Raw genomic sequence first — 46,828 nt, 5'->3', positions numbered from 1 at the left:
CACCGTCCGCTGATTGTGCTGAACCATCAGTTGCCGATGGCGCGGGAACGTTGCGTCTACTTTGAACAGCAGCAGGCGGCCTATCAGGTAGTGGTCTATCTGATCGCACAAGGGCACCGCGATATCGCCTGCATTACCGGGCCGATCGGCACCCCCACCGCGCAGGCGCGGCTGGCAGGGTACCAGCAGGCGCTGGACGAGCATCGCATTCCGTATGCACCGCAGCGCGTCGCCAACGGCGACAGTCTGGTCTCCGGCGGCTACCGCGCCGCCCGTGAACTGCTGGCGAACGGCGTCACGTTCAGCGCGCTGTTTGCCTGCAATGACGATATGTGCATCGGCGCCATGAAAGCGTTGACCGAAGCCGGGAAACGGCTGCCGCAAGATGTCTCGCTGTTCGGTTTCGACGATGAACCGAGCGCCGCCTACCTGACGCCGTCACTGTCCACGGTCTATCTGCCGATTGAAGAGATGATCAGCGCCGCCATCACGCAGGCGCTTAAACTGGTGGAGGAACAAGTGGTCAGCCCCATCAAACCGTTCACCGGCGAGCTGAAACTGCGCGACTCGGTGATGCCGGGGCCTTATGCCCGCCGCTAAGGACGGGCATGCACAGGCTTACAACCGCTCCAGCGCCAGCAGTTCGTCGAGCGTTTGACGACGGCGGATCAGGCGCGGTTTGCCCTGTTCGAACAGCACTTCCGGCAACAGCGGGCGGCTGTTGTAGTTGGACGACATCGACGCGCCGTAAGCGCCGGTATCATGAAACACCAGATAGTCGCCGACACGGGCGTCCGGCAGCGCAAGGGTTTCCACACCGCCGCCCGCCTGCTGGGTGAACACGTCGCCGGATTCGCACAGCGGGCCGGCGACCACCGTATCGCGACGCGCGGCCGTCGTCAGGTCGCGGCCATCGCCGGCCAGCAGCGTAATATGGTGATAACTGCCGTACATCGCCGGGCGCATCAGGTCGTTAAACCCGGCATCCACCAGCACGAAATGGCGGCTGCCCATGTCTTTCACCGCCCGCACTTCCGCCACCAGCACGCCGGCTTCCGCCACCAGAAAACGCCCCGGTTCGATTTCCAGCGTCACCGCATGGCCCAGATGGGCGGCAATACGTTCCCGCGCCTGATGCCACAGCCCGTAATAGTGGCGGGTATCGATACGCTCGCCGTCGTGGTGATACGGGATAGACAGCCCGCCGCCGGCGGAAATCGCCGTCAGATCCTGCCCGAAGGCAATCACCTGGTTCACCATCGCGTCGCACACCTGTTCCAGATGGCCGTAGTCCACGCCGGAGCCGATATGCATATGAATGCCCACCAGTTTCAGCTGATAACGCTGGATCTCCGCCAGCGCCAGCGGCAAATCGGCATACCAGATGCCGTGTTTGCTGTTTTCGCCGCCGGTGTTGGTCTTCTGGCTATGGCCGTGACCGAAACCCGGGTTGACGCGCAGCCACACTGCATGGCCCGGCGACGCCGCGCCGAGCTGGCTCAGCATATCCACCGAACCGGCGTTGACCGGGATATGCAGCTCATGCACGCGCTGCAACGTGGCGCGATCCAACACATCGGCGGTAAACACGATCTCATGATCAGCGCTGCCCGGCACGAACCCGGCTGCCAGCGCACGCTCGATCTCGCCCAGCGATACCGAATCCACCTTCACGCCCTGCTGACGCATCAGCCGCAGAATATGGATATTGGAGCAGGCCTTTTGGGCGAAACGGATGGTATCGAACTGACGCAGCTGTTCGATGCGGTCAATGATGGTTTGCGCATCGTAAGCCCACACCGGGCAGCCAAACTCCGCCGGCAACGCCCGCAGGCTTTGCGCGTTCAACGCATGGGAAAGGTCATTCAGATCATGTGGCATGGATAGATTACCGGGACGTTAATGAAGATGTCGGCATTGTGCTGGCCCGCAGGCTATAATTCCAATATCCTTTTTCGCAGACTCTATTCATTTTTGATATGGAATAAACCGCCTATGACCGCTGTCTCCCTGCGCCATATTGAGGTTTTTCACGCGGTGATGACCACCGGCAACCTGACGGAAGCCGCCAGCCTGCTTAACACCTCGCAACCCACCGTCAGCCGGGAGTTGGCGCGTTTCGAACATCAGGTACAGATCCCGTTGTTCGAGCGCGTGCGCGGTCGTCTGCATCCCACCGCCCAGGGGTTGCTGCTGTTTGAAGAAGTACAGCGTTCCTATTACGGGCTGGATCGCATCGTCAGCGCGGCGGAAGACATCCGCCACTACCGTCAGGCCCAGTTCTCCATCGCCTGTCTGCCGGTGTTCTCCCAGTCGCTGCTGCCTGCGGTCTGCCGACCGTTATTGGAACATTATCCCGCGTTGAATCTGCATATTGTCCCGCAGGAGTCGCCGCTGCTGGAGGAGTGGCTGTCCGCCCAACGCCACGATCTGGGGCTGACCGAAACCATCACCACGCCGGCCGGCACCGAACGGCAGACGCTGATGCAGCTCAATGAAGTGTGCGTATTGCCGACAGGACACCCGCTGGCGGGCAAGCAGACGCTGACGCCGGAGGATTTTCGCGACCAGCCGTTTATCAGCCTCTCCAGCGCCGACAGTTACCGACAGTTGCTGGATCATCTGTTTCAGGAACGTCGGGTCGCCCGGCGCATGGTGGTGGAAACCCACAGCGCCGCCTCAGTGTGCGCCATGGTGCGCGCCGGGGTGGGGGTGTCGATCGTCAACCCGTTGACCGCGGTGGATTATGCCGGCGACGGCGTGGTGGTGCGGCGCTTGAGTATCGACGTCCCGTTCACCGTCAGTTTGATCCGCCCGCTGCATCGCCCGGCGTCATCGCTGGTCGAACGGTTCACCGACCAGCTGGCGCAGTTCGCGGCGGCATTTCCCGCCCGTCTGCAACAGTGTCTGGCTTAGCCATTGCCGGCGGCGTGACGGCGTCCTCCGGGGACGGCGCCTCGCCCTGCGATTCCAGCACGCTGTAGGCCAGCGCGCAAAACAGCGAGTTGAGCCGCCGCATATCCCCCAGCAGTTCCAGGTGCAGCGAACTGGTTTCCATGCTTTGCGGATTGCGCTGATGCAGCCGCTCTACGTGGGCGTAGGCATAACGTCGGGTTCGCAGGTTGAAACGGTGCTTGGCGCGACGCAGCAGACGCGCGCTCTCCACATCCCGCGACAAAAACACCGACAGCGACAGCCGCAGTTGTTCGTGCAGTTGCGCCAGCAGAGTCTCCAGCTCTTTACGCCCCTGCGGCGAAAACGCGCGGCGGGCGGCCACCGATTTCCCTGCCACATCGCCGCTCATCCGTTCGATGACGTCCCCCGCCTGCTCAAGGTTGAGCGCGGTTTCGATCACCTCCGCCCAGCGACGCGCGTCCGCCGCGGACAGATCATCTTTCGGCATACGGGCCAGATAGAGTTTGATGGCGTTGTAGAGCACATCCACGTCGTCATCGAGGCGGCGCACCGCCTTCTCTTCCCGCCCCGCGCCATGGATCAGCCGCTCAAAGTGATGCAGCATCCGCTCCAATACATCGCCCATGCGCAGTGTCTCGCGTACCGCGTTGGCCAGCGCCAGCGCAGGGCTGTCCAGTACACCGGCATCCAAATGGCGCGGTTTCATGCCGCCTTCCTGCGGCGGCGCATCGGCGATCAACCGCTGGCATAACCGGGCCATCGGGCCGACAAACGGCAGCATCAGCAGGCAGCGCAACAGGTTGTAGAACAGATGGAAAAAGATCGTCAGATCTTCTACCGACAACGGAAACTGCGCCAATCGATTCGCCAGCGCCGGGATCCACGGCAGCACCAGCAGGCCCCCCGCCAGTTTGAACAACAGCCCGCCCAACGCCACCCGGCGTGCGGCTTCATTCATGGCGCTGCTGTTGATCATCGCCAACAGCCCGCTGCCAAGGTTGGCGCCGACCACCAGGCACAACGCCACCTGAAAGGAAATCACCCCGGACGCGGTCAGTGTGGCGGTCAGCAGCACCGCCGCCAAACTGGAATAGCCGATCACCGCGAACAGCGCGCCCAGCAACGCATCCAGCATGACGTCGCCGGTCAGGGACGAGAACAGTACCTTGACCCCGGCGGCCTGCGTGATGGGGTGTGTGGCCGCGACAATCAGTTGCAGCGCCAGCAAAATCAGCCCCAGGCCGATGCCGACCCGCCCCAGTTGCCCGGCACGGCTGGTCTTGCGGCCGAGAAACAGGCTGACGCCGACCACCAACAACAACGGCGATAACCAGGAAAGATCGAAGGTCAGCAGGCGCGCCATCAGCGCGGTGCCGACATCCGCGCCCAAAATCACCACCAACGCCGACGAAAGCCCCACCAGATTCTGGGCGACGAACGACGTCACCAGCAGGGTGGTGGCATTGCTGCTCTGAACCAGTGCGGTGACGCCGACGCCGGACAGAAACGCCAGCCACCGCTGCGCCATGCCATGCCCCAGCACCCGCCGCAGCGACGCGCCGAACACACGCATGATGCCGCTGCGTACAATATGGGTGCCCCATACCAGCAACGCCACGGCGGAAAGCAGGTTAAGCAGCGTCAACATCCGGTTCACCTCCCTCGCCGATCAGGCCACTTCGCGCAGCACACTCGCATCAATCTGCACACCGACGCGGCCGCCGTCCGGGTACAGGCCCGCCACCGATCGGTTAAGCTCGTCCACCGACAGTTCGATACCGTTCACCCGCACCCGGTAACGCACCACGTTTCCCAGCAGGCTGTGGCTGAGCACCTCCCCCGGCATCCCCTGTTCCGGCGCGCACAGCAGAATCGACTCCGGCCGCAACGCTACCTGCCCGGCATAGCGCTCGCCGGTCAGTTGCATCGCTTCTTCCGGGCTCAACAGGTTGTAACTGCCGATAAAACTGGCCGCAAACAGGTTGGCGGGCTGGGTGTAGAGCGCTTCGGCATCGCCGTTCTGTACGATTTCGCCTTTATTCATCAGAACGATACGATCCGACATGGTCAGCGCTTCTTCCTGATCGTGGGTGACGAATATCGCCGTCAGATTCAGTTCCTGCTGAATGCGGCGAATCTGCTCGCGCAGATGCCGGCGGATGCGGGCATCCAGCGCCGACAGCGGCTCATCAAGCAGCAGCAGGCGTGGGCGGGTCACGAGCGAACGCGCCAGCGCCACGCGCTGACACTGCCCGCCGGACAGTTGATGCGGGTAACGGCGGGCGTATTCCCCCAGTTCCACCAGCGCCAGCACCTCGGCGACACGCTGACGAACCGCCTCCGCCCCCAGTTTTTGCATCTTCAGGCCGAACGCCACGTTGCCCTCCACCGTCATGTTGGGAAACAGCGCGTAGTTCTGGAACACCATGCCGATATCGCGCTTTTGCGGCGACAGCGGCACGATGTCGGTGCCCTGCAACAGGATTTGCCCGCTGTCCACCGACGTCAACCCCGCCAGACAGCGCAGCAGCGTGGACTTACCGCAACCGCTTGGCCCCAGCAGGGTGACGAACTCCCCTTCGTCCGCTGAAAAATGGATATCGTGAAAAACCCGGGTCGGCCCGTAATGTTTATTGAGATTTTTGACGTCAAGGTAGGCCATATCAACGTTTCCCTCGGTTCAGGTAATTGGACAACCAGGTGACGAGCAGCACCACCAGGAAATAGGAGATCACCAGCGCGCTGGTAAAGTGCCCGCTGTCGTTGCGTTTGTTGTAGAGGTAGACCTGTAGCGTTTCATAGTTGGTGCCCGCCAGCAGATTGGCGAAGACGAACTCGCCGATCAGGAACGAGAATGACAACAACACCGCGATCATCACGCCCTGGCGCAGGTTGGGCAGCACCACCAGCCACGCCGCCCGCCAAGTGCTGGCTCCCAGCAGATGGGCGGCATCCAGCAGTTCCTGCAAATTGATCGCCTGCATATTGTTGGCGATGGCGCGGTAAATGAACGGCAACGCGATGGTGAAATAGCAGCCGATCAGGATCCACGGCGTTCCGGTGATCGCCACCGGCCCGGAGGCGTACATTTGCAGCAGCCCAACGGAAGAGACCACCGGCGGCACAGAAAACGGCAGCAGGATCAATACGTTCATCAGCGCATCCAGCCGCGGGAACGCCCAGGCGATAACGAACATGGCGGGCAGTACCAGTAGCAGCGAAAACAGCAGCGCGCCGAAGCAGATCAGCATCGAGTGGCCGAGGGAGACCAGAAAGCGCGGATCGCGCCACAGTTCCAGAAACCAGCGCAACGTCAGGCCACGCGGCAGAATGGTGGCGCCCCACTCGGTGGCCAGCGCGTAGCCCAGTGTGGCGAGCAGCGGCAACATCAGGATCAGCAACACCAGCCAGACCACCATCTGGTGGTAACGTTGTTCAAAACGGGACATGGCGCCCTCCGGTCAAGCGGTTAGCAAGCGACAGGTTATCGTGCGACATAGGTATAACTCCGACGCAACAGCCACTGGTGCACCAGGGTGATCAGCGCCATCAACAGCACCAGCAGCATGGAAAGCGCGCTGCCCAGATGGGGATCGAGCGTGATATCGCCGGAAACCAGCGCCGCAATGCGGATCGGCACCACGTTGAAGTTACCGGTAGTCAGCGCGTAGAGGGTGGCATACGCCCCCAGCGCGTTGGCCAGCAGGATCACGAAGGTGCCCAGCAGCGCCGGCATTAGCACCGGAATGCCGATATGCAGCCAATAACGCCAACGGCTGGCGCCCAGCAGCGCCGCCGACTCTTGCCACTCGTCGCGCAGGCCGCCGAAAGCCGGATAGAGCAACAAGATACCCAGCGGGATCTGAAAATAGGTGTAAATCAGAATCAGGCCGTCCCGCGAATACAGGTTGAAACCGTCGATCAGCCCATAATGCTTCAGCAGCAGGGTAAGAAAACCGTTCAGCCCCAGCATGATCACAAAGGCGAACGCCAACGGCACCCCGGCGAAATTGCTGGTCATGTTGGAAAACGCCATCACAAAACGCTGCACGCCGCCATCGCCCAATTGACGCAGCGAATAGCCGCCGACGAGCGCAATGATCAGACCGTACAAGCTGGACCAGAAAGAGATATCCAGCGAGAAACGGATCGCCTGCAGGTAAAACGGCGAGGTCAGAATATCGACATAATTCGCCAGCCCCCAGGCGCTCTCGGTTTCGCTGTAAAAACTGTTGACCGCAATCCAGAGCAGCGGCGCTATCTGGAACGCGAAAAACACCACAAAGAATGGCAGCAGAATCAGTGCCGCCAACCAGCTTTTTCTCACGCCTCAACCTCCATCCCGGCGCCATTCAGCAACGCCCGGCACCAGGGTTTATCGTGTTTCGCCCCCAGCAGTTGGCACACCGTGCCGCACAGTTCGGTCTGCTGCGGGTTGGCGTCCGGCCGCAGTGAAAAACCGCGGCCGAAGACATACAGCGGCACCTGCCGTTCTTCCGGCAGAATACCGCCGTGGGTACGGTCATCGTTCATGCCGTGATCGGACGTCACCAGCACCTGGTACCCCTCTTCCAGCCAGCGCGGCATCCAGTGGGAGAGATAACCGTCCGCCATGCGCGCCCGGTTGCGGTACTGCGGCGTGGACAGCCCGTGGCGGTGGCCGGCGTCGTCGATGTTCATCGGGTGAATCAGCAGAAAGTCCGGCTGATGGCGCAGCCGCAGGCTTTCTGCATCTTCGAACAGATGGGAGTCGGGATAGCTGTCGTCATGGTAGAAATGACCGAACTGAATGGGCAGCGCCGGCTCGGCCGTGTGGCGATCCCGCGCTGCGTCAAACGGCGTGCGGTTATACAGCTCGCTGACCCAATGATAGGCCGCCGCCGCCGTGGTCAAGCCGGCGTCGCGGGCATAATGAAAAATGCTGCGCTCGCGGCTCAACCGGGCAACGCCGTTATGCACAATACCGCTTCGCACCGGCGTAATGCCGGTGAGAATGCACTCATACAACGGGCGCGACAGCGACGGCAGCTCGCACTCCAACTGATAAAGCTGCCCGCGCTCGGCGGCGCATTCCGCCTGCAGATACCCCATCGCCTCGCGCCCAACCTGGAACGAGAGGCCATCCAGCACGACCAAAATCGTTTTCATCCCGTACTCCAGACCGCAATTACTGCTTCATGTTGATAATGACGTTTTCCTGCCACAGACGCGGCAGCGTCTTGACGGTCTTGTCCCAGGCTTCGCCGTCGGCAATCGGACGGGCGCTCTTGTACTGGGCTTCCGGCAGCAGTTTGGCTTTCACGTCATCCGGCAGCGTAATGTGCTGGGCGCGGATCGGGCGGGCGTAACCGCGCGCCAGATTGATCTGACCGGCGTCGGAGAAGATGTACTCGCGCGCCAGTTTGGCGGCGTTCGGGTGCTTGGCGTAGGGGTTGATGATGGTGGTGTAGCCGGAAATCACCGAGCCATCGGACGGGATCAGCACTTCAAAGCGATCCTTGTTGATTTTGTCGCGGTAGTTCAGGCCGTTGAAGTCCCAGACCACGCCCACCTGTACTTCCCCTTTTTCGATATTGGCGATAGCCGGGTTGGTCAGCCCCAGACGCCCTTCCTTCGCCAGTTTGCCGAAAAACGCCAGCGCCGGTTTCAGGTTCTTTTCATCGCCGCCCAGCGCGTAGTTGGCGGCCAGTACGCCGGTGGAAGCCTGAGACGCCGCGCCGACGTCGCCGATAGTGACCACATACTTGCCTTTCAGCAGATCGGCCCAGCTGTGCGGGATCTCTTTCACCTGCTGTTTATCGATGATGAAAGCGATGGAGCCGGTATAGGCCAGCGCCCAGTGGCCATCCTTGTCCTTCGCCCAATCCGGCACCTGATCCCAGGTGGTGGGTTTGTAAGGCTGGGTGACGCCTTTCTGTACCGCGATCGGGCCGAAGGCGATCCCCACATCGCCGATATCGGCGCTGGCGTTCTCTTTTTCGGCGGCAAACTTGGCGATTTCCTGTGCCGAAGACATATCCGTGTCGCTGTGTTTCAGGCCGTATTTGGCGGCAAGGTCACTCCAGGTATCTTTCCAGTTGGCCCAGCTGTCCGGCATCCCGACGCTGTTCACTTCGCCCTCGGCGCGGGCGGCTTTCTCCAGCGCGGCCACATCCTGCGCCAGGGTCACGGAAGAAAACAGCGCGCTGCTGATTAACACGGAAGACAACAATTTTTTCATCATCATGCTCCAGATTGAGAAAATGTTCGCTATTCTGGTCTAGTCCAGCAATAACCAAGCCAATTCATCACACGATGATGAAGTTTTTATGTCAGCGTGGTGACAGCGGCGTTTCAGCCGCGGATCATCCCACGCAGGCAACGGGTTCTCCCGACCCAAAATCCCTGCTATGGTGCAGGCTGCACTAGGTTAAGGCTTTTAGGCGATGACAAAACAACCCACCACCGCCATCACCCAGATTGGCGATGCATTAACGGCGCGGATTCGTCAGGGCGAGTTCGCCAGCGGCCGCCTGCCGTCCGAGCGGACGCTCAGCGAGCAGTTTTCCACCACGCGCATTACCCTGCGCGAAGCACTGACTTTGGTGGAGTCCCAGGGCATCATCTACCGCGAACTGCGGCGCGGTTGGTTCATCTCGCCGCCGCGGCTTAGCTATAATCCGCTGCACAGAAGTCACTTTCATGAAATGGCGGAAAAGCAGGGGCGTCAGGCGCAGACCGACGTGCTGGACGCGGGCGTGATGCCGGCCAGCGCCACCATCGCCCGCCACCTGGAGCTGGAAGAAGGGACGGAAATTTATTGCATCCGCCGTCTGCGCCGCCTCGATGGGCGCGCGGTGTTGTATGTGGAGCACTATCTCAATCCGGCCTATTTTCCGGATCTGCTCAATGGCGACCTCACCCAGTCGCTCACCAATTACTACCTGTCGCAATACGGCATTCGCTACGGGCGAGTGCGTTTCACTATGCTACCCACCCCGTTGCCCGTCGTCGCCGCACCGGTACTAAAGCTGGCGCCCGGCAGCCCGGCGCTGTTCATTACCCGTATCAACCGCGATCAGTACGATCGCATCATCGATTGCGACTGCGAATACTGGCGTTATGATGCGCTGTATGTGGATGTGGAGGCTTGAATCGAAACCATGACGCTCTCCCCAAAACCGGCAAATCACGTTACTATGTCGCCCCTTTATTGCTAGCCAGCCGTGAGTCCGTATCGCCATGAATCCAACGCCAACCATCCCCGACGGCACGCCCCCTTTCTGGCGCGGCCGCTTTTCCGTCGCCCCGATGCTGGATTGGACCGATCGCCACTGCCGTTACTTCCATCGGTTGCTGAGCCACAACGCGCTGCTCTACACCGAGATGGTCACTACCGGCGCCATCCTTCACGGTCGAGGCGATTACCTGGCTTACAACGACGAGGAACATCCGCTGGCGTTACAGTTAGGCGGCAGCGATCCGCAGGCGCTGGCGCAGTGCGCCGAGATAGCGGAACAGCGCGGCTATGACGAAATCAACCTCAACGTCGGCTGCCCATCCGACCGAGTACAAAACGGCCGCTTCGGCGCCTGCCTGATGGCGGAAGCGGAGCTGGTGGCGGACTGCGTGGACGCGATGCGTGGGCGGGTTCGCCTTCCGGTCACGGTCAAAACCCGCATCGGTATCGATGATCAGGACAGTTACGATTTCCTGTGCGCTTTTATCCGCACGGTAGCAGAACGCGGCGGCTGCGATACGTTTATCGTCCATGCCCGCAAAGCCTGGCTGTCCGGCCTCAGCCCCAAAGAAAACCGCGAGATTCCGCCGCTGGACTACCCGCGCGTTTATCAGCTAAAGCGCGATTTCCCCGCGCTGACCATCGCCATCAACGGCGGCATCAAAACGCTGGAACAAGCGCAACAACATTTGCAGCACCTCGATGGCGTCATGGTCGGCCGCGAAGCCTATCAGAACCCCGGCGTGCTGGCGCAGGTTGACAGCCAGTTGTTCGGCGTTACCGCGCCCGTCCCTGATCTGTTCGCCGTCGTCGAAGGCATGTATCCGTATATCGAGCGCGAACTGAGCCGGGGCGCGCAGCTCGGCCATATCACCCGTCATATGCTGGGCCTGTTTCAGGGCCTGCCCGGCGCACGCCAGTGGCGCCGCTTCCTGAGTGAAAACGCCCACCGTCCCGGCGCCGATGTTTCCGTCGTGGAACAGGCGCTGACCCGGGTGCAACGGCCATAACCGTTATTGCCAACTGTTGGTGATTTTCGCCACTTCCTGGTCAGGCGCTTAGATTATCTGGCTTTAAAATCAATAAATTAGCCAAAGTATGAACTGGCACGCTTCTTGTTAACTGTCGAATAGAGGGTGGCACAACGCCGCCCGGCACACGCCACAGGAGCCTGCCATGTTTGAAATTCTGTTCGTTATCGGATTTTTTGTCGTACTGGTCATCACTGGCATTTCGCTGCTGGGGGTGATGGTGGCGCTGGCGATAGCCACGGCAGCTATGCTGTTGGGAGGATTTGTCGCTCTGGTATTCAAACTACTCCCCTGGCTGTTGCTGGCGCTGGCGGTGGCCTGGATTTGGCGGGCCACGCAACAACCGACCGACCGCTACCACAGATAACCGAACATCCTGTGGTAAATCACGCCATTGGCTGCACAGTGTTCGGTCTGAATGCCGAAACTGTGCGCCAGTAAAGATTTTTTTCTTCAACAGGCTGTTATTCTCGACGCGAATCAACGGTACGACGTTGATTCCCTCTATGATTTCATCAATACCACGGAGTAAAAACAACGTCATACAATGACAACGTCCATGGTATTCAACCGCTGTACCCTACAATACGGCCGATGAAAATACCGTTGTAGCAACGCCTCCCATCAGGGAGGCGTTTGTTTTTTACAGCCCTGGAATCAACAGGCTGGAACCGTGCGTTTGGCGGCTTTCCAAGGCCTGGTGGGCGGCTTGCGCGTCTTCCAGCGCAAATTTCTGGCTATCCGGCACATCGACGTTGATCGCACCGCTGGCGATCAGCGCGAACAGCTCTTTGCTGGCGTGTTCCAGCTCCTGACGGTTAGTGATATAGCTGAACAATGACGGCCGGGTCACGTAGAGCGACCCTTTCTGATTCAAGATCCCCAGATTCACGCCCGTTACCGGCCCGGAGGCATTACCGAAGCTGACCATCAGCCCGCGGCGTTTCAGGCAGTTCAACGATGCCTCCCAGGTATCCTTACCGACCGAGTCATACACTACCGACACTTTTTCTTCGTGGGTCAGCTCCAGTACACGCTGGGCGATATCTTCAGTACGGTAATTGATGGTCGCCCAGGCACCGGCTTGCCGGGCTATTTCCGCTTTCCCGGCCGTACCGACGGTACCGATCAGTTTTGCGCCCAGCGCTCTCGCCCACTGGCAGGCAATCAGCCCGACGCCCCCGGCTGCGGCATGAAACAGAAACGTCTCGCCCGGCTTGATTTCATACGTCTGGCGCAACAGGTAGTACACCGTCAACCCTTTCAGAAACGAAGCCGCCGCCTGTTCAAAGCTGATATCGTCCGGCAGCAACGCCACTTTCTCTTCCGGCACGTTATGCCGTTCACTGTAAGCCCCCAATGCAGACTGGGCATACACCACGCGGTCGCCCACTTTCACATGTTTGACGTTAGCCCCCACCTTGCTCACCACCCCGGCAGCCTCAGTGCCCAGCCCCGAAGGCAGTGATGGCGGGGAATAGAGACCGGAACGGAAATAGGTGTCGATATAATTGATGCCGATGGCGCGGTTTTCCACCTGGACTTCATTCAGGCTGGGGTCGCGTGGCGTAAAGTCCACATATTCCAATACCCCCGGGCCGCCGTGCGCGCTGAACTGAATACGCTTGGCCATGCTTTTCTCCTCATTATTCTCATCTTGAGCTGGTGGTTATCGTTACCAGGCTCGGTGTCATTCATATACAATGCCCACACCTCAAAAGGTAAATCAACCAGTAAAAGAACAGGTTTCATGGCAGAAAAAAACCAACCAATAAACCGGCGGATACCCGGGATCGTCAACTCGAAGGGTTAAAACTTCCCCCTCATTCACTGGAGGCGGAACAGTCGGTATTGGGGGGACTGATGCTCGATAACGAGCGCTGGGACAATGTCGCCGAGCGCGTTGTCGCCGCAGACTTCTTCAACCGCGCCCATCGCTTGATCTTCAACGAAATGCAGCGTCTGCTGGAGATGAGCAAACCCATCGACCTGATCACGCTGTCAGAGTCATTAGAACAGAAGGGGGAACTGGACTCTGCCGGCGGTTTCGCCTATCTGGCTGAATTGGCGAAGAATACCCCCAGCGCGGCCAATATCGGCGCGTATGCCGATATCGTGCGGGAACGCGCGGTGGTGCGAGAGATGATCGCCGTTGCCAATGAAATTGCCGACGCCGGTTACGATCCGCAGGGGCGTAGCAGCGAAGATCTCCTTGATCTGGCTGAATCCCGCGTATTCCAGATCGCCGAAAATCGCGCCAGCAAAGATGAAGGGCCAAAAAGCATCGACCGTATCCTGGAAGATACCGTCTCCCGCATCGAACAGCTTTATCAGCGCCCGCACGATGGCGTGACCGGCGTCTCCAGCGGTTATCAGGATCTGGACAAAAAGACCGCCGGGTTGCAGAAATCGGATTTAATCATCGTGGCGGCGCGTCCCTCCATGGGGAAAACCACCTTCGCCATGAACCTATGCGAAAACGCCGCCATGACCCAGGAAAAACCGGTGCTGATCTTCAGCCTGGAAATGCCCGGCGAACAGATCATGATGCGTATGCTGGCCTCGCTCTCGCGCGTGGATCAAACCCGCATCCGTACCGGCCAGCTCGACGACGAAGATTGGGCGCGCATTTCCAGCACCATGGGGTTGCTGTTGGAAAAACGCAATATGTACATCGACGATTCCTCCGGCCTGACGCCGACCGAAGTACGCTCCCGCGCGCGCCGTGTTTTCCGTGAAAACGACGGCCTGAGCCTGATCATGATCGACTACCTGCAATTGATGCGGGTACCGTCGCTGTCAGACAACCGTACGCTGGAAATCGCTGAAATCTCTCGTTCGCTCAAAGCATTGGCAAAAGAATTGCAAGTGCCTGTCATCGCGTTGTCCCAGCTCAACCGCAGCCTGGAACAGCGTGCGGATAAACGTCCGGTCAACTCGGATCTGCGTGAATCCGGCTCTATTGAGCAGGACGCCGACCTGATCATGTTTATCTACCGTGATGAGGTTTATCACGAGAACAGCGATCTGAAAGGCATCGCTGAAATCATTATAGGGAAACAGCGTAACGGGCCGATTGGCACAGTACGCCTGACCTTTAACGGGCAGTGGTCGCGCTTCGATAACTATGCCGGCCCACAATACGATGATGAATAAACGCATTAAGGATTAAGAATGAAAACGGCAACCGCCGTCGTCGATCGCAGCGCCTTGCGCCATAATCTGCAGCTCATCCGACAGATGGCGCCGCAAAGCCGCCTGATCGCCATAGTGAAAGCCAACGCCTACGGGCACGGTGCGCTGGAAGCCGCTCGTGTCTTCTCCGACGCCGACGGTTACGGCGTATCCCGTCTCAGCGAAGCCCTCGCCCTGCGCGCCGGCGGCATCACCAAACCCATTCTACTGTTGGAAGGTTTCTTCTGCGCCGACGAGCTGCCGTTACTGGCTGAACACCAGCTGGAAACCGCAGTCCACTGCGTGGAACAACTGGCCGCACTGGAACAGGCGACGCTGCCGCATCCGCTAAAAGTGTGGATGAAACTGGATACCGGTATGCACCGCCTCGGCGTATTGCCGGCACACGCCGAGGCCTTCTATGCCCGTCTGAGCAGCTGCGCGAATGTCGTGCAGCCGGTGAACGTGATGAGCCACTTTTGCCGCGCCGACGAGCCGGAGTTCGACACCACCCGACGCCAGCTCGACTGTTTCGACGCTTTCACGCGCGGTAAACCGGGCGCCCAATCCATCGCGGCGTCCGGCGGCATCCTGCTGTGGCCGGAAGCGCACCGCGACCAGATTCGCCCCGGCATCATTCTGTACGGTGTGTCGCCGTTGGGGCACGGCGACGCCGGGCAATGGCAGCTCAAACCCGCCATGACGCTAACCTCTCACCTGATCGCCGTGCGTGAACACCATGCCGGCGAACCGGTCGGATACGGCAGTACCTGGAGCAGTACGCGCGACACCCGGCTGGGCGTCGTGGCCATGGGCTATGGCGACGGCTACCCCCGCGGCGCCCGCAGTGGTACGCCAGTGTGGATTAACGGCCGTGAAGTCCCGCTGGTCGGCCGGGTGTCGATGGACATGCTTACCGTCGATCTGGGGCCAGACGCCGACGATCAGGTCGGTAACGAAGTGATTCTATGGGGCGGCCCGTTGCCAGTGGAAAACGTGGCGGCACACAACGACATCAGCGCCTATGAGCTGATCACCCGTCTGACCGCCCGCACCCGGGTGGAATATATCGGCTGACGCGTCTCCATCGACAAAAAAACCCGGTCGAGCCTGTGCTCCACCGGTTTTTTTATTCTCTCGATACAGCAATGGCGTCAGTTATTACGCCATCGCCTGACGAATCATTTGTACAGTTCGGCTACGCCACGCAGTTGCTCACTACCGGTCGCAGAGATAATGCGATAAGACTTGGCGCCGGCCGCATCGGCCTGAGCGGCCAGTTGGGACTGCAATTCGCCCAGACTGCGCGCGGATGCGGAAACGGTACCTACGCGATTTGCCTGAGCGCTCTGGACTTCTGTCGCGGCCAGCGTAGTGAAAGACAGGGTAGACAGGACAACCGCAGCAGCAACTAATTTGATAGAGTTCATGATTATTTCCTTCACTTATTGTTTATAAGGAGGCGTGATTGCCTTCGATGTGAAGAAGAATAGCGCTGTGACAGCGTTGTTAAAATCTAGTTAATTTGCCGCATGAGCTCAAAAAAATTGAATAAAAAAAGCACCAAAAGATAAGTAAAAGCTATCCAATGGTGCGCAATGACGGTTGATTATCCCAAGATATACCGTTAACTATATTTCTTTACATCGCCTTACGATAAAACAATCGAATTTTATTCAGATAAAGCAATCCATTGCGAAATTATATTCCGATACTCTCCGTTCGACTTGGATAAATGTAGCCATTGATCCACATACAGCTTCCAGTTCATGTCGTCGCGCGGCAGCATGTAAGCTTTCTCGCCATATTGCAGCGGCGAAGACGGGTTGACTGCGCACAACTGCGGATAGCGTTTCTGCTGGAACAACGCTTCCGATGCATCGGTAATCATCACGTCCGCCTGCTTGTCCACCAGTTGCTGGAAAATCGTCACATTGTCATGCAACATCAGGTGAGCATTAGGCAAATAGGCGTGGACAAAAGCCTCGTTGGTGCCGCCTGCCGGCTCAATCACCCGCACCGACGGCTGATTAAGCTGCGCCACCGTCCGGTACTTATCCTTGTCTTCACAACGCACCAGAGGGATTTTGCCATCTACGTCTAACATGCTGGAGAAAAAGGCTTTTTTCTGACGCTCCAGCGTCACGGAAATCCCGCCCATGGCGATATCGCACTTTCCGGACTGAAAATCCGGCATTAGGGTCTTCCAACTGGTTTTTACCCACTCCACGTTGACACCCAGGCTTTTCGCCAGGGATCGCGCCATAGAAATATCGATCCCTTCGTAATCACCATCGGCACGCTGCGACGTGTACGGCTTATAGTCGCCGGTGGTACACACTTTCAACACCCCTTGTTCCTGTACCTGATCAAGATGAGATGCGGCGTTGACGCTGCCGGCTCCCCCCAATAACAGAATGAATAAAAAACGTTTTCTCATCATAAAATCCTTGTGATTAACGCCTGCCCGGCAAAAGCGTCACTGTAGCATGTCCCTTCCTGCCCCGGCACGGCTTAAGAGCGCCGGACAACATCGCCTGTCATCCAGGCGGCGATAAAGATTAATAGACTGAATATGTTGGAAATATTCCCCGGCACGTCTCTCACAAATCACGCGAATTTATCGCCGCCATCGTTTAGTTCGTGCATGTAATGACTGAATATGGCATGCCGTCTTCCCGCCCTCCCGATAACGCATCGAAACACGCCCAAAGCGTGCAAGTGTGCGCTTTCGCGTCATCAACGTCTTTCGCAAGATCTCTCGCCACAGGCTTCCGACAGCCCAAAAAGCTGCTAGTCTGTAGCCTTTGTTTTTTCCTTAGCCGGGTAATGGACATGTACAACATCGACGACTTTGATCTAAAAATTCTTATGTTATTACAGGCAAATGGGCGCTTAACGAATCAGGAACTCAGCGCCTTGGTGGGGTTGTCCGCCTCACAGTGTTCACGCCGTCGCATCGCGCTGGAGCAGGCGCAGTTGATCCTCGGCTATCACGCGCGTTTAGCGCCGGACGCCGTCGGCCTCGAAGTGCTGGGGCTGATAGAAGTTCGTCTCATCAACCATACGCAGGAGTGCGTGGATGGGTTCCATCAGATGCTGGGGCAGGAAAGTGCGATTATCGACGCATATAAAACCACCGGTGATGCGGATTACCTGCTGAAAGTCGCGGTGGCTGACCTACATGGACTGAGCGCGCTTATCAGCCAGATTCTGGCGCGTAACAAAAGCGTGGCGCACCTGAAAACATCGGTGGTGCTGAACCGGCTGAAAGAGAATGGCCTGATGCTGCCGATATCCAGCGCGCTCTGATTCAGTGCATAGGTTGCCTCATGATGGTGCACACCAGGGCACGATGCACGCATTGGATGAATAAAAATCACACGAATCAATCCAAAAAATACAAAAATATGCGTATTTCGTGCAATAAAATGCTCGCGATGTTTCAATAAGTTAGCGTTATCCCTGATTAAAAAACGAGAAGGCCTGCGTTGGTTGCAACCCAGCTGGTGCGCTTTTTGCTTGAAAACACAGGTGTTCTTCGATGTTGAGTGTTTTTTCATGGATAACGTTATCTCCACAGACAATATTTCCCACACACGGTTGGAAGATGCGCTGGCGCTGTTGATCGGTACGTTGATGGTGTCATTCGGCGTGGTCATGCTTAAACAGTCGGGTGCGCTGACCGGCGGCACGGCAGGCATGGCGTTTTTGCTGCATTACGTTACGCACGTTTCATTCGGCGCCGCCTTCTTCCTGATAAACCTGCCGTTCTATTATCTGGCCATCCGCCGCATGGGTTGGCCATTCACCCTTAAAACCTTCTGCGCCGTAGGCATGGTGTCATTGTTTTCCGATCTACACCCAATGTTTGTCCACATGGATCGTCTGCAACCCGTCTACGCCACGCTGTTCGGGAACATCATCATGGGCCTGGGGTTCATCGTGCTGTTTCGTCACCGCGCCAGCCTGGGCGGTGTGAACATTTTGGCGCTTTATTTACAGGATAAAAGCGGAATTCGCGCCGGAAAACTGATGATGGCGGTAGATGTAACCATTGTGCTGGCTTCCTTGTTCGTGGTAAGCATACCGATGCTGATCGCTTCCGTGTTAGGCGCCGCCGTGCTGAACCTGATTATCGCCATGAATCACCGCCCCGGACGTTACACCGCGTAAAGCGATCGCCCGTGCGAACAGCCTCATTACTTTATATCTCAGGAGAGTCAAGACCGTGTTCCAGAATGTCGACGCCTATGCCGGCGACCCTATCCTGTCCCTGATGGAGAAATTCAAACAGGACCCGCGTACCGACAAGGTTAACCTCAGCATCGGGCTGTATTACGACGGGCAAGGCGTCATTCCTCAGTTGCAGGCCGTTGCGGCCGCAGAAGCGCAAATGCAGGCCGAACCACAGCACGCCTCGGTCTATCTGCCGATGGAAGGGTTGCAAAGCTACCGCAACGCGATCCAGCACCTGCTCTTCGGTGAACACCACCCGGCGCTGACCGCAGGGCGCATCGCCTCCATTCAGACGTTGGGCGGCTCCGGCGCGTTGAAAGTAGGGGCTGACTTCCTCAAACGTTATTTCCCGGATTCCGAGGTATGGGTGAGCGACCCAACCTGGGAAAACCACATTGCGATTTTTGCCGGCGCCGGTTTCAAGGTGCATACCTATCCCTATTTCGACGCCCAAACGCTGGGAGTGAATATCGAAGGGATGATCGACGCACTCCGGCAGTTGCCGGCGCGCGGCATCGTGCTGCTGCATCCGTGCTGCCATAACCCGACCGGCTCCGACTTGACCCATGCCGAGTGGGATCGCGTCATTGAAGTGCTGATTAGCCGCGAACTGATCCCATTCCTGGATATCGCCTACCAAGGCTTCGGCGGCGGTATGGATGATGATGCTTATGCCATCCGCGCCATCGCTGGCTCAGGCTTACCGGCATTGGTCAGCAACTCGTTCTCCAAGATTTTCTCGCTGTATGGCGAGCGCGTTGGTGGGTTATCCGTCGTGTGCGAAGACAGCGATGCCGCCGCCCGCGTACTGGGCCAATTGAAGGCTACCGTGCGCCGTAACTACTCCAGCCCGCCGAACTTCGGGGCACAGATTGTATCGCGGGTACTGAACGACGCGGCACTCAACGCCAGTTGGAAAGCGGAAGTGGAAGCCATGCGAGTACGCATCCAGGAAATGCGCCAAACGCTGGTTAACACATTGAAAAAGGCCCTGCCGGAACGTGATTTCGATTACCTGCTGACCCAGCGCGGCATGTTCAGCTATACCGGTTTCAGCCCGGAACAGGTCGATCGCCTGCGTGAAGAGTTCGGCGTTTATCTGATCGCCAGCGGTCGGGTTTGCATGGCAGGTCTGAATCACGGCAACGTTCAGCGCGTCGCCGACGCTTTCGCTGCTGTACAGTAATTTCGTTGGTCAATCCTCGTCCCCCGCCGGTTTCCGCTCGGGGGATTTTTTTACCTTTGTACTCTCCCCCATCGATTCCTCTGGCGTTGCTACGCTGTTGAATCAGTAGTGAACATCGCCCTATCCGCCATCCCACTCGATTCCATTTCTTCGCAACCAGCACGTAGTGCCCCCTCTCCCAGCACCACGCAACGCACCGACCATCTCTAAGCTGCCTACTCGGCAGTGAACACAGCCAGCCAGCCTGACAAAGTTCAGCAGGTTTTCTAAGCTGCCTACTCGGCAGTGAACTGCTGACGCTATCGTGCGTCGCGGTCGTGCCTTTTCTAAGCTGCCTACTCGGCAGTGAACCGCTGGAGTGTTGCAAAACCCTGACATAAATCTTTCTAAGCTGCCTACTCGGCAGTGAACTTCTGATATTGCTCGAAGGCGTTCTTCGCTACTTTCTAAGCTGCCTACTCGGCAGTGAACGATGACGAGCAGTTCCCCGCCGCATCTGTCGTTTTCTAAGCTGCCTACTCGGCAGTGAACATCGATGAATGGCTTGCTGAAAACCGCGATAATTTCTAAGCTGCCTACTCGGCAGTGAACTTGATGGAGATCCAGCCGGTGACCACCACAACTTTCTAAGCTGCCTACTCGGCAGTGAACGCTACGGCACCGGGCTTAAATCCATTGGCGATTTTCTAAGCTGCCTACTCGGCAGTGAACTTTACTTCATCTGCTGGAATGTCGAGCAGATCTTTCTAAGCTGCCTACTCGGCAGTGAACATCTATCGAAGCATTTGAGAGGCATGGAATTATTTCTAAGCTGCCTACTCGGCAGTGAACACGGTGCTAACCAATACCTTAAGGCGCTGACATTTCTAAGCTGCCTACTCGGCAGTGAACCTGAGGACAATATGTTGGGCGGTGGAAGCAATTTTCTAAGCTGCCTACTCGGCAGTGAACTTCCGTCAACTTCCGCACGGCTGAGCGCTTCGTTTCTAAGCTGCCTACTCGGCAGTGAACAGCGCCCTATCCTGTCTTTCACATCCTCTTTTTTCTAAGCTGCCTACTCGGCAGTGAACGCGGCATACCCTGCATCACTTCCGGCGGCGGCTTTCTAAGCTGCCTACTCGGCAGTGAACGTGTTGATAGCGAGAGCTAAGCGCGCCCCCTTTTTCTAAGCTGCCTACTCGGCAGTGAACAGAAATATTCAACAATAGACTGGCAGTACTCATTTCTAAGCTGCCTACTCGGCAGTGAACGAGTTTTGGGTTCCCCTTCTTTCCAGGGTTGCTTTCTAAGCTGCCTACTCGGCAGTGAACCGCTACGTAAGTATCTGGCACCTGGCGGTTACTTTCTAAGCTGCCTACTCGGCAGTGAACTACCGCAAGATGGACATTTCTTTTTGGTTCGCTTTCTAAGCTGCCTACTCGGCAGTGAACTCTACTGAAATCATGCTCACGCCATACGCATTTTTCTAAGCTGCCTACTCGGCAGTGAACCGCCTCGTCGGGCAAGTCTTCATCCGCCAACATTTCTAAGCTGCCTACTCGGCAGTGAACGGTGGCCCGAAGAGACTCCACATAGTCCTCAGTTTCTAAGCTGCCTACTCGGCAGTGAACGCGCTTATCACTAGTTTCTGTGTGCTCGCTACTTTCTAAGCTGCCTACTCGGCAGTGAACGATACTGTAGCCCCAGCAATTTTTGAGTAACATTTCTAAGCTGCCTACTCGGCAGTGAACAAGAATTTAGGCGGCAGATTGCCTTTCAAACGTTTCTAAGCTGCCTACTCGGCAGTGAACAATGCGCTGGCGCAGGATTGGGCGTCGAGACTTTTCTAAGCTGCCTACTCGGCAGTGAACCGTGAAGAGTTTTTAAAACGCTTCTATCCACTTTTCTAAGCTGCCTACTCGGCAGTGAACAAAGCAACAGATCGCGATGGCTGCACCCACTGTTTCTAAGCTGCCTACTCGGCAGTGAACTTATAACGCTGGCCCCAGCGCCGTTGATGGTTTTTCTAAGCTGCCTACTCGGCAGTGAACACAGGGTACGACCTCTACCGCCGTGATCTGCTTTTCTAAGCTGCCTACTCGGCAGTGAACTAAGTGATTGATTCTCATATTCCAGTGCCACATTTCTAAGCTGCCTACTCGGCAGTGAACATATTTGAAAAGCTTTCCAAACTTGGTGTAACTTTCTAAGCTGCCTACTCGGCAGTGAACTATGCAGAATGTGCTGGGGCGCGAGGTGTTTGTTTCTAAGCTGCCTACTCGGCAGTGAACGGCAGGCTGATCACTGTCTCCTTCGCTGACCTTTTCTAAGCTGCCTACTCGGCAGTGAACCCGCGCAAGTGGCAGGAATCGATGCTGAAAGATTTCTAAGCTGCCTACTCGGCAGTGAACAATGCGCTGGCGCAGGATTGGGCGTCGAGACTTTTCTAAGCTGCCTACTCGGCAGTGAACATAAGCCATCTGCCGCGAGTGTTCTGTATGGTTTTCTAAGCTGCCTACTCGGCAGTGAACCAGGATGGTTGCCGTTGGTTTGTAGGCGATAATTTCTAAGCTGCCTACTCGGCAGTGAACTTGTACATCTCGCCGCGCTTGTTTAGCATCTGCTTTCTAAGCTGCCTACTCGGCAGTGAACTACCCGAAAAGCGTGGCCCAAACAAAGAGATTTTTCTAAGCTGCCTACTCGGCAGTGAACATCTGCCACGCCATCAAAAGTCACCTCATCAATTTCTAAGCTGCCTACTCGGCAGTGAACCAGCCAGTGCCGACGGTAACGCCTGACACATTTTTCTAAGCTGCCTACTCGGCAGTGAACGTCGGGTTCCCGAATGCCACCCATATGATTTCTTTCTAAGCTGCCTACTCGGCAGTGAACTTCATTCCCTGTCTGATTTGCTGAGCACGCTCTTTCTAAGCTGCCTACTCGGCAGTGAACGGTTGCAGGCCAGACAATGAAGTCATTTTGCATTTCTAAGCTGCCTACTCGGCAGTGAACTCCATATCACCTCCCCAGCGTAAATTGTGATGTTTCTAAGCTGCCTACTCGGCAGTGAACACGCCTCGACCGGCTGATGCAAAGACATTCCTTTTCTAAGCTGCCTACTCGGCAGTGAACCGGCGAACGCTTCTGTATTGTGCTCAGACCACTTTCTAAGCTGCCTACTCGGCAGTGAACGTTTGATGCCATTTTCCGCGATGCTTTGGGCTTTTCTAAGCTGCCTACTCGGCAGTGAACCCTCCCTGTTTGCATCTCCTGCTGATCGTGGAGTTTCTAAGCTGCCTACTCGGCAGTGAACTTGCTTTCATCGCTCAAGCAGGGATTCGAAGATTTCTAAGCTGCCTACTCGGCAGTGAACGCAACTCGATAATCTTATCGATCTTGCCGTTATTTCTAAGCTGCCTACTCGGCAGTGAACGGCCCAAACCATTCAAAATGAACACGATCTTTTTCTAAGCTGCCTACTCGGCAGTGAACGTCCTGCAACGCCTTGCCGAGATTGACCAGATTTTCTAAGCTGCCTACTCGGCAGTGAACAAACCGAGTTGTTATTGCGGTTGAACCGTCATTTTCTAAGCTGCCTACTCGGCAGTGAACTCATGGCCCGCACTGCGTCCATGCCTTGCTGTTTTCTAAGCTGCCTACTCGGCAGTGAACGATATCCAACGAAGTACCAGACGAGAGATCGCTTTCTAAGCTGCCTACTCGGCAGTGAACGTTCGGTGAAAGGTTTGCTGCTGGCGCCCGGTTTTCTAAGCTGCCTACTCGGCAGTGAACTCCGGTGTTCGGTTTGCTCAGGCCGACATCCTTTTCTAAGCTGCCTACTCGGCAGTGAACATTTACCGGCTGGACTCATGGCGCCGAAAAATTTTCTAAGCTGCCTACTCGGCAGTGAACTGTAGCCCGTTGACTCTAACCCGTTGTATTTCAGCCTGCAATTGTCGATTTTCGCTGTCAGACCCTTTTTTTTCGGCTGTCGGTAACTTATTGATTTTTCAATACTGAGAAAGGTGGCTGAAAAAAAGGGTATTGAAGCGGGAAAAGTGTTTCTGGCGTCATTCATTTTCTGGTTTGGGTTGTGCTAGGCTGATTCTCGTTACTTTCCAGTAGATTACGTATTTCTCAATGAATTATTAGCCTGCGTGTTATTACGTAGGATGGGATTGTTTTATCGCTACCTAAGAGAAACGGTTTTATGGATAACGTATTCAGCCCGTCGGATTTAAAAACCATTCTGCACTCCAAACGCGCCAATATTTATTACCTCCAGCATTGCCGTATTTTGGTGAATGGCGGACGGGTGGAATATGTCACTGAAGAAGGAAATCAGTCGCTGTACTGGAATATCCCTATCGCTAATACCAGCGTGGTAATGCTCGGCACCGGCACCTCGGTGACGCAGGCGGCGATGCGGGAATTTGCTCGCGCCGGGGTGATGGTCGGGTTTTGCGGCAGTGGAGGTACGCCATTGTTCGCCGCCAACGAGGCCGAAGTGGCGGTATCGTGGCTGTCGCCGCAAAGTGAATACCGCCCTACTGAGTATTTGCAGGATTGGGTCAGCTTCTGGTTTAACGAACAGCAGCGGCTGGCGGCGGCGATTGCCTTTCAACAGGTGCGCATTGGGCAGATTCGTCAGCACTGGCTGGGTGGGCGACTGGCGCGTGAATCACGTTTCACCATCAAACCCGAACATGTGGAAGCGTTGCTTAACCGCTATCAGCAGGGACTGGTCGACTGCCGCACCAGTAACGATGTGCTGGTACAGGAAGCGATGATGACCAAAGCGTTATATCGGCTGGCGGCCAACGCCGTGAGCTACGGTGATTTTACCCGCGCCAAACGCGGCGGCGGCACCGATTTGGCGAACCGTTTTCTCGACCACGGCAACTATCTGGCTTACGGGCTGGCGGCAGTAGCATTGTGGGTGCTGGGCCTGCCGCATGGCCTGGCGGTGCTGCACGGCAAGACCCGACGCGGCGGGCTGGTGTTCGATGTGGCGGATTTGATCAAAGACGCGCTGATTTTGCCGCAGGCGTTTATCGCCGCGATGGAAGGCGAAGACGAGCAGGATTTCCGCCAGCGTTGCCTGACGGCGTTTCGACAGGCCGAGGCGTTGGATGTAATGATCGACAGCCTGCAACAGGTGGCTCAGCAATTAAGCCAGGTGGCGAAAACCGGCAGCCAGGTGGCGCGATGAATATTTTGCTGGTTTCCGAATGCAACAAGCGGGCGCTGGTGGAAACCCGTCGGGTATTGGATCAGTTCGCTGAGCGTAAAGGCGAACGCACCTGGCAGACCGCCATCACCGAAGAAGGGCTGAAAATGCTGCGCCAGTTGCTGCGGAAAACCGCGCGGCGCAACACCGCCGTCGCCTGCCACTGGATTCGCAGCGCCAATCACACCGAACTGCTGTGGATTGTCGGCAATCTGCGGCGTTTCAACCTGCAGGGCAGCGTACCGACCAACCGCACCGAGCGCGATATTCTGCGCAGCAACGATGAAAACCCGTGGCATAGTGCCGAAGCCTTCAGTCTGCTGGCGGCGATTGCCGGGCTGTTTCACGATATCGGCAAGGCCAATGCGCTGTTTCAGGCGGGGTTACAGGGTAATGGGCCGCGCAGCCAGCCTTATCGCCATGAGTGGGTATCACTGCGGCTGTTTCAGGCGTTTGTCGGCAAGCAGGACGATACCGACTGGCTGACAACGCTGGCTGCCGTCGGCCCAGATGCCGAAGCGGCGCTGCTGGCGCGGTTGCAGCAGGACGCGAAAATCCCCAAGCCGTCGCCGTTTAACAGCTTGCCGCCATTGGCGCAGGTGGTGGGTTGGCTGATTGTGTCGCACCACCGCTTGCCGCTGTTTCATACCCCGACGGACGGCGAATCGAGCGGTGCGCCGCAACTGGAATTTATCGACCATTGGCTCAATGACCATCTATCACCGCGCTGGAATGCCATTAACCACCTGCGCCCGGATATCAGCACGCAAGAATGGCAACAGGTGTGGCAATTCCCACACGGCACGCCGCTGCAAAGCCGTATTTGGTGCGAAAAGGCGCGCAAGTTCGCCACCCGTGCGCTGAAGTTACCCTCGCTGATGACCGTCGGTCAGTTGGATCAGCGGCTGACGGTGCATCTGGCACGGCTGGTGTTGATGCTGGCGGATCACCACTATTCCTCTGCTGCCGCCACGACCGGCTGGCAGGATCCCCGCTATGGGGTATGGGCCAACACGGACAGGAAGACCGGCAAGCTCAAGCAGCAACTGGACGAACACTGCGTCGGCGTTGGGCAAAACGCGCTGTTGCTGGGGCGCAGCTTACCGCACCTGCGCGACACGCTGCCCGCCATCACCCGGCACAAAGGCTTTCGCCAGCGCAGTACCGATGCGCGTTTTCGCTGGCAGGATAAAGCGTTTGACAAGGTTTGCGCGATACGTGAGCAGGCCGCCCGCCACGGCTTCTTTGGCGTCAACATGGCGTCCACCGGTCGCGGCAAAACACTGGCCAATGCCCGCATCATGTACGCGCTGGCAGACGAATCCACCGGGTGTCGCTTTTCGGTAGCGCTCGGCCTACGCACCCTGACATTGCAAACCGGCGACGCGCTGCGCCAGCGCCTGACGCTGGATGAGGACGATCTGGCGGTGTTGATAGGCTCCCAGGCAGTGCAGGAACTGCATGAGCTGCGCCAGCAGGAAGCGGGGGCAGCGCGGACTGGCAGTGAATCCGCCGAGTCGCTGTTTAGCGAACATCAGTACGTCAGCTACCAGGGCTCGCTGGATGATGGTCGGCTGAAAACCTGGCTGGAAAAATCGCCGACGCTGCATCAACTGCTGAGCGCGCCGGTGCTGGTGACGACGATTGATCATCTGATGCCCGCTACCGAAAGCCTGCGCGGCGGCCACCAGATTGCGCCGATGCTACGGTTGCTGACCTCTGATCTGGTGTTGGATGAACCGGACGATTTCGGGCTGGAAGACCTGCCCGCGTTGTGTCGGCTGGTGAATTGGGCGGGGATGCTTGGCTCACGGGTGCTGCTGTCATCCGCCACGCTGCCGCCCGCGCTGATTCGGGCACTGTTCGAAGCCTACCTGAATGGCCGTGCCGCCTGGCAGCAGGCGTATGGCGAACCGGGTACGCCGCTGACTGTCTGCTGTGGCTGGTTTGATGAGTTCGACAGCCAGTGTCAGACCATAGCCGATACCCTGGCTTTTGCCGACCAGCATCAGGCGTTTGTCGCCGGGCGCATCAGTAAGCTGCAACAGCAGGAACAGCGGCTGCGCTGGGCAGAGATTGAACCGGTCGTCAGCACTGAGCGAGGGGCGAGTGCGGTGTGTCAGGCGGTGGCGCAAACCCTGCACCCACGGCTGTTCGCGCTGCACCAGCAACACCACCAGACGCATTCGTCGGGGAAAACCGTGTCGCTGGGGTTGATTCGTATGGCCAACATCAACCCGCTGGTGGCGGTGGCGCGCGCACTGATGGCGATGCCCTCGCCGCCGGACTGCTGCGTGCATTACTGCGTCTATCACAGCCAGCACCCGCTGGCGATGCGTTCCCACATCGAAGCGCGGCTGGATGCGGCCCTGATGCGCAAACACCCGGAGGCACTGTGGCAGGTGGCGGAAATTCGTCATGCCATCGAACAGCAGCCGCAACAGCATCATGTGTTTGTGGTGCTGGCCACCTCGGTGGCGGAAGTGGGTCGCGATCACGATTATGACTGGGCCATTGCCGAACCCAGTTCGATGCGTTCGCTGATCCAACTGGCCGGGCGTATTCTGCGCCACCGCCAGCGTGACGAGTTTGTGCCGTCCTCGCCCAATTTTTATTTGCTAAGCCATAACGTGCGGGCGTTGAAAGGGGAGCTGCTAGCGTTTTGCCGCCCCGGTTTTGAAGCGAAAGACGGCTTCACCCTCGCCAGCCACGATCTGCGGGAGATCCTCAAACCGGAGGATTATCAGAGCATTAGTGCTGCGCCACGTATTACCGAGCCAACGCCACCGATAGACCTCAAAAACCTGACGCTGATAAGCCTTGAGCACGCGGCATTAAAGCTGGTGTTGTTGGGGAGGAAAAAACCAAAACCCGCAGATAAACCTGCGGCGGTGTGGTGGTGGCGCAAACCGCTGCACTGGAACGGCGAACTGCAACGGCACACGATGTTTCGCCGGTCAGAGCCACAGCTGCGCTACAGCCTGTGGCTGGAAGAGGAAGACGGCGAACCAGGCTTTATGGTGCAAGACGATGGGCCGAGCGGCTGGAAAAAAATCGATGTGATTCGCCCGGTACAACAAGCCATGGCCGATGGCGTCAGCCAGTGGGTAGCGATGGATTACACCGCGCTTTACCTGCAACTGGCCGAGGAGAAACAGCGGGAACTGGCGTGGATCAGCGCCCGCTTCGGTGAAATCAGCCTGAGAAAACAAGATAACTCATGGTGCTGGCACCCGCTGTTAGGGGTATTTGGAGAAAAATCATGATGACAGGAGGAGGCATGGAAGAGAGTGAATTAACGCAGTTTATTGTCAGTTATATCAACGATAAAGAGAAATCTAAGCAGGATGATCTCGATAAAGTCGCCGACAACCAGCGAATGTCGTTAAGCGGCGAAGCGCTGGCTGCGATGGAATTGAAGCTGGAACAAGAACGGCTTGAAATAGTGCGCACTTGGCTGACGGATAACGCGCCGAAAGCGTACCAAATAAAACGAGCAACGCATGTTTTGAAATTTACTCACAGTTCAGCAAAAGGAAGTAGCCGATTAGATTTGTTCAAGGATCTGTCGCTACCTTTTTTATCCACGGCATCATTAAGTCACCCAGTTTTAGATACTGCGGTTGATAATGCGGCGGTTCTTGGTATTGCAAAATTATTGACCGAAGAGCATCAGGGCGATTCGCTGTTGGCGGCGCTACAGCGTGGTGACTACCGGGCGCTGGAAGCGCTGGCGGAAAGCCCGGAGCAGCTTGCGCAGTGGCTGGCTGGGTTTAAGCAAGTGCTGAGCGATAAGCAGCCCAGTTCTCATTCCCTCGCTAAACAGATCTACTTCCCGGTGGGGGACGGGCAATACCACTTACTCAGTCCGCTTTATTCCTCTTCACTGTCGCAGGCGCTGGACCAACGCCTGAACGCGGTGCGCTTTGGTGAGCAAGCTAAAGCCATCCGTGAGGCCCGGCGGCAGAAGCGCTGGCACGATGAGGTTGATGTCAGCTACCCCGGTATTGCGGTGCAGAATATGGGCGGTGATAACAAGCAAAATGTCTCTGCACTGAATGTCAAACGTAATGGTCGCTCCTATCTGTTCAACTGTTCGCCGCCACAGTGGCGCAGTCAGGATAAACCGCCGCTTAAGCATGACACTATCTTTCGTAACAGTGGTGAGCTGTATACACGGACTCGCGATCAACTCAGTGCGATGCGAAAATTTTTGCTCAGCGTCAAAGACGTGGACAACAACCGCGATATTCGCAATCAGCGTCGGCGTTACCTCGACCAGTTGATCGACACCTTATTCGACTATGTCGTTACGGTACAAAACCAGTACCCGGCGGGCTGGAGCGTTGATTCTTGTCTGAAACGCCACCTGCAATTGTGGCTTGACCCACAGCGTGGCTCTCGGGACTCCGCTTTTCTGCGTGAGCGTGATATGGGTGACTGGCAGCAGGACGTCGCCCATGAATTTGGCCAGTGGCTGAATGCGCGCTTAAAGCACGAAAAACTGATTTTCGGCGAGGTGGAGCGCCGTGAGTGGTCAACCGCCGCGCTGTTTAAGCAGCGGTTGCGGGAAACCGAACGTGCGCTGAAGGAGGAACGGGCATGAGCAGCCTGATTATTCTGCGGCGTATTCAGGTGGAAAACGCCAACGCCATCGCCGGACACACCTACGGCTTTCCCGCTATCAGCCAGTTTCTCGGCTTTACCCATGCGTTGTCGCGCCAGTTGCAGGCATCTCACGGTTTGACGCTGGAAGGCTGCGGCGTGGTGTGCCATCAGCACCAGTTGCACGCTTACGGCAGCGGCTGGAATCGCAGCTTTGCGCTGACACGCAACCCGCTGACCAAAGAAGAAAAAACCGCCGCCTTTAATGAAGAGGGGCGGATGCACCTCAGTGTGTCACTGCTGATGGAGTGCCACGGCATGTTGCCCGGTGAAGACGGGCTTGAGGCGTTAAAACAGCGGTTGCAGCAACTGGCGCTGCGCCAGCGGCTGGCGGGCGGGCTGATTGTGGATATCGAACAGGTAAACGTCCATGACATGCCTGCCGACGAGGGCACGACCCGTGTCCTAATGCGTCGTTTGCTACCGGGGTTTGTCTTACTGGATCGCACCGCGCTATTGCAACCGCACTTTGCAACCCTACAACAGAGCGACCCGCAGGCAGAGATGCTGGATGCCTGGCTGGATTTCGCCGCCTTGAAACATCACGCGGTGCGCGCCTCTGGTGATGAGGTGAGCTGGCAGCCGCTGCCGAAACCGGAGGAGGGCTATCTGGTGCCGCTGATGACCGGCTACCGCGCCATTTCGCCGCTGTACGCCCCCGGCGAGGTGGAGAAAACCCGCGACCCGTCCACCCCGTTCTGTTTTGCCGAGGCCATTTACGGCGTTGGCGAATGGCGCGGTGCACACCGTATTGACGACATCAACCGTATTTTCTGGCGTTACCTCTATCAACGCGACAATCAACACCACACCTACCGCTGCCTGCAAGCCGCAGACGAGCTGGACAATGCGGCGGATGATTACCCGGAACTTGAATTCAACTACTGAGACAAGGATTGAAACCATGGCAAAAGCAGCAACCACCTTGAAAACCCCAACGGTACTGGCGTTTGAGCGCAAACTGGCGAATTCCGATGCGCTGATGCTGGCGGGCAACTGGCAGCAGGAGAACTGGCAGCCGGTGGTGATTCAGGAAAAATCGGTACGCGGCACCATATCCAACCGACAGTCTGGCGCGTTGGTTAGTGATCCGGGCAAATTCATGAAAAGTATTGAGAATCCTAATATACAGCCCGTCGATGTCGCCGCGCTGCCGTTTGAGGCCGATACGCTGAAAGTGGTTTTTACACTGCGGGTACTGGGTAACCTGGCGCTGCCGTCGGTGTGTAACAATCAGGATTACCAGCAGGCGCTGACGGAACTGATTAACGGCTACGCCCGCGAACCGGGCTTTGGCGTGCTGGCAGCGCGTTACGCCGAGAATATCGCCAGCGGCCGTTTCCTGTGGCGTAACCGTATCGGCGCGGAAGCGGTGCAGGTGGTGGTGACACATAACGATAAGCGTTGGGTATTCAACGGCGAAGATTACTCGCTGCGCCAGTTTAGCCAACCGTCGGGCGCACTGGCTGAACTGGCTCAAGCTATCGAGCAGGCACTGGCCGGGAACGATTCGGCGTTTTTCCGCGTGGAAGCGCAGGTGAAGCTGGGCAACGGGCAGGAAGTGTTCCCGTCGCAAGAGCTAGTGCGTTCCAATGAATCTGGTCGTGACCGAAAGAGCAAAGTTCTGTATCAGGTTAACGGTGTGGCGGCGATGCACTCCCAGAAAATCGGCAACGCGCTGCGTACCGTCGATGACTGGCACCCGGAAGCGGCGGAAACCGGGCCGATCGCAGTCGAACCCTATGGCTCTGTCACCAGCCGCGGCCGCGCTTACCGCCAGCCGAAAGATAAAATGGATTTTTACACCCTGCTGGATAACTGGGTGATCAAGGGCAACGTGCCAGAGGTGGCGCAACAACACTACGTGATCGCCACGCTAATTCGCGGTGGGGTGTTCGGCGAGAAAGGCGAGTAACGCTATGGATCACTATATCGAGATTCGGGTGTTGCCCGATCTGGAGTTCAGCGCGGTGCAGTTGCTAAGCGCGCTGTTCGCCAAGCTGCACCGGGCGCTGGGGCAGCGGGCGACGGGCGCCATCGGGGTGAGTTTCCCAGATGTAGACAAAACGTTGGGGGAACGGCTGCGGCTGCATGGCAGCGTACAGGAGTTGGCGGCGCTGGAACAAACCGGCTGGCTGAAAGGGCTGCGCGACTATACCGCCATCACCGAACCGCTACCGGTGCCTGCGGGGGCGAAACACCGCACCGTGCGCCGGGTGCAGGTAAAAAGCAGCGCCGAACGCCTGCGCCGCCGCGCGGTGAGCAAGGGCCGGATGACGGAGGATGAGGCCGCTACTCGCATTCCCTATGCGGTAGAAAAACGCAGTTCGCTGCCATATCTGCCGCTGCGCAGCCTTTCCAGCGGACAAACGTTTTTATTGTTTGTTGAGCACGGCCCGTTGCAGGACAAACCGGTCGCCGGAGCGTTCTCCAGCTACGGGTTAAGCGCTACCACCACCATCCCGTGGTTTTGACCCTTTTTTTGCGGCCAGTTCTAACGTATTGATTTTTAATACCGCAATCTGGCCGCCAGAAAAAAGGGGTTTTCCGGAAAAACGGCGGTTTTTCTTTAACAATCAGGTGATAAACGATAATTCGCTACAGGTTCACTGCCGCGTAGGCAGCTTAGAAAATTGTCCCGGCAAAGTCTTTTGCCTGTTCATTGGTTCACTGCCGCGTAGGCAGCTTAGAAATGATCCCGTTCCAGTTCAACATGGAGCAGACCGTTCACTGCCGCGTAGGCAGCTTAGAAAATGACGGTTTTGCCTGTGCTGGTGCAGTCTGCGTTCACTGCCGCGTAGGCAGCTTAGAAAAAAACTTCGATTCTGCTTCCTTGCCTGCCGTGTTCACTGCCGCGTAGGCAGCTTAGAAAGTCACAGATATTTGAAGCTATCGAAGCGCTTAGTTCACTGCCGCGTAGGCAGCTTAGAAATGTGTGGCGCTCCAACTCCGTGCCCTTCTCACGTTCACTGCCGCGTAGGCAGCTTAGAAAACTGCGAGGTTGTCATAATGGCAAATCTCACCGTTCACTGCCGCGTAGGCAGCTTAGAAAGCTCGTTCGTCAGCGCGCCGGAACAACTCGGGTGTTCACTGCCGAGTAGGCAGCTTAGAAAAGGTGCAGCCAGACTTCAACGGCCTGCTGACCGTTCACTGCCGCGTAGGCAGCTTAGAAATTGCCGCGGCGATCGCCAGAGATGCGGACGGTGTTCACTGCCGCGTAGGCAGCTTAGAAAGTCAACGTTCAGCTACAGACCAGCGCGGACAAGTTCACTGCCGCGTAGGCAGCTTAGAAAATGACCAGCTGACGCACAGTCATGCGGAATTCGTTCACTGCCGCGTAGGCAGCTTAGAAAGGGAGGCAGAGACGATGACCATCATTCATGACGTTCACTGCCGCGTAGGCAGCTTAGAAAAGGGGCTGCACTGCAAATTGCTCTGGCATGGCGTTCACTGCCGCGTAGGCAGCTTAGAAAGATAGCACTGGCCGCTTTTGCTTCTCCGGCAAGTTCACTGCCGCGTAGGCAGCTTAGAAACGGTGAAAATAAGCTCGCCGGTTGCCACCATTTGTTCACTGCCGCGTAGGCAGCTTAGAAAGAATGCTGCGCCGTTCAGCCCAGCTAGACGCGGTTCACTGCCGCGTAGGCAGCTTAGAAAATTGGCGGGTTTGTTGCCTTATCCAACAACTGGTTCACTGCCGCGTAGGCAGCTTAGAAAGTGAGGGCGCTTACGACGAGAAAGCCGATCAAGTTCACTGCCGCGTAGGCAGCTTAGAAACATCGATGATGCGAGTGTTACGGCGTTCGTTAGTTCACTGCCGCGTAGGCAGCTTAGAAAGACCCCGAAGACAAACCCGCTAAAAAGACTCGGTTCACTGCCGCGTAGGCAGCTTAGAAAATCGGCAACGATGCGAAGTCCCGCCGTGCTAAGTTCACTGCCGCGTAGGCAGCTTAGAAAATAATGGGGTTATATGTTTTCCCTTTACCAAAGTTCACTGCCGCGTAGGCAGCTTAGAAACGCCCCCGCTGCACGTATACGGTAGAGGCCATGTTCACTGCCGCGTAGGCAGCTTAGAAAATAAGTTCTACTGGCTTTTGTGTGGGGTGGAGGTTCACTGCCGCGTAGGCAGCTTAGAAAACTCACTTTTGAGGTCGGGGCTTCTTTTTATTGTTCACTGCCGCGTAGGCAGCTTAGAAAATCAAGGTCGATAAACAGGATTGAGCGCCCGAGTTCACTGCCGCGTAGGCAGCTTAGAAAGATGAAATCTGGCACGTCCAGCACAGTTTTATGTTCACTGCCGCGTAGGCAGCTTAGAAATTTCCCAGCCAGCGTCTTCAGTTGCAGAGCGCGTTCACTGCCGCGTAGGCAGCTTAGAAATCACCATTAGTGTCGAGAAGCCCGCACAACATGTTCACTGCCGCGTAGGCAGCTTAGAAAATCCCCAATCCACACTCCAAGCATGTAGGCATGTTCACTGCCGCGTAGGCAGCTTAGAAAATGACGGTTCAACCGCAATAACAACTCGGTTTGTTCACTGCCGCGTAGGCAGCTTAGAAAATTCATCGATAGAATCCTTTTTCTTATATTGCGTTCACTGCCGCGTAGGCAGCTTAGAAAGGTACGGTCATTCTGTACTGACTACATGCTTCGTTCACTGCCGCGTAGGCAGCTTAGAAATATATCAATAAGAATTCCATGCTGACCATTTTGTTCACTGCCGCGTAGGCAGCTTAGAAAGATATCGGTCACTACGAAGACGATGACCAAATGTTCACTGCCGCGTAGGCAGCTTAGAAAACGTTACTCACTATCTGTGCGTGAGCGTACCAAGTTCACTGCCGCGTAGGCAGCTTAGAAATGTGCGGTCATCTGGTCAACGTAGGTGATATCGTTCACTGCCGCGTAGGCAGCTTAGAAAGCGAGTCTGATTGTCAGTGCAAGCCGTGGCATGTTCACTGCCGCGTAGGCAGCTTAGAAATTTTTGCGGCGACTCAACCAGCACGGCCTTATGTTCACTGCCGCGTAGGCAGCTTAGAAACGCAGTAGAGCAGGTGAATCGCGAATGAATGCGTTCACTGCCGCGTAGGCAGCTTAGAAAACAATCGGCTGAGCACTGCCGTCCACCCTTACGTTCACTGCCGCGTAGGCAGCTTAGAAAAATCGCGGGATGGCGGTACATGAATTGATGACGTTCACTGCCGCATAAGCAATTCAGAACGGTCGAAGTAAAGATCGGAAGCGACTCGCGCAGATGGGCAGGTTAAAGCGTTTAAATCGGCACATGTGCAATACGAGAATATTGCGACCGCACTGGCGGCTTGCAACGCTTCAACCTAAAGCAGGCTGAAAATGGGGCCTTGCGGCCCCGTCAGGATTTAGAACGACGTCCAGTCGTTGGCATCTGATGCAGATGCACGTTTTTCCCTGAACGACGCCGACGGCGTCGCCAATAATACCTGCGGCGCTGGCTGATACGTCTGCGGCTGGCGTTTCTCGCTTTGTTCCATCAAGTGAAATGCGCTGACCGCCTCCGACAACATCGCTGCCTGCGATTGGAGGGAAACTGCAGCCGATGCCGATTCCTCCACCAGCGCGGCGTTTTGCTGCGTGGTGGCGTCAATCTGCCCGACGGCCAGATTGACCTGGTTGATGCCATCACTTTGTTCGTGGCTGGCCTGAGAAATCTCGTTAATAATACTATGTACATCATGCACATAACCGGAGAGCCCTGCCATCGTCTCTTCTGCGGTATCGACCAACTGCATCCCTTCCTGAATCTTGCTGACGGAGTCGTCAATCAATTCTTTAATCTCTTTGGCGGCGGTCGCGCTACGCTGCGCCAGCGAGCGCACCTCGCCAGCGACCACGGCGAAACCACGCCCCTGTTCGCCGGCACGCGCCGCTTCCACCGCCGCATTCAACGCCAGAATATTGGTCTGAAACGCGATCCCATCAATCACGCTGATAATCTCCGCCATACGCTGCGATGCATCGCGGATCCCCCGCATTTTGTGGGTTACAGCCGACATCACTTCACCGCTGTGCTTCGCGGATGTCGACGCTCGATCGGCAATAGACGTCGCCTGTTGAGTGTTTTCCGCCGTGTTTTTGATGGTGGAGGCCAGTTCCTCCATTGAAGACGCCGTCTGTTCCAGCGAGCTGGCCTGCTCTTCCGTACGGGATGACAAATCCTGATTACCCGCCGCAATCTGCGACGCTGCGGAGGAAATAGCCTCGGCGCCGTCACGAACCTGGCCGACGATCTGACGCAGGCTGTCATTCATATGATTAAGCGCCTGTAACAGCCGCCCGGTTTCATCCTTGCGGCGGGTATCGATACGAGAGGTTAAATCCCCTTTCGCCACCCGATCCGCCACCTGCAATGCCTGATTAATCGGAGACGTCACGCTGCGGGTTATCGCCCAGGCGATCCACGCGCCAAACACAAATCCCCCGCCCAACATACCCAGCAACACCAGACGGATACTGTTGTAAGACACAGTCATCGCATCGACCGTGTTCACCATTTTCTGGTTCTGATGCTCAACCAATTGACGCAGCGCCTTGCTGTAATCCCGCTGAATCGGGCCGAGACGATCGGTAAACTCACTCAACGCCTCCTCCCATTTGTTGGTTTTTATCAGCGATATCATGCGTTGCCCAGACGCCAGAAATAACTCTCGAACGTGGTGAATATCCCCGAGGATCTGCTTCGCCTGGTTATCGTTCTGGGCGTCGGCCGCTTTTTCCAGTTTATCAAGCAAGCGACTGATTTCTTTGGAAATAGGTGGTATCTGATTAATAACGGCACTGATCTTGTCGTCACCATTCACCAACAACAAACTCTGGAACACCCGCACGCCTTCATTGACGTTATTGATAAGATCATTGGCATCCACCGTTTGGGGATAAATCTCCTTTACTATATCTTTGGTATTCTCATGAAAGCTGGACAGCTTCATCATGGAAAGCACACCAACAACACACAGCATAATCGCCAGGGTGGAAAATCCAGCCCCTAATCGATAACCAATCCGCCAGTCAGATAATCGCATATTTAGGTTCCTTACCCCATCTTAAGAATAAAACTCCAATGAAGAACGATGTTTATAGGAGATAACAGAGATAAATCCACAAAGATACAGAGTAATATTTTATCGTTATGCCGCATTGCTATCAGCAATGTAACGTAGCCGGGAAATACCTTTATTGTCGAGTCACAACGGAATCGCCGACGCCAGAGCGTCAGGCGAACCACACTGTCATTCCACTGCGTCGAAACTAAGTCATACAAAAAATAAGGAGATAAATGCCGAACGACCTCCTCACTTCCCGTGTATCTTCCGTTTACAGTATCAGTCTGCCCACTCCTGGAAACATTATCGGTTAATCGATGTGTCAGCTTGATTATTCTATTGTTCAGTAACGTTTAAAAAACAAACAATAAAAACGAAAAGCTATCAATAGACAATTTATCTATCGGTCATAGCTACCAATATTGGTCATTTTATTATTTAAAATCAAATAGATAATTATAATGTGGGTTTCATAATGCGGTGTTGACTATTGATATAGTTTCTTTTTATGACTACACCTTCTTCGATATACAGGGTCTGGCAAACAGCAAAGGATGCACACACCAGAGACAACTTTTTTTCCATAATTATCCATCGGGATATGGACAATAAAATTTATGATATGAAAATCAATATATTAAAAAAATGAAATATTCCTCATTTTATCCATAGCTAAAAAACAAGTAACCCACTTAATTTTTATCTTTTTTTCATGATTTAATTTTTCATGCAATCAGGTTGACACCTTTTTGAACATTGACTATTACTCTAGATGCAGGGAATCATTTTTTATTTATCTGTCACATGGAAAACACTCGGCGAATTATCAACCTTGATAACAAGAATAATAAACACAAAATCACAACATGTATGAAAATAAAAAAATACATAAAGTAAAACTTCTACACTTGATATTATTCATATCTATTTTCAGTACATTCATTACGCTATTAAATAGCTATTACTCTATTTATGACGTCCAAAAAAAGTTAATAACCGAGCAATCGTACCGGGTGGATCTTAACTATTCCAACAAACTCGCCTCCACCGTCGATAATTTTATCAACACATCAATAGAGCAGCTCACCTACAGCGCCGGTCTGATAGAACATGATGTTCATTATGGAAACATTTCGTCATTAGAAAAAAATACCCAGAAAATTCATAGAATAAGCAACCGCTTTAACTCTGTTGTGGTCGTCAATCATGATGGGGTCATTCTGGCTACTTCCCCCCCTGAACTGAACCTGGCCGGGATCAGGCTGACGTCATCAGCCAGTAAAACCGCGCTGGAAAGCAAACAACCCTTCGTGAGCCCGCCTTACACCTCCATCGTCGGTAATTACCTTATTTTTATTTCGGTACCGATATATAGCAACAGCGGAGATTATTTAGGATATATCGGTGGGACTATTTACCTCAATAATCGTTACATCATTAATAATTTCATGAGCACGCAGTTCAGTAATGAGGGGCATAACACTTACGTCATTGATAGAGAAGGCGTCATTATTTATCACTATGATACAGCCCGGGTTGGAGGGAAGTTTGACGATATCAATCTATTGGATAACACCTTCCAACAGGATAAAGGGAATTTCATGATGCTCGACGAGCAAAATATCCTTTCTCCTGCCGGATTCGCCCGTTCAAAAAGTACCGGCTGGCTCATCATCACTCAACAATCTTTTCATTCGCTAAAAGAATCATTAAACAGCGTGATGCTTAGCGTATTAAAAACGGGTTTACCACTCGTTTTACTCACACTATTACTCTTAACCGTCCTGGCTGTTTATATTTCCCGTCCGTTACGCCAATTAGCAAAATCAGCCAGCACCATGGAGGATTTTAACGTTATCAGTAAGATTCGCGCCGTGAACTCATGGTATCAGGAAGCAGAACAGTTAAAGCGAGTGCTGTTGATTGGGACGGTTCTGCTGCATAAGCGGATAGGCCGGTTAAGCTCAGAAGCGCATACCGACCCGTTAAACCGCCGCGGCATGCAGGAGAGCATGGAGGAGCTGCGTAACGAATATAAAAAGATTGCGGTCATTGCCGTCGATATCGACCATTTTAAGCAGATAAATGATACGTTTGGGCACGACACCGGTGATGATGTCATTCGCAAACTCAGCCAGTTATTTCGGCAAAACTTCCGAAAGACTGACCTTATCTGCCGAATCGGCGGGGAAGAGTTTTTGATCCTGTTACCTGGCGCAGATATCCATATCGCCACCATCATCGCGGAACGATTGCGAAACAACGTAGCCAACGCATCCTATTTACCCAATGCCCACCCGGTCACAATCTCCATCGGCGTAACCACATTTAACCCGCAAACATCCCCGTTGGATAAGGCCATCAAGATCGCCGATAACGCACTGTACAAGGCTAAAAAAGGCGGCCGCAACAAAGTCATGGTGTCGTTTGCCAAAGAGATATCCTGACTCGCGCCGTTGCAAAAACCCGTTATGACCACGCGGCTAAACGATGATGCATGCAGCGCGTCATCATCCCGTGCGCAAACGTGTCAGTCGGCATCCCCTTGTAATGTCGCCACCAGCGTTCGGCTACCGCCGTGGTTACGGTGTTCGCACAGATAAATGCCCTGCCAGGTACCGATATGCAGACGTCCATCGCGAACCGGCAGGCTCAGATTATTCCCCAACAGGCTGCTTTTCAGATGTGCGGGCATATCGTCGCTACCTTCATAGGTATGACGATAATAGGGCTCGTCTTCCGGCACCAGCCGATTGAAAAAGCTGTCGAAGTCCTGCCGGACGGTCGGATCGGCGTTTTCATTCAGTGTCAAAGACGCCGAGGTATGGCGGAGAAACACATGCAGCAACCCGACGCGAACCAGCCGCAAATCAGGCACCTGCGCCAGCACTTCATCGGTAATCAGGTGAAATCCCCTGGCTTTGGGTTTCAGCCGGATGTCGTATTGCTTCCACATATCGCCTCCCCTGTGGTTATCCGATGCGCGGACTCGGAACATGCGATAAAAAAGCGCGGCACGCCGCGCTTAACAACCTAGCGGGTCTGAAACCGGCTTAACCGCGCTCCAGAATGGGTTTCAGGAAACGCGCGGTATGGGATTTCTCGCACTGCGCCACCGTTTCCGGCGTACCGGATACCAGTATCTCACCGCCGCCGCTACCGCCTTCCGGCCCCAAATCGACAATCCAATCCGCGGTTTTAATCACGTCGAGGTTGTGCTCAATCACCACAATCGTGTTGCCCTGATCACGCAGCTGGTGCAGCACCGCCAACAGTTGCTGAATATCGGCGAAATGCAGGCCGGTGGTGGGTTCATCCAGAATATAGAGCGTCTGGCCGGTACCGCGTTTCGACAACTCGCGCGCCAGCTTCACACGCTGGGCTTCGCCGCCGGACAACGTCGTCGCCGACTGCCCCAGGCGGATATAAGACAAACCGACGTCGATCAGCGTTTGCAACTTACGCGCCAGCGCCGGAATGGCGTCGAAGAATTCACGGGCTTCTTCGATCGTCATCTCCAGCACTTCATGGATGCTTTTGCCCTTGTATTTAATCTCCAGCGTTTCGCGGTTATAGCGTTTGCCTTTGCACTGGTCGCAGGGAACGTAAATATCCGGCAGAAAGTGCATTTCTACCTTAATCACGCCGTCGCCCTGACAAGCTTCACAACGGCCACCGCGCACGTTGAAGCTGAAACGACCGGGGTTGTAACCGCGACTGCGCGCTTCCGGCACCCCGGCGAACAGTTCACGAATCGGGGTGAAGACGCCGGTATAAGTGGCCGGATTAGAGCGCGGAGTGCGGCCGATCGGGCTTTGATCGATATCGATAACCTTGTCGAAATACTCCAGCCCCTGAATTTCCCGGTACGGCGCCGGTTCGTTCAATTCGCCGCCGTTAAGCTGCCGCTGGGCAATCGGGAACAGCGTATCGTTGATCAGCGTGGATTTTCCCGAACCGGAGACCCCGGTAATACAGGTGAACAAACCGACCGGCAGCGTTAGGGTCACGTCCTTCAGATTGTTGCCGCGTGCGCCAATCAGTTTCAGCACTTTGGTCGGATCCGCCGGGATGCGTTGCGGCGGAATATCGATTTTGCGTTGGCCGCTGAGAAACTGCCCGGTCAACGATGCAGGTTCTGCCATAATCTGTGCCGCAGTGCCCTCTGCAATCACCTGACCGCCGTGCACCCCGGCGCCAGGGCCGATATCGATGATGTGATCGGCGGCGCGAATCGCGTCTTCGTCGTGCTCCACCACAATCACCGTATTGCCGAGATCCCGCAAGTGGATCAGGGTATCCAACAGGCGTTCGTTATCGCGCTGGTGCAGGCCGATGGACGGTTCGTCCAGCACATACATGACACCGACCAACCCGGCGCCGATCTGGCTGGCCAGACGAATACGCTGCGCTTCGCCGCCGGACAGAGTCTCCGCCGAGCGGGACAACGACAGATAGTTCAGGCCGACGTTCACCAGGAACCGCAGACGATCGCCAATCTCTTTCAGCACTTTTTCCGCAATTTTCGCCCGTTGCCCGCTCAGCGTCATATTGCCGAAAAACGCCAGCGCGTGGCCGATGCTCATATCGGCAATCTGCGGCAATGTGGTCTGTTCAACGAACACATGGCGTGCTTCCTCGCGCAGACGGGTACCGTGACAGCTGGCGCACGGACGATTACTGATAAATTTCGCCAGTTCTTCGCGCACCGCGGCGGACTCGGTTTCCTTGTAGCGGCGCTCCATATTGTTCAGCACCCCTTCAAACGGATGACGGCGCACCGAAGTATCGCCGCGATCGTTGATGTACTTGAACTCAACGTTTTCCTTGCCGGAACCGTACAAGATCACCTTCTGGGTCGCCGGGCTGAGGCTGTCGTATGGTGCTTCCACGTCAAACTCGTAATGCTCCGCCAGCGAGCGCAGCATCTGAAAATAATAGAAATTACGGCGATCCCAGCCGCGAATAGCGCCTCCCGCCAGCGACAGTTCGCCATTCTGAATCACTCGCGCCGGGTCGAAGAACTGCTGCACACCCAGCCCGTCGCAGCTGGGGCAAGCCCCTGCCGGGTTGTTGAACGAAAACAGACGAGGCTCAAGTTCATGCATGCTGTAGCCGCACACCGGGCAGGCGAAATTGGCGGAAAACAGCAATTCCGGTACGGAATCGTCGTCCATGTCGGCCACAATCGCCGTACCGCCGGACAGTTCCAACGCGGTCTCGAACGATTCGGCCAGGCGCTGAGCCAGATCGTTGCGGACTTTGAAACGATCAATCACCACTTCGATCGTGTGTTTCTTTTGCAGCTCGAGTTTAGGCGGGTCGGACAGATCGCACACCTCGCCGTCGATACGGGCGCGGATATAGCCCTGCGTCGCCAGGTTTTCCAGCGTTTTGGTGTGCTCGCCCTTACGCTCTTTCACGATTGGCGCCAGCAGCATCAGGCGTTTGCCTTCCGGTTGCGACAGCACGCTATCCACCATCTGGCTGACCGTCTGGGCATCCAGCGGAATGTCATGTTCCGGGCAACGCGGCTCCCCCACGCGGGCGAACAGCAGACGCAGATAATCGTGAATTTCGGTAATGGTTCCGACGGTGGAACGCGGGTTGTGCGAGGTGGACTTTTGCTCGATGGAGATGGCGGGCGACAGCCCTTCGATATGGTCGACGTCCGGCTTTTCCATCAGCGACAGAAACTGGCGGGCGTAGGCGGACAGCGACTCCACATAGCGCCGTTGCCCTTCGGCATAAAGCGTATCAAACGCCAGCGACGACTTGCCGGAGCCGGATAGCCCGGTCACGACAATCAGTTTGTCGCGAGGAATGATCAGGTTGATATTTTTAAGATTATGGGTACGGGCACCACGAATTTCGATCTTATCCATTCACACATTTCCCGCAGTAGACGCTGTTTTTTCATCCCCTCGGCACGAGAGAAAAAGAGAAGCGTGCCATTGATAATGGCACGGCGCGGTCGCCGGTTGTGCCGGCGCGCAGCCAACAAGCGGACGATTATGGCACAAAAAAAACTGAATGAATATCCAGTATTCAATGCAACGATTGCAACAAAGGAAAAAAGCATGGAATCCGGCGCGCGGGTATTATCTGCCATACTGGCATGCTAGAATTTATCTCTTAAACTTGTGAAAAAGCGTTATCAGGAGACAAAGCATGGCCAGCAGAGGCGTAAACAAAGTCATACTTCTCGGGCACCTGGGGCAGGATCCCGAAGTCCGCTATATGCCGAACGGTGGTGCGGTTGCCAACATTACGCTGGCCACGTCTGAATCCTGGCGTGACAAGCAGACCGGCGAGCAGAAAGAAAAGACCGAATGGCACCGCGTCGTGCTGTTTGGCAAGTTAGCCGAAGTGGCGGGCGAATACCTGCGCAAAGGCTCTCAGGTTTATATCGAAGGCCAGTTGCAGACCCGTAAATGGCAGGATCAGTCCGGCCAGGATCGCTACACGACGGAAATCGTGGTCAACGTAGGCGGCACCATGCAGATGATCGGCGGTCGCGCCGGCGGTGCCGCGCCGGCTGGCGGCGGTATGGGTAACAATAATACTGGCGGCAACCCGCAGCAGGGCGGCTGGGGCCAGCCGCAACAGCCCGCAGCCTCTTTCAGCGGCGGTGCACAGGCGCCCCGTCCGCAAAGCGCCCCAATGCCGGGCAACGAGCCGCCGATGGACTTCGACGACGACATTCCGTTCTAAGTGCGCCGTTTTGCTTTGTAAATCAAGTGGTTAATTCAAATCATTGAGTTAATCATAGGCTGTTGGAGTGCCTATTGCAAGCCTGACTTATCCTTACCCAGTATGGGTTTGAACCTCGAAAGAGGGAGGGGAGTGTAGCATGTCAGGAAAAGGCTGGTTGCGGGGAAATAACCTACTTTGCGCCAGCCATTGCAAGTCCCATAGGGTTAAGCCTGATTGGTTGAATCATAGTTCATAGTGGGTTTCGGGATATCTATGGCTCACGGTTATTCAGGAGTCATACCAATATTTATAGTAATTATGTGTAGAAGGTTACTATATCCAACAATATTGGCACCTGCTCGGTGAGAGTGGTAATTGAACGTAAGTGGAACCTAAGTGGGATGCACCTTGACTACAAAGAAATACGGGATTACCTAAGTTGGTTAAGTCATTAACCAATACGGTAACGGAGACTCCGTAGTACCCAACGTAGCTCTGTAATGGAGTCGCAATTGGCTAACCAATCTGAAAAATATATATAAGTCGATAAGTAATTATCGGTGAAGTTATATTCGTAAGAGGGAAGGGAGTCAGTTGGATCTATACTAATAGAAGCGAGGTTCGATAGTCAGTGCTATCACAAAGAACACTCAATGCTCTAAGTGGTATAAACAAAGCCAGTACACAAGGCTATAAGATCAAGAAGCTGCACAAAATCATGTGTAGCAATAAAGATCTTTGGGCGCAGGCCTATGCCAATATTTATTCTAATCAGGGAGCCATGACGAGAGGAATAAATAATAATACGATGGATGAAATGAGCGTGGACAGGATTATTAATCTTATTCAGCTTATAAACTCAGATTCGTATAAACCCAAACCTTGCAGGCGCACGCACATACCTAAAGATGCGCGAAAGCCGAATGGAAAGAAACGTCCATTAGGTATTCCAACTGGAGACGATAAATTAATACAGGAAGTAATGAGGATGTTACTGGAAGAAATCTATGAACCGGTTTTTAGCGACTGGAGCTATGGATTTAGACCTAAACGTTCCTGTCATTCTGCATTAAAAGAAATCAGAAACGGTTGGAAAGGAACAAAATGGGTATGTGATGTTGATATCAAAGGTTACTTCGACAACATTGACCACGACCTGCTGCTGAAATTCCTGAGTAAGCGGATCGCTGATAACAAATTTCTGGCGCTTCTCAAGAAGTTCCTGAAAACTGGCTATCTGGACAACTGGCGTTACTTTGGTACCCATAGCGGGACACCGCAAGGTGGTATTATTTCCCCTATTCTTGCCAATGTATTTCTCCATGAACTTGATGAGTTTATGAAAAATAGAATCAGCGAGTTCGGTACAGGGGGACGAAGGAAACCCAATCCCATATACAAAAGAGCGCTACAGAACCGGGCAAATCGTATTAAATGGATCAGGCAAGGCTTCGGCGCTTCAGGAATGCCTGCTGATGAGCAGAAAATCCAAAAATGGAAATACGAAGCGGATGAACTGGAGAAACAATTGCGCACGCTATCCAGTGTTATTATGGATGATACTGAATTCAAAAGAATGCGGTATGTTCGATATGCTGATGATTTTCTGATTGGTGTGATAGGAAGTAAAAGTGAGGCAAAAAAGATAATGAAAGAGGTTGTCGATTTTGTTGAAAATGAACTTCATCTGGAAATATCAAAAGAAAAATCCGGCATTATTGACCCAAAGAAAGGATTCACTTTTCTCGGTTATGAAATTAAAACACGCCGTGAAAGCAAACGGGTCAAATGTGTTGTAGGGCTTAATACAGATGGAAGTAAAACTCATGCGGTAAAACGTACGATAACGGAACATATCCATCTGGGCGTACCGAGGGAAAGAATCCTGAAATTCTGCTCTCTACGTGGCTATGGGAATTACGATGGCGGATATGGTAACAGCGCTGGTCGGCCAGCAATGATGCACATGTCTGACTATGAAATCATTGGTCAGTACAACGCCGAAATGCGCGGCTACGCTAATTACTACAATCTCGCGCCCGTTCTCTATCTCAATAAATTGCATTGGATATGGGAAAATAGTCTTTATAAGACGCTGGCAGGTAAACATCGGACGTCACGCACCAAAATCGCACAGCGATTAAGGCAAGCGGATGGCAGGTATGTTTATCGGGAAAATCGTAATGGAAAGGTATATGAGTTGGAGGTATTTAGACTCAAAAACAGAAGTGCGCCGAAACACAGTTCACCGGATATATTGCCAAATACGCATAAATATTCTGGCAGAACTGAATTGCTGGACAGGATGGCCGCATGCCAATGTGAATATTGCGGTACCAGAACCGGTCCTTTTGAAGTCCACCATGTGAGGAAACTTAAGGATATTAAGTCAGGTACAGATAACTGGAAGAAACTGATGATTGCCCGTAATAGGAAAACATTAGTGCTCTGCCGGACATGTCACGTCAATCTTCACCGAGGAACACTGCCAGACCAAAGAACCTTTGTTTGATTCAATGGAGAGCCGTATGCACAGAAATGTGCACGTACGGTTCGGTGGGGGGGCAACGGCTAACCCGTTCTGGGCGCACGTGCCCTACCCAACGTCGCTCGCCCGAACGAGATGTAATGCCAAAGCAAAAGCCCCGAACCGGGGCTTTTGCTTTAACAGGCGGCCAGACGCTCAATATGCAGGAACAACGCAAAGCAGAGATAACGCAGGCACTGCTGCCCCCCCCCAAACCTTCATGGTCATAGATTCTGATACGCCTCCAGCCTCCCCCAAGAGTGTCGGTATTCCCTCCAATCCACCAACCAGATAACACTCCGCGCCGTCCGGCAAAAACCACCGCTCAACGCCCCAAAGCCGATGTTCTTAGCCGGTAGTTCCTGACCCACATTTATTCGGCCGTTTTTTCATTGGTATCCAACGCCTCGCCAATTGCGTAAAAATGTCCGCCCGCCACATGATGTAAACTGCGCCACTGCGGATCGATATGTTCAAACTGCCAGTGTCCACCACTGAATACGCGGGAATCCGCCCAGGCACCGACAATTTCGCCGATAAACAAATCATAAGTCTGCTGGTTGTGAGGCTCAGATATCAGTTTGCACCATAACCAGGCGGAACACTCGGCCACCAACGGTACAGGCACTCCCTCGAGATGGAACAGTTCCACGCCGCACCGCGCCAGTTTGTTCGGTACATCGTGCAGGCTGATGCTGCCAACCTGATTGGTCAATGCCAGCTGTGCCGCCGTCGGCACCTGAATGACAAAATAACCGTCGTGCTCCAGCAGTTCCCGGGTTTTGGTCGCTTTATCCAACACCACCGTCAGCTTGGGCGGAGCAAAATCCAACCCGCAGCACCAGGCCGCCGCCATTACATCCTCAACCCCGTCATGATAGGCCGATACCAAC

32 protein-coding genes, 1 pseudogene and 2 CRISPR repeat arrays are annotated in these 46,828 nt (G+C 55.3%); of the genes and pseudogenes, 19 read left to right on the top strand and 14 right to left on the bottom strand.

What is annotated here, in order from left to right; all coding sequences use genetic code 11:
* Window positions 1–600, top strand: a 600-nt coding sequence (locus DPA2511_RS20990; protein WP_155961690.1) for a substrate-binding domain-containing protein, incomplete at its 5' end; no start/stop codon positions are given.
* 18 nt (window positions 601–618) lie between these two features.
* Here the strand turns inward: DPA2511_RS20990 and lysA are convergent.
* Window positions 619–1,881 (bottom strand): diaminopimelate decarboxylase, encoded by a 1,263-nt coding sequence (lysA, locus tag DPA2511_RS03870; protein ID WP_012764383.1) that lies wholly within the window; start codon window positions 1,879–1,881, stop codon window positions 619–621.
* Window positions 1,882–1,995: 114 nt separating this feature from the next.
* Here lysA and DPA2511_RS03865 point away from each other — a divergent pair, with 114 nt between their 5' ends.
* Entirely contained in the window at window positions 1,996–2,916 is a 921-nt protein-coding gene (locus DPA2511_RS03865; RefSeq protein WP_012764382.1) for a LysR family transcriptional regulator, read from the top strand.
* Here DPA2511_RS03865 and DPA2511_RS20985 read toward each other — a convergent pair.
* Genes DPA2511_RS20985 through DPA2511_RS03835 form a run of 6 tightly spaced genes read right to left on the bottom strand, consistent with a single transcriptional unit; the run spans window position 2,852 to window position 9,136 of the window.
* A complete protein-coding gene (locus tag DPA2511_RS20985; protein ID WP_012764381.1) occupies window positions 2,852–4,564 on the bottom strand; it encodes a Na/Pi cotransporter family protein in 1,713 nt (570 codons plus the stop codon). The two genes, DPA2511_RS03865 and DPA2511_RS20985, sit on opposite strands and share 65 nt — an antisense overlap.
* 21 nt (window positions 4,565–4,585) lie before the next feature.
* Complete coding sequence (locus tag DPA2511_RS03855) at window positions 4,586–5,578, bottom strand: ABC transporter ATP-binding protein (protein ID WP_012764380.1); 993 nt, start codon at window positions 5,576–5,578, stop codon at window positions 4,586–4,588.
* Between the two features lies 1 nt (window position 5,579).
* Window positions 5,580–6,365, bottom strand: a complete 786-nt coding sequence (locus tag DPA2511_RS03850; protein ID WP_012764379.1) for an ABC transporter permease — start codon at window positions 6,363–6,365, stop codon at window positions 5,580–5,582.
* Between the two features lie 35 nt (window positions 6,366–6,400).
* Window positions 6,401–7,243, bottom strand: coding sequence for an ABC transporter permease (locus tag DPA2511_RS03845; protein ID WP_012764378.1), 843 nt, complete (start codon window positions 7,241–7,243; stop codon window positions 6,401–6,403).
* Complete coding sequence (locus tag DPA2511_RS03840; RefSeq protein ID WP_012764377.1) at window positions 7,240–8,064, bottom strand: alkaline phosphatase family protein; 825 nt, start codon at window positions 8,062–8,064, stop codon at window positions 7,240–7,242. The genes DPA2511_RS03845 and DPA2511_RS03840 overlap by 4 nt, the downstream gene beginning before the upstream one ends.
* Before the next feature lie 19 nt (window positions 8,065–8,083).
* Window positions 8,084–9,136: an ABC transporter substrate-binding protein gene (locus DPA2511_RS03835; protein ID WP_012764376.1), complete on the bottom strand. Its 1,053-nt coding sequence runs from the start codon at window positions 9,134–9,136 to the stop codon at window positions 8,084–8,086.
* Between the two features lie 205 nt (window positions 9,137–9,341).
* Between DPA2511_RS03835 and DPA2511_RS03830 the strand changes: the two genes are divergently transcribed.
* The 3 genes from DPA2511_RS03830 to pspG all read left to right on the top strand — a co-directional run bounded on the left by DPA2511_RS03830 (window position 9,342) and on the right by pspG (window position 11,533).
* Window positions 9,342–10,049 (top strand): UTRA domain-containing protein, encoded by a 708-nt coding sequence (locus DPA2511_RS03830; RefSeq protein WP_012764375.1) that lies wholly within the window; start codon window positions 9,342–9,344, stop codon window positions 10,047–10,049.
* Between the two features lie 88 nt (window positions 10,050–10,137).
* Complete coding sequence (gene dusA, locus DPA2511_RS03825) at window positions 10,138–11,145, top strand: tRNA dihydrouridine(20/20a) synthase DusA (protein WP_012764374.1); 1,008 nt, start codon at window positions 10,138–10,140, stop codon at window positions 11,143–11,145.
* A 166-nt stretch (window positions 11,146–11,311) separates the two neighbouring features.
* Window positions 11,312–11,533: an envelope stress response protein PspG gene (gene pspG / locus DPA2511_RS03820; RefSeq protein ID WP_012764373.1), complete on the top strand. Its 222-nt coding sequence runs from the start codon at window positions 11,312–11,314 to the stop codon at window positions 11,531–11,533.
* Between the two features lie 276 nt (window positions 11,534–11,809).
* On the opposite strand, the gene DPA2511_RS03815 is transcribed toward pspG, so the two are convergent.
* Window positions 11,810–12,799 carry a quinone oxidoreductase gene (locus DPA2511_RS03815; RefSeq protein ID WP_012764372.1) on the bottom strand — a complete coding sequence of 330 codons (990 nt, stop codon included), beginning with the start codon at window positions 12,797–12,799 and terminating at the stop codon, window positions 11,810–11,812.
* Between the two features lie 125 nt (window positions 12,800–12,924).
* Here DPA2511_RS03815 and dnaB point away from each other — a divergent pair.
* Together dnaB and alr are read left to right on the top strand one after the other, a co-directional pair.
* Window positions 12,925–14,322: pseudogene (gene dnaB, locus DPA2511_RS03810) on the top strand (replicative DNA helicase); the annotation flags it as partial.
* Window positions 14,323–14,340: 18 nt separating this feature from the next.
* Window positions 14,341–15,417: an alanine racemase gene (gene alr / locus DPA2511_RS03805; protein WP_012764370.1), complete on the top strand. Its 1,077-nt coding sequence runs from the start codon at window positions 14,341–14,343 to the stop codon at window positions 15,415–15,417.
* A gap of 104 nt (window positions 15,418–15,521) precedes the next feature.
* Here alr and bhsA read toward each other — a convergent pair whose 3' ends face one another.
* Both bhsA and DPA2511_RS03795 read right to left on the bottom strand, forming a co-directional pair.
* Window positions 15,522–15,770 (bottom strand): multiple stress resistance protein BhsA, encoded by a 249-nt coding sequence (bhsA, locus tag DPA2511_RS03800; protein WP_012764369.1) that lies wholly within the window; start codon window positions 15,768–15,770, stop codon window positions 15,522–15,524.
* Window positions 15,771–16,012: 242 nt separating this feature from the next.
* Window positions 16,013–16,780 (bottom strand): transporter substrate-binding domain-containing protein, encoded by a 768-nt coding sequence (locus DPA2511_RS03795; protein ID WP_012764368.1) that lies wholly within the window; start codon window positions 16,778–16,780, stop codon window positions 16,013–16,015.
* Between the two features lie 395 nt (window positions 16,781–17,175).
* Here DPA2511_RS03795 and DPA2511_RS03790 point away from each other — a divergent pair, with 395 nt between their 5' ends.
* The 9 genes from DPA2511_RS03790 to cas6f all read left to right on the top strand — a co-directional run bounded on the left by DPA2511_RS03790 (window position 17,176) and on the right by cas6f (window position 32,113).
* A complete protein-coding gene (locus DPA2511_RS03790; protein ID WP_023638152.1) occupies window positions 17,176–17,652 on the top strand; it encodes an Lrp/AsnC family transcriptional regulator in 477 nt (158 codons plus the stop codon).
* 249 nt (window positions 17,653–17,901) lie between these two features.
* Window positions 17,902–18,516: a YitT family protein gene (locus DPA2511_RS03780; RefSeq protein WP_012764366.1), complete on the top strand. Its 615-nt coding sequence runs from the start codon at window positions 17,902–17,904 to the stop codon at window positions 18,514–18,516.
* Window positions 18,517–18,571: 55 nt separating this feature from the next.
* Window positions 18,572–19,765 carry an amino acid aminotransferase gene (locus DPA2511_RS03775; protein WP_012764365.1) on the top strand — a complete coding sequence of 398 codons (1,194 nt, stop codon included), beginning with the start codon at window positions 18,572–18,574 and terminating at the stop codon, window positions 19,763–19,765.
* A 203-nt stretch (window positions 19,766–19,968) separates the two neighbouring features.
* A CRISPR array of direct repeats spans window positions 19,969–23,656; the repeat unit is 28 nt; unit sequence TTTCTAAGCTGCCTACTCGGCAGTGAAC.
* Between the two features lie 298 nt (window positions 23,657–23,954).
* Window positions 23,955–24,956, top strand: a complete 1,002-nt coding sequence (gene cas1f, locus DPA2511_RS03770) for a type I-F CRISPR-associated endonuclease Cas1f (protein WP_012764364.1) — start codon at window positions 23,955–23,957, stop codon at window positions 24,954–24,956.
* Complete coding sequence (gene cas3f, locus DPA2511_RS03765; RefSeq protein WP_012764363.1) at window positions 24,953–28,240, top strand: type I-F CRISPR-associated helicase Cas3f; 3,288 nt, start codon at window positions 24,953–24,955, stop codon at window positions 28,238–28,240. Before cas1f ends, cas3f begins: the two co-directional genes overlap by 4 nt.
* A gap of 14 nt (window positions 28,241–28,254) precedes the next feature.
* The gene (csy1, locus tag DPA2511_RS03760) at window positions 28,255–29,580 is read left to right on the top strand and encodes a type I-F CRISPR-associated protein Csy1 (RefSeq protein WP_012764362.1); all 1,326 of its coding nucleotides are present in this window, start codon (window positions 28,255–28,257) and stop codon (window positions 29,578–29,580) included.
* A complete protein-coding gene (csy2, locus tag DPA2511_RS03755) occupies window positions 29,577–30,527 on the top strand; it encodes a type I-F CRISPR-associated protein Csy2 (RefSeq protein ID WP_012764361.1) in 951 nt (316 codons plus the stop codon). Before csy1 ends, csy2 begins: the two co-directional genes overlap by 4 nt.
* A 16-nt stretch (window positions 30,528–30,543) precedes the next feature.
* Window positions 30,544–31,554, top strand: coding sequence for a type I-F CRISPR-associated protein Csy3 (gene csy3 / locus DPA2511_RS03750; protein ID WP_012764360.1), 1,011 nt, complete (start codon window positions 30,544–30,546; stop codon window positions 31,552–31,554).
* Between the two features lie 4 nt (window positions 31,555–31,558).
* Window positions 31,559–32,113: a type I-F CRISPR-associated endoribonuclease Cas6/Csy4 gene (gene cas6f / locus DPA2511_RS03745; RefSeq protein WP_012764359.1), complete on the top strand. Its 555-nt coding sequence runs from the start codon at window positions 31,559–31,561 to the stop codon at window positions 32,111–32,113.
* Window positions 32,114–32,243: 130 nt separating this feature from the next.
* Window positions 32,244–34,794: direct repeats of the CRISPR family, unit length 28 nt; unit sequence GTTCACTGCCGCGTAGGCAGCTTAGAAA.
* Between the two features lie 217 nt (window positions 34,795–35,011).
* Here the strand turns inward: cas6f and DPA2511_RS03740 are convergent.
* A complete protein-coding gene (locus DPA2511_RS03740) occupies window positions 35,012–36,691 on the bottom strand; it encodes a methyl-accepting chemotaxis protein (RefSeq protein WP_012764357.1) in 1,680 nt (559 codons plus the stop codon).
* A gap of 1,034 nt (window positions 36,692–37,725) precedes the next feature.
* Here DPA2511_RS03740 and DPA2511_RS03735 point away from each other — a divergent pair.
* The gene (locus DPA2511_RS03735) at window positions 37,726–39,159 is read left to right on the top strand and encodes a sensor domain-containing diguanylate cyclase (protein WP_264176039.1); all 1,434 of its coding nucleotides are present in this window, start codon (window positions 37,726–37,728) and stop codon (window positions 39,157–39,159) included.
* Between the two features lie 83 nt (window positions 39,160–39,242).
* Here DPA2511_RS03735 and DPA2511_RS03730 read toward each other — a convergent pair whose 3' ends face one another.
* Both DPA2511_RS03730 and uvrA read right to left on the bottom strand, forming a co-directional pair.
* Window positions 39,243–39,668: a secondary thiamine-phosphate synthase enzyme YjbQ gene (locus DPA2511_RS03730; protein ID WP_012764355.1), complete on the bottom strand. Its 426-nt coding sequence runs from the start codon at window positions 39,666–39,668 to the stop codon at window positions 39,243–39,245.
* Window positions 39,669–39,765: 97 nt separating this feature from the next.
* On the bottom strand, window positions 39,766–42,597 hold the full coding sequence (uvrA, locus tag DPA2511_RS03725) for an excinuclease ABC subunit UvrA (protein WP_012764354.1): 2,832 nt from the start codon (window positions 42,595–42,597) through the stop codon (window positions 39,766–39,768).
* A gap of 286 nt (window positions 42,598–42,883) precedes the next feature.
* On the opposite strand from uvrA, the gene DPA2511_RS03720 reads away from it, so the two are divergent.
* Both DPA2511_RS03720 and DPA2511_RS03715 read left to right on the top strand, forming a co-directional pair.
* Window positions 42,884–43,426, top strand: a complete 543-nt coding sequence (locus DPA2511_RS03720) for a single-stranded DNA-binding protein (RefSeq protein ID WP_012764353.1) — start codon at window positions 42,884–42,886, stop codon at window positions 43,424–43,426.
* 613 nt (window positions 43,427–44,039) lie between these two features.
* Complete coding sequence (locus DPA2511_RS03715; RefSeq protein ID WP_012764352.1) at window positions 44,040–45,920, top strand: reverse transcriptase domain-containing protein; 1,881 nt, start codon at window positions 44,040–44,042, stop codon at window positions 45,918–45,920.
* Window positions 45,921–46,308: 388 nt separating this feature from the next.
* On the opposite strand, the gene DPA2511_RS20980 is transcribed toward DPA2511_RS03715, so the two are convergent.
* Window positions 46,309–46,828: flavin reductase family protein (locus DPA2511_RS20980; RefSeq protein ID WP_035049398.1), on the bottom strand; the 520-nt coding region annotated here is incomplete at its 5' end.

This window comes from Musicola paradisiaca NCPPB 2511 (assembly GCF_000400505.1).
GTDB classification, from domain to species: domain Bacteria; phylum Pseudomonadota; class Gammaproteobacteria; order Enterobacterales; family Enterobacteriaceae; genus Musicola; species Musicola paradisiaca.
The sequence above is the reverse complement of the archived record's forward strand: the minus strand, read 5'-3'. Positions and strand labels throughout refer to the sequence as shown.

Bases quoted from the DNA above. Each gene is read 5' to 3' on its own strand.
- DPA2511_RS03850 (WP_012764379.1), bottom strand. From the start codon at position 6,365: ATGTCCCGTTTTGAACAACGTTACCACCAGATGGTGGTCTGGCTGGTG.
- DPA2511_RS03795 (WP_012764368.1), bottom strand. From the start codon at position 16,780: ATGAGAAAACGTTTTTTATTCATTCTGTTATTGGGGGGAGCCGGCAGC.
- csy1 (WP_012764362.1), top strand. From the start codon at position 28,255: ATGGAAGAGAGTGAATTAACGCAGTTTATTGTCAGTTATATCAACGAT.
- DPA2511_RS03780 (WP_012764366.1), top strand. From the start codon at position 17,902: ATGGATAACGTTATCTCCACAGACAATATTTCCCACACACGGTTGGAA.
- cas6f (WP_012764359.1), top strand. From the start codon at position 31,559: ATGGATCACTATATCGAGATTCGGGTGTTGCCCGATCTGGAGTTCAGC.
- dusA (WP_012764374.1), top strand. From the start codon at position 10,138: ATGAATCCAACGCCAACCATCCCCGACGGCACGCCCCCTTTCTGGCGC.
- cas1f (WP_012764364.1), top strand. From the start codon at position 23,955: ATGGATAACGTATTCAGCCCGTCGGATTTAAAAACCATTCTGCACTCC.
- DPA2511_RS03830 (WP_012764375.1), top strand. From the start codon at position 9,342: ATGACAAAACAACCCACCACCGCCATCACCCAGATTGGCGATGCATTA.
- DPA2511_RS03865 (WP_012764382.1), top strand. From the start codon at position 1,996: ATGACCGCTGTCTCCCTGCGCCATATTGAGGTTTTTCACGCGGTGATG.
- DPA2511_RS03730 (WP_012764355.1), bottom strand. From the start codon at position 39,668: ATGTGGAAGCAATACGACATCCGGCTGAAACCCAAAGCCAGGGGATTT.
- DPA2511_RS03740 (WP_012764357.1), bottom strand. From the start codon at position 36,691: ATGCGATTATCTGACTGGCGGATTGGTTATCGATTAGGGGCTGGATTT.
- csy3 (WP_012764360.1), top strand. From the start codon at position 30,544: ATGGCAAAAGCAGCAACCACCTTGAAAACCCCAACGGTACTGGCGTTT.
- alr (WP_012764370.1), top strand. From the start codon at position 14,341: ATGAAAACGGCAACCGCCGTCGTCGATCGCAGCGCCTTGCGCCATAAT.
- DPA2511_RS03815 (WP_012764372.1), bottom strand. From the start codon at position 12,799: ATGGCCAAGCGTATTCAGTTCAGCGCGCACGGCGGCCCGGGGGTATTG.
- lysA (WP_012764383.1), bottom strand. From the start codon at position 1,881: ATGCCACATGATCTGAATGACCTTTCCCATGCGTTGAACGCGCAAAGC.
- DPA2511_RS03720 (WP_012764353.1), top strand. From the start codon at position 42,884: ATGGCCAGCAGAGGCGTAAACAAAGTCATACTTCTCGGGCACCTGGGG.
- cas3f (WP_012764363.1), top strand. From the start codon at position 24,953: ATGAATATTTTGCTGGTTTCCGAATGCAACAAGCGGGCGCTGGTGGAA.
- DPA2511_RS03790 (WP_023638152.1), top strand. From the start codon at position 17,176: ATGTACAACATCGACGACTTTGATCTAAAAATTCTTATGTTATTACAG.
- DPA2511_RS03840 (WP_012764377.1), bottom strand. From the start codon at position 8,064: ATGAAAACGATTTTGGTCGTGCTGGATGGCCTCTCGTTCCAGGTTGGG.
- uvrA (WP_012764354.1), bottom strand. From the start codon at position 42,597: ATGGATAAGATCGAAATTCGTGGTGCCCGTACCCATAATCTTAAAAAT.
- bhsA (WP_012764369.1), bottom strand. From the start codon at position 15,770: ATGAACTCTATCAAATTAGTTGCTGCTGCGGTTGTCCTGTCTACCCTG.
- csy2 (WP_012764361.1), top strand. From the start codon at position 29,577: ATGAGCAGCCTGATTATTCTGCGGCGTATTCAGGTGGAAAACGCCAAC.
- DPA2511_RS20985 (WP_012764381.1), bottom strand. From the start codon at position 4,564: ATGTTGACGCTGCTTAACCTGCTTTCCGCCGTGGCGTTGCTGGTATGG.
- DPA2511_RS03835 (WP_012764376.1), bottom strand. From the start codon at position 9,136: ATGAAAAAATTGTTGTCTTCCGTGTTAATCAGCAGCGCGCTGTTTTCT.
- pspG (WP_012764373.1), top strand. From the start codon at position 11,312: ATGTTTGAAATTCTGTTCGTTATCGGATTTTTTGTCGTACTGGTCATC.
- DPA2511_RS03855 (WP_012764380.1), bottom strand. From the start codon at position 5,578: ATGGCCTACCTTGACGTCAAAAATCTCAATAAACATTACGGGCCGACC.